Below are 57,671 nucleotides of genomic sequence, written 5' to 3'. Positions count from 1 at the left end.
TTCGTCCAATCACTTCCCACCGGGAGAGCCGTTCTGGATTCGGAGGTTCCGTTATCTTTGGCAAACAGATAAGCAGCTTTCTGTCCCCCGCTATTCTGTGTCCAGCCCGTGAGCGTATAATATCCTTCTTCCAAATCATTTATCGTTTGCCAGGTGGTAACACGGTACGGCAGACTTCCTGCATGATTCAGACTGTATCCGCTCTCAAAACCAGATTCGGCAATAAATGAGGCTTCCAGATCCCCATCTTCATTCCAGCCATCTGCCAAATCCACGGGGCCTTCCGTATCAAAGCCACGGTTCACAATGGCAACTCCTTCAGGATCTGGTACTGGTTGCTGCTTCGGTGTTAAGGAAACAAGATCAATACCGGCCCAGGAATTTGCGGAACCATCCCCATAAAAACCGATCGTTACCGGGCTAGCGGATACCGTCAACGGGAGTTCAATTTTTGTCCAGCCGGTTGAAGACACTGGAATATTTTTCCTCACTTCCGGCGAGCCTTCGACCTTGGCATACATGTAGATCTCATTGAATCCGCCGCCGCTGGTAATCCAAGCTGATAGGACATAGTTGCCGTAAGTAAGCCCCGTCACGGTCTGGTAAGTATTCGCCGTGAATGCCGTATCATCCCAATAGCTCAATCTCTTATCTCCACCTCCTTGAGGCGACCAGCCGGATTGGATAGAGATTGCACTGCTATTATTTGTGGTCCACGAATTGAGATCGCTTTCAAAACTTCCGTTCGTAACGGAAGCCGTTACTGGATCGGCACTGGCCCACCCTGCAGATGAGACCAGTCCGATTAAAATTACACAAACTAAAAAGAGATGAAATCCGGCCCGAAGGCCTCTCACGCTGCTTTCGTACATGCTCATTCCTCCTGATTCATAATTTGGGCTGAACCCTGCACTGCATCTTCCTGCAGCATATAACTATGAGCCTGTCGCCTGGCTTCGTTTATCACTTTTGGAAAACCCGCGTCAATTACAGCCTTCTGCATTTGGTTAAACGCCTGATTAACATCAGGAACCATCCCCCCCAGCAACGGGTTTAAATACTGGATTGCTGCCTGGTTGATTTGCTCCAATTCACCTTTTATCGGTTCAGCGTTGAAATTAAAAGACGAGTACCGGTATGGAACAAGCATGCTTCCAATTTGCTTCCGGTGTTCCCGGTAAACCTCACTCCATGCTGCAAACGGCGGATATTCACTTTTATTCGTAAACCAGAATCCGGCGGCATCCGGCGGGTAATCATTCTTATCAGCGGACGTCCCCGGCGGCATTGCAATTTCTCCACCTTGTAATACATAATTTTTGCCCTCGATGCCGAAATAAACGAGTCTGCTGTATACCGGATCCTCCATGATCAGATCCAGCATCCGCATCGTCAATTCCGCATGCTTGGAATCCGCAGGCAAGGCCACACCATTATTAACAAACGGATCGGCAATATAGGTGCCTTTTGATGAGAGTGTAGGGATAATTTCCACTTCCCAGCCTTTTTGTTCCGCATTAGCCAGCGTAGACTGGATATCGTTCGAATTGCCAAAAGCTACAGCGGACAAGCCTTGTTCAAAGGAATCCTTGCTTCTAACCTTGTTGGCGATGGCGTCATGATTAATGTAGCCTCTGTCATACCAATCTTTCACGATCTTCCCCGCCTGAAGGAAGCTTCTTTTCAGCGGCTCATCGAAAATAGACAACACGGCTCCGTCACTGCTGTCCCAGCTTGTGAATACTCCGGAAAATCCGTTGGTTGTCGTAATAAGATCAACTACCGCAGGACCTAGCTCCCATTGCAGATTGGAGTGCGTTTTGCTGAAATCGTATTGCTTGTCGACACGAATCGGTACCATATTAGGCTCATTTGTCTTGACAGCCTCCAGATACGGCGCTAAATCTGTGAATCGTTTAATTTCAGTAAGGCCGTATTTCTTCCTTAGGTCGCCTCGAATCAGCGTTACCGGCACTTTTAGATCAGGTGACGCTGATGGAATCATGTATATTTTTCCGCCAATTTCCGCCTGTTCCCATGCCTGTTGATCCGTCGCTTTATAGTGAAGCGGCATATAATTCTTCATCATCTCGGGAGTGATTTCCCGGAATCCGCCTTGGGCGGCAATCTGCGTGTAATACGTCCAGTTACTGGCAAATATAAAGTCTGCGGTGTCATCTGAAGTGAGTACGAGTGGATACCGGGCTGCAAGCTCTCCCCATCCGATATACCGCAAGTCGATGCGGACCTGCAAATCCTTTATAAGTTTGGCATTCAGTTCATTCAGCACATCTTTAAGACCAGCCGGCGGACTGCCGATGAGGTAACCAACCAGTGTTACAACCTGAACATCTTCCGTAGGCTCAGATGTTTCCGCTCCAGTACAGCCGGACGTAAACACTATCAATAAAGTCAACATGACGAGTGCAAGCACACGAACTTTTCTATATATCATTGCTGTTCTCTCCCCTTTTTTCGCATCTAAACGGGTTCGATAAGTAAAGGGAGAAAACCTCTTGTAAAAATTTAGATAAGGAGCCAGAGCAGAACCCCAGCTCCTTATCAGCTTCATTCCATTTACTTCTGTTTAGCGAGAAACTCCTGCGTTTGCTTTTCTGCCTCAGCAACAATCTTGTCGATGCCCGCATCCTTTGCTTTCTTCTCAAGCTCTGTGAATGCCTTATCAACATCCTTTACAATGCCTCCCTGAATCGGAAGCCCGTATTGCGTATATACCGTGCTCATGTTCGCCAGCTCTGTTTTTATATTCGCAGTATCCATAGCCAGGGAATTGTAGACGTACGGAACCAGAATGTCCTTTAATGATTCCTTATGCTGAATATACTGCTCTGTCCAGTTGGCCATCGGCGGGAATTGGCTCTTGTTCGTAAACCAGAATCCTGCCGCATCCGGTGCATAGGTGTTAGAATCAGCTGTTACACCTTCGGGTAAGTCAATTTTTCCGTCCTTTTCGACATAGTTAACGCCTTCAATGCCGAAGTATACAAGCTTGTTATAACTAGGCTCTTCCATAATCAGATCAAGTGCCATCATCGCACGTTCCGGATTTTTGGAGCCCGCTGCAATCGAAACCCCGTTGTTGATATAAGGGTCCATCGGATATGTGCCTTTGGCGGAAAGGTTCGGAATAATCTCCACTTCCCAGCCCTGCTGTGCCGCCTTGGCCAGCGTTGTTTGGATATCGTTGGTGTTGCCAAAGGCTACCGCCGATTTCCCTTGTTCGAAGGAGTCCTTGCTCCGTACTTTGTTGGAGATGGCATTTTTATTGATGTACCCTTTGTCATACCATGATTTGACGATACCGGCCGCTTTCTTTTGAGTGTCCATAATATATGGATCAAATTGTGAATAGACCTTTCCGTTCGGATCATCCCAATCGGTATGCGTACCGGACCAGCCGTTTGTAATCAGGACGGAGTCCACTGTTGCTGCCCCAAGCTCCCACTGGAGATTGAAAAAGCTTTTTCCGAAATCATACTGGCTGTCTGCATTAATTGGAATGATGGCTCTTTCATTGTTTTTGACCGCTTCGAGATAGGGCTCGATATCCTGGAACTTCTTAATTTCCGGAATGTTATATTTCTTCCGCAAATCACCCCGGATCAGGGTAACCGGCACTTTTTGGTCTGGAGAGGAGGTTGGAATCATAAATATTTTTCCATTCACTTGAGCCTCTTTCCAGGCAACCTCATTCGTTGCTGCAAAATGCTTCGGCATATATTGTTGTATCTCATCGATTGTAATCTCACGGAAAGCGCCCTTCGCGGCTTCCTGATTATAGTAAGCCCAGTTCGCCGAGAAAATAAAATCCACGTCCTCACCTGCGGCAAGCACCAGCGGATACTTAGAGGCGAGATCCCCCCAGCCGATATAACGGAAGTCGATTTCCGTATTGATATCCGCTTTTAATTTCTTATTCAGCTCTTTGACCACAGCATCCATACCAGCCGGAGCTGAACCAAGCAGATAACCGGTCAGTTTAACCGGCTTTGAAGTGTCGGCCGTTGCCTCTCCTCCTGCATTGGTATTCGCGGTCGCCTGTGCGTTATTGGTTTGATTGTCGCCGCTGCTGGCATTATTGTTGTTTCCCGAGCAGCCTGTCATGACCACCCCGGTCACTAGCAACGATGAAATCAGGGTGAACAACGGTTTCTTGAATTTCATGAAAATCCTCCTTTTTTGTTCTGCTATACCCCCGAGTAACACTGCCTTTTTAATTATGGTGCTTGACATCACCTCCTATAATGGCAGGGATGATCTATCCCTTAACGGCTCCCACCGTAATTCCCTGAACAAAATATTTTTGGACGAACGGATACAGCAGAACGATTGGGCCTGTCGCAACCATCGTTAAAGCAAGCTTCAATGACTCTTTTGGCATATCCAAACGCGGAATGCTGTTCACCATCTGGCTGGAGAAGTTTGCACTGGATAAGATTTGATACAGCGTATACTGCAGCGGATACAGACTCTCCTTTTCGATAAACATCATCGGAGTCCACCAGTCGTTCCAGTAGCCAAGAGCCGTGAACATGCCGATCGCGGCCATTGCAGGCTTGGAGAGAGGAATAACGATTTGCCAGAAGATACGGAAATCGCCGGCTCCATCGATTTTGGCGGATTCGACTAAAGCATCGGGGAGAGAACCGTTCAAAAAATTACGCAGAATCAGAATATTAAAAACGTTAAACATACCTGCCAGCAGCAGCACAAAAATTGTATTTTTAAGATGGAGATTTTGAACGATTAACAGGTAGTATGGAACAAGCCCTCCATTAAATAAGGTTGTGAAATAGAGGAAGAACGAAAGTGCATTGCGATAACGGACATCCTTGCGGTACATGACGTATGCCGCCATCATAGACAGAAACAACGAAACGGCTGTCCCGAAGCCGGTAACAAAGATCGTAACCCCATAAGCCCGGAACATTTTTTCCGGACTCTGGAATACCATGTGATAGGCGTCGAGCGAAAACTCTTTAGGCCAAAAGGAATAACCGTTATAAATGATGGAATGCTCTGAAGCAAAGGAATTAATTAACACGATAAAAAATGGAACAACAGCTATGAGCGCAAACAGGCCCACAATGATATAAGAGATCACGTTCATAACTTTCTCATCGGACGTACGAATAGTCATTTAGGTATACTCCTTCCTAGAACAGCGCCTGATCCCGGTCATAACGTTTCACCAGGCCATTGGCGATCATAATAATGACAAAGCACAGAACCGATTGATACAAACCACCGGCTGAAGCCATACCGAAGTCTTGGCTGACGATCAGGGAGCGGAACACCAATGTATCGATAATGTCGGTCGCATCCATCAATATGCCATTGTTTCCGATCAACTGATAAAACATATCGAATTCGCCGCGCATAATCCTGCCGATACCAAGCAGCAGCAAGACAATTGTTGTCGGTTTGAGTAATGGTATCGTGAGATAGCGGACGCGTTGGAATACATTAGCACCGTCAATCTTAGCCGCCTCATAAGCGGAAGTATCAAAGCCCATAATTGCCGACAGATAAAGTACGCTGCCAAACCCGACCCATTTCCACACATAGAAGAATGGAAGAATGAAATACCAATAGGAGGTTGAAGAGTAAATATCAATGGGGTCCATTCCGATTCCTGTCAAAATGCTGTTCAAAAGCCCATATTCATAATTGAACAGATTGTATACGATAGCAGCGACTGCTACCCAAGACAGAAAGTATGGTAGGAACAGCAGGGTTTGCGATGTTTTCTTGAAGATTTTTCCCGACATCTCCGCAATCAGCACGGCAATGATGATTGAAAAGAACAGGTAGGCTGCTAAAAACACGGAGTTATATAAAAAAGTGTTCTTTGTAACAAGCCACGCCTTACCTGAACTGAAGAAATATTCGAAATTATCGAGTCCAATCCATGGACTACCAAACATGCCCTGCTGGTAGTTAAAACTCTTGAATGCAACCACGATACCCGCCATAGGAATGTAGTTGAACACAATAAAATAGAGTGCAATCGGAACAAACATCAGATACAGTACCTTATTCCGCGCAAGCTCTTTAAGAAATCCGCTACCCTTTCGGTCCAGTTTCGGATTTCTCACTGACTTTGCAGCTGTATTGGCTTCTGTCGCCATACTCTCCCTCTTTTCCTGTTTTCTCTTTGAATGCGCTTACGGTTATCTCAACTCAAATTATAGAGGAGTGCTTACGGGACCAACATGACACAGAATTATGATTTTCTTGGGTGGATTATGGAGTCTTTCTTTTCCATCAGGTATCAGTTGCATAGAATCTGGTACCGCATTAATATGTACACATCAGGGAAAGAAGGAGGACGCATTCATGCGGGCTATGCTGGTCGATGACGAACCTCTCACGCTTGAGAGTCTGGAGAACTACATACAATGGAGAGAGCTTGGTATCGACGATTTGGAAACCGCTTCCAATGGACTTGAGGGCCTTGAGCTTGCACGCGTTTTCAAACCGCAAATTATTATCAGTGATGTCCGAATGCCTCGAATGAACGGTATTGAGCTTGCGACTAAGGTGCGGGAGTTTGATCCAGAGGTCAAAATCATCTTTTTAAGCGGATACTCCGATAAGGAATATTTAAAGTCAGCGATACATTTGAAAGCTGTTCGTTACGTTGAGAAGCCGGTTAAGCTGAACGAGTTAACCGATGCAATACAGGAGAGTATCTCTCAATACGTTTCAGAGCAGAGTGTGCGGAATCTGACGAGGTTTTATACCGAACAGAAATGGTTGACCCGTTTAATAAAAGAGGAGAAAACAGTTGACGAATTACAAGTAGAGGAAGGACCTCTCCCGCGCTTCCGCTTCCTGTCCGGTCCGGTTCTTCCACTTGCTATCCGCCTGACAGCTAAGCTGGACAGAGTCGAAACCCGGCAGGTAGAATCGACAAATCGCGTCATTCAGTGGCTATCCGATCGATATGGCGAACATTCGGTTACAGGTTACGGTGAGGCCTACACTCTCCTCCTCCTGATCGAACACACCGGATTGCAGGCTGATGTGCTGACTGAGCAGGCTGAGCACTTGTTGGAAGAGCTATATGAGACCTTTGGAACGGATTTCGAATTTACGATCGCCCTTGGTCCAGTTACCGATAAGGGAATTGAAATCGGTCTTTCCTGCCGGCAAGCAATCGAAATATCGAAGCAGCAATTTTATAAAGGATACGGTAAAGTACTGACCGGAACGAATGAAGGAGTCGCACTGGAACATTCACCCTTTCATGAGATTTCTATTGTCCGTGATTTTCGCACAGTTTTGCGTACAGAGCAGGAGAAGGAAGCACTCAATATTCTTAACGGGGCTACTATAGAGCTTCGCAGAGTTATGGATAATGACACGAAACGGGTTACCAACTTATACTTCCTTTTGCTGATTGCACTGCATGAGTTTGCAGTTGATAAAGGCCTATCCGCTACCGATACCAATCAGGAAGAGCGGTTCCTGTGGCAGGAGATCGGCACACTCTCCACACTGGATGCGCTGTACGAATATGTTGCAGGCAATGTAGAGGCCGTATTTTCCCAGCTCAAGGAAAAATCTGCTGTAGGTACCCGGGTATCAGCCATTATGGATTACATTCAAACCCATTACATGGATAAAAGTTTAACGACACAGCAGATCGCAGATAATACTTACCTAACCCAAACCTATTTATGCGCACTGTTCAAAAAAGAAACCGGCAAAACAGTCAACGAATACGTGACAGAGCTGCGGATCACTAAAGCAAAAGAGTTACTACAAAACCGGCGATTGAAATTGTACGAAGTTGCACTCGCGATAGGGATAACAGACTCCAATTATTTCTCATCATTATTCAAAAAATCGACAGGGCTAACCCCTTCCCAATACCGGGAGAGAATGTGAGATTATGCGGCGATTATTTCAAAAGTTCGCAAATTTGAGCATCCGAAAAAAACTGTTTATCTCTTATTTTCTTCTGCTGGTCTTCTCCTCCACCTTGTTCATCTCGGTAAACTCTTATATCACATCAAGAGATACGGAGAAGCAGGCACGCTATTCCCTGGAGGTTATGCTGCAGCAATCCAGCTCGTTTCTAAACTATAAAACAAGTTCGGTTCGCAAGGTCATTGACGTTATAGTGCTGCATGACACGATCCAAACCCTTGTGAATAAATCCGACACGGAGTATCGGGAGAACATCGGAAATTGGATGCTGGATGAATATTTTTTTAATCAGCTCATCTATAACGTTCAAACGAACCCGGATATTCAGAATATAGGACTATACATGCGCAGCGGGATGGCAGCTGTACAGTCAACCGATCAGTTTATGCTGCTCTCTTCTGTCCAAAATCGGTCCTGGATGAAACGCATTGAAAGGGGCGATTCTCTTTATCTTTGGCTGCCCCCCGATATGGCGGACGCTGGTAAGGAGAATACGGTCACCTTCATTCGCAAAATTATCAATCCACTGGAGAACAGCAATTTCTCCGGTCTGCTCCGTGCAGAGATGCCAAAATCGGTCCTGGAACAGATTCTCGATCAGTCTCTGTTTACCCCTTCCAGCTCGGCGCTGCTGATCAACAGCAACCAGGAGCTTATTGCCAGCTCCACTCTGAACCCCATCAATCCGGCAATGATCTTCCCTGCTTTGGAGACACAAAGAAACAAAGGCGGCCAGCAAGTGGATACGTTAATGCTGAAGGGAGAAAAAACGCTGCTCGCCTCCATTGCTGTCGACAATACAGATTGGCGGTTCGCTGTCGTTGTACCGCATAAAGATATCGTCGCTATTTCTAAAAAAGCGAGAAATCAACTGCTGCTGATTTTTCTCGCAGTTGCATTGCTCACTCTACCCATGGCCTATTATGTCTCCTCATCCGGAACGCTTCGTATCCGCAGGCTAAGCAAAACGATGCGCAAGGTCGGCGTTGATGATTTCAAAGCTGTTCTCGATCCCGGAAACAATGATGAAATTGGAGAACTGACACAGACCTTTAACCGAATGCTGTCTCGTATCGAGGATTTAGCCACAGATAAGTATCAGCTTGGATTGGATGTGAAAAATATGGAGCTGCGCGCGCTGCAGGCGCAAATCAATCCACACTTCCTGTACAACACGCTTGATATGGTCAACTGGTTGGCGATGAAGTATAATGCCGAAGACATACGGACATTAATCACATCGCTCTCAGACTTCTACAAGATCAGCCTCAGTAACGGGGAAGATATCATACCGATCCGTGCCGAGATTGAGCATATCCGGGCCTACGTGTTCATCCAGAATATGCGCTTCCGGAACCGGATTACGCTAGAAATCGATGTTCCCGAGGAAGTCTGCAATTCATCCACGCTCAAATTGATTTTACAGCCTTTAGTGGAGAATGCTATCTTGCATGGAATCATGGAGAAAGACAGTCAGCTTGGAACCATTAGAATCCGGGGATGTGTAGAAGGTAACGATATACGTATTGTTGTAGAGGATAATGGGGTAGGAATGGATGAGGAAACAATAAAAGAAATTAAGAGTGGCACCTTACAGCGTAATAGCGGTGGTTATGGCATGAGAAATATCCATCACCGTTTAGAGATCATGTTCGGGCTCCCTTACGGGTTAACGCTTGAGAGCAAAATTGGAAAAGGAACAAGGGTTACTCTCCGGCTGCCTCATCGTTCATAAAATTTGCAACGGCACATCCTCAAGATTAATTGTGTTGTAATGATAAGGCGTTTCTGTTGATACTAAACGCCTTATCATTATACTTTTATACGCCTATACTTCTCTCACTTATCCGATAGGTACTAACTAATTTTATATTAATAAGTGCTGGATATAGCGAGACTTGCAGCTTCAATTCGGGTCACTGCGAAGTCACATTATACGTTACAGTCTTTACCTTCCCGTCTGGCAGTGTAGCATAGGTGAATGTCATCACATTGCCCTCCCGCTTCTTCAGCACCAGCATTTTACTCAGAATAAAAGAATCCGCTCCATCCGCCTGATCCCATTCCTTGCGGTCCCCGCTGCTAATTAACTTCTCACTCAGATTCGTGCTTAGTCCGCTCGCCGTATGAATAGCATACAAGCGTGTGTTTGTCATTAAACGCACCAGAATTATGTCCTCCGCGGCGTACTCGACGGAGAAGTTCCCTTCCGTTCCCGTGATCGTCTCCAGGTCAAAGAGCTTACCCAGACTGCCGTCACTGTTAATGTACTGAATGTTCCCTCCATCGATCATGTAGAGCTGTGTAGTTTTTAACTGCGGGGCTCTGACATAGGAAGTACCGCTGTAGTGATAGTCCATTTGCTTCAAAATTCTGCCGCCTTGTATTAGAGCCTGGTATCCATTGCTAAAATCATTAAACATCGCATAGTGGTTATCCGTAAGCAGCAGCAGATCGCTGACCTTCCCGACATTCTTAATCTCCAGGGCGTGTGTGTACGGCAAATCAGCAAACGGAAGTTCACCGATCAGCACCGGCTTGCCGGCAACTGAGGCGCTGTAGAAGACATCACCATTTTTTTGCGAGACCCAGTAGAATCTGCCTTGGGCAGAAGCGACCGAATAACGGAGTTCATCCACAATATTCAGGCTGTCGCTGCTTTTGTCGTACACCGTTTTGCCGCCCAATGCACTGACCGCTGACACCAGCGGCACATAGATTTTGCCTTTCTGGATACGCGGTGCTTTGGTTAAGGCTGACGCTTTACCGTCTATTGTGGAAGTGATAACGCCGGCTGTTACTGTAACTTCACGGCCCGGACGAACGAGCTTCGCAGACTTTGTGCTCTGGTTCCAGCTAAGGGCATAGCCCATAGTCTGTGCCAGCTGCTGCAGCGGAACAAGCGTAGTTCCTCCCGTAACCACCTGGCTGCTCCCCAGTAAAGTCTCTTTGTAATTCAGCAGAATATGGCTACCCGCCGCCGCGGACACGGAGCCCGGGCTTAAAGCGATGGCTGCCGCTAGAATACCAATTGTAAGCTTCCATTTTCTCATTGTGCCAATCTCCCCTCATCATAGTTCTCTTTAATATTGGACGAAGCGGATTGGAAAAAGTTTCTATAAAGGAGCACTTCCCGCATTCGTATAAAAAAACACCCCATCTGCCTGCAGTAACAACTACTGCAGACGGACAGGGTGTCTTCAACATTTATTGATTAATCAGATAAGGGATCACCGGATAGGAGATCAGGTTGCGGTCTCTGTGTGCAGAAATGATTACGTCGCTGTGTGCGCTCAGAATTCCATTTTGCAGCAGGACCGGCCGGAAGCCCCGCTCACTTGCCCCATTATAGGTAAATTGCACGCAATGCTCAGCCGAGAAGCCGGAAATGATCAGCAGCTCCACACCATGATCCTTCAAAATCTGCTCCAGCTCCGTCTTCCAGAACGAATTTGAGTACTCTTTGGTTACCTTCAGATCACTATCCGACACTTGAACTTCCGGAACGATATTATAATGCTCCTTCGTTGCTTCCTCCATGCCTTCAATATCCTGAATGTGAATGACCAGCTGGTCCTTCGCCCGGAGTATATCTGAGACATAATTGATATATTCACAGGCCCGATCCAGTGTTTTCTTGTCCACATGATCCCGCACGTGGATTTCCTGCATATCGATAATCAAATAGCCCAGCTTCATTAAGAACCTCCTTGGTATGAAACGTTATGCCGATATCGTACAACATTGCAGACGTGAAGCCAACTGGCCCTGCCATCAAGCCGCTTTTACCCATCACTTTAGAACTAAAGGTGAAAGCCTGAAAATAACTGGTTTTTCAGCTAATGATTAAGAATATACCTTTAATCCCATATGCAAATTAACGAATCCTTTGTGTAAGCTTATTAACAGCATTTGCTTTTAATATTTTTCTACAAGGGGGACATCTTATCGTGGGCTCAACTACAACTTACGTAGAGGAAAATACTTCTACGCTCAACGTCTCAAACCGTCTTCCGTGGGTGGGGCTGCTTGCGCTGGCCATGGCGGGATTTGTCTGTATTTTGACAGAAAGTCTGCCTGCAGGGCTGCTACCACAAATTTCCCAAGACCTTCATGTCACGGAAGCACTTGCAGGACAACTGGTCACTTTGTATGCATTGGGTTCTCTGCTGGCTGCCATTCCGTTGACTGCCGCAACTCGGGGCTGGAGGCGAAAACCGCTTTTACTGCTGTGCATCACCGGCTTTCTTGTATTTAATACAGTAACCGCATGGTCTTCCATCTATGTACTTACACTGGCCGCCCGTTTCTTGGCAGGTGTATCTGCCGGGGTGTTGTGGGGAATGACTGCCGGTTATGCGCGCCGCATGGTTCCGGAGCCTTTAAAAGGAATGGCGATGGCTGTGGCGATGGTTGGCACCCCGCTCGCTTTGGCATTAGGTGTCCCCGCTGGAACTTTTTTGAGTAATTTCGTTGGCTGGCGGCTGATTTTTGGAATCGTATCGGTACTGGCAGCAATGCTGATAGTCTGGGTACTCTGGAAGATGCCGGATTTCGATGGTGAGCCTCGCGGTGAGAGGCTTCCCCTCCATAAGGTCTTGCTGTCCCCTGGGGTACGGCCTATTCTGGCAGTAGTTGTCGCTTGGGTGCTGGCTCATAATATTTTATATACTTATATTTCTCCTTATCTTGCGGTAACCGCTCTTGGCGACCGTGTTGACGTGGTCCTCCTTATGTTCGGCATCACCTCGGTTATCGGTATTTGGGTGGTAGGCATGCTGATTGACCGCCTTATGAGATGGCTGTTGATCGCAAGTATTACGGTCTTCATCCTGGCCTCCCTGGCAATGGCGCTGGCTATTCATCAACCTTTGATCGTCCTCACCGCTGTCTCCTTATGGGGACTTACCTTCGGCGGTGCTGCCACCCTGCTGCAGACAGCCATTGCTAAGGCCGCAGGCAAAAGCGCAGATATCGCTCAATCGATGCTGGTTACCGCCTGGAACTTAGCAATTGGAGGTGGAGGTATTGTTGGCGGGCTTCTGCTGGAGCTATTGGGCAGCGGCTTCCTGCCCGGCTCCTTGTTTGTACTGCTGCTGCCTGCCTTGCTGACAATCGTATTCGCCAGAAAGTCTTTTTCCTAAAATACAGCTTTTAACTGCCCATAACCAAACAGGAATCCGATCACCGGATTCCTGTTTTTCTTTTTATAATGAAGCTAATCCTTATGAACGGCCACTAGATTGGGTCCTTGAATGAGATTTTTATAAGGAATCGGAGACGATATCACAATTATAGTGGTGTAGGTTCCGTATGCATCGCATCTATCCCCAAACTCTTCGAGGTCTTGAGTGGATTCCGTCAATACTTTTAACAGGTAATTATGTTCTCCGCTGATTCGGTAACACTCGGCGACCTCCGGCGATGAACGGCAGAAATCAAGAAAAGCATGGCAGTCTCTTGTCCGGAAAAGCACATACGCAGCGCTCTGTTTATTTAATTTATGAGGGGCGAGTACGGTACGATATTCCGCGATAACCCCCTTTTCCTCCATCCGCTTGACCCGCTCCGTGACTGCTGGCTGAGATAATCCTACCAACTTGCCCAATTCGGTCATCGATAATCTCGCGTTATTCTCTAAATGGAACAGAATATTGTTATCGATTTCGTCCACTTTCATCTCCCCCTTAAATTTCAAAGATATTTCAGGAAAATACCTTTAAATCCATACCAGTTAAATTCATATTACCTTAAATGGCTTATGTAAAGAAGCTAAAAATATGAATATAATTAACCACACTTACTCTAAAGAATCAAGTAAGCACTACAAGGGAGGATTTGAAGACCATGAGTACCAGCGAGGTTAATTTTTCACATCATTATGTAGATCAAGTCATCGAACGGACAATTGCCGGGAAAAGAATTGTAGGCACTGTTGTTCTAATAGCTTTAAAAGGGCAGTTGGTGTACTGCCGTGCTGCCGGTTTAGCAGATCGGGAACAGAACCGTCCTATGCATGAAAATGCCCTGTTTCGCTATGCATCTGTAACCAAGCCGATTGTATCAACCGCTGCACTTAGCTTAGTGTCGCAAGGAATTCTGCTTCTGGAGGACCCTGTGGTGAAATGGCTGCCTGCCTTCAGCCCGAAGCTGCCGGATGGACGGGGAGCGGCTATGACGATTCAACACTTAATGACTCATACGGCTGGGTTAACTTACCGCTTCTTTCAGGAAGAACAAGGAACCTATGAGCTGGCCGGCGTGTCGGACGGTATGGACATTGCCGGAATCACCCTTGAAGAGAATCTCCGGCGGCTCGCATCGGTGCCGCTGTTGTATGAACCGGGAAGTTTGTGGAGGTATTCCATTGCAACGGATGTCCTTGGAGCCATTATCGAAAAGGCTGCGGGAATGCCGCTGAGTGAAGCCGTAGAGCTGCTTATCACTCAACCGCTTCATATGAGTGACACTAGTTTTGCAGCCGTAGACAACAACAGGTTAACCGCGGCATATGCGGATGGCCCAGACGAACCCCGCCGCCTGGCTGATAACTATGACACCGTGCCTTTTATTGAAGAGACAGCCGGTTTCCGCCTTGCACCGGACCGTGCTAAACATAATCTTGCTTATGCTTCAGGCGGAGCCGGGATGGTTGGAAGTGCCGGAGACTTCCTGAAATTGCTGGAAACGCTGCGGCTAGGAGGCGCCCCCATTCTGCCAAAGTCAATCGTCACAAAAATGACCACCAACCAAATTGGCGAGCTCGAAATGCCGTATTGGCCGGGAAGAGGCTTTGGCTTAGGCTTTACGGTGCTTAAAGACCCTGCAGCAGCCCATACTCCGGAATCCACGGGAACATGGCGAATGGGCGGGACCTACGGGCACTCCTGGTTTGTTGATCCCATCAAAGAACTTAGCGTTGTAGCCTTCACCAATACAGCACTTGAAGGAATGTCAGGCAAATTCACAACGGATCTGTGTGAAGCAGTCTATGCGGGTTTGCATGGGTAAATAAAAATAGAGGAATCTGCATATTAAGTAGGATTTAATATGCAGATTCCTCTATTTATTTGAATCCGTCAAGAAAACTGTATCGCTGCCCGGCTGTTATTCTTTAACGCCTCCGAGTGCTACACCCGCAATAATATACCGGGATAACAGGAAGTACACGATGAACAGCGGTAAAGACGTCAAAGCCAGACCCATATAGATCGATCCGAACTCTGTCTTGTAGATATCACCGCGAAGCAGGCTGACCATAATTGGCATTGTATATTTTTCCTTCTGAGTCAACAGGATCAGCGGCATGAACAGGTTGTTCCAGTTGGCCACAAAAGCAAAGATCGCTTGTGTCGCTACGGCCGGCATCATCAGCGGCAGGATAATCCGGTTGAAGGTCTTGAATTCACCCGAGCCGTCTACGCGCGATGCTTCTACAATCTCGAGCGACAGTGTTGCCAGCAGATATTGGCGCATAAAGAATACTACCGCGGGTGCTGCAATCGCGGGCAGAATCAGCGGAAGGAAGCTATTGGTCCAATGCAGTTTATACATGAACTGATAGAAGCCGATTGCGCTGGCCTGGGATGGAATCATCATGACGCAAATGATGAAAGTAAAGAATGGCTTGCGCAGCTTCCAGTTATAGGTCACCAGTCCATAGGCGGCCAAAGACGAGAAATAGACTGTGCAAAGCGTTGCAAAGGTGGAAATAATCAATGAATTTAGAAATCCTTGAAGCGGATCAAAGCTTTTGTCGAGCAGTACCTGCAGATTGCTCATCAAGTGGGACGAAGGAAGCAATGAAAGGCCGCTTTGGATTTCTGGTGTAGAGCGCGTGGCATTGACAAACATGATCCAGAATGGAAGTATGCTGAGCACTGCCAAAAAGATGCAGATGATATAAATGATCGTCTTGCTTATTTTTTGGTTAACGGAACTGCTCTTCTGAATTTTTCCCATGAACTACACCTCCCTTACGGCTGCTTTGGCAGCTTTTCTATAGCTTTTTTGCGCTTTTTTCAACTTAGCTTCATCACGGTCACGCATCAGGTAGAACAGGAATCCTGATAGAACCCCCGAGATTATGAACATGATCATGCTCGCTGCTGCAGCGCGGTTATACAGATAGCTGCCCTTGAACGCTTGCCCGTAGATAAACATAGAAGTGGTAAGGGTAGAGTCATCCGGTCCGCCTGCAAGGAACAGTTGCGGAATATCAAACATAGTCAAACCACCGACCATGGATGTAATCAATGTGAACAACAATATCGTCCGCAGGCTTGGCAGCGTGATGCGGAAGAAGGTCTGGAACCCGTTAGCGCCATCAATTGCCGCAGATTCGAAGAGCGCGGGATTGATACCCATTACGCCCGCAATAAGAATGATCATCGTGTTGCCGTACCACATCCAGAATTGAATGAATCCTACAATTCCCCTTGCCGTTGACTTATCCTGCAGAAAATTAATCGGAGCGTGGGACCATCCCATCATATCAAATAAACTGTTCACAGGGCCCATCGGATAGGCAAACAAAGTGCTGAACAGCACGGCGATTGTACTCGCAGTGATAATATTAGGCATATAGAGCAGAACCTTAAACAGGCCTTTTCCCTTGATGTTAAGACGCGCGTTCGTAAACCATGCAGTAAGCAGAAGCGCGAGGACAATCTGGGGAATAAAGTTAATAATCCACAGCAGTCCGGTGTTGATCAGAGACTTCCTGAACGAAGCGTTATCAAACAGGAGATCTTTGAAGTTCTGAAAAGGATTATCTAGAATATGGATTGGCTTCGGTATGAGTCCCTGCATATTGGTGAATCCGATAAATGCTGTATATAAAATGGGATACAACGAGAAAATCAGGAATGCCAGGACGAACGGAAAGGTAAAAATATAGCCAAATTTCGAATAGTTGACACCTTTGCGGCGCATGCTCTCACCTCATTAATGGATATTAAGGGGCGGGAAAACTCGCCCGCCCCTTCTGCTACCGCTTATTCGCTTTCAATGTTAAGCTGGTCTTTAACTTGCTGTTTGAAGGTTTCGATTGCTTTATCACGTGACTTTTTACCTGCTGTGTATTCACGTACTTGATCACGCCAGAGCTTATTGATTGTTTCGTCGTATTGGGTCAAGTTCTTACCTGAAGCGTTAGCATTAGCTGGTACGAAGACATCGAACATATTCTGTCCGCCGAGCAGTGGAACTTCACCATTGGATTTGCCCATGACTACGGAGGAAGCTACGCTATCCTTCGTGCCTTGCTCGCCTTCCTTCATAGTGCCGTTAGCCCAGTAATATTGGAGGCCTGTTTCGGAAGTATCGAGTGTAACCCATTTAATAAAGTCGGCAACCGCTTGTTTCTTGGCTTCATCCTTAGCAGCTTCTTGGCTGGCAAGCAACCAGGTGCCTCCCCAGAAGAAGCCTGTTGGCGGCTCAGTTACAGCCCAGTCACCATTGGTGTCTTTCACTTGACCGTTCATTACGTAGTTAATGAGCCAAGCCGGACCGAAGAAGCCAAAGATCGGCTGTGCGCCGGTACCGGACATATCCGCGTACCAGGCTTCTGTCCAGTCTGTCGTATCATTATGATAGCCATTGTCTTTCAGCTTTTTGGAGAGATCAAGGAACTCTTCGCGCTTAGGATCAATATGGAGCTTGCCGTCTACAAGCCAGCCCTTGTCGGAACTGTTTTCAATCGGGTGCCAGATGTCTCCGTCGCCGGAAACAATGCCGTATCCTTTAGCTTTCAGCTTAGCAGCTGCATCGAAGAATTTATCCCAGCCGGGTCCAACTTCAGTTTTGATTGTAGCCGGATCGTCTGTTCCGAATACTTCCTTGGCAATCGAACGGCGATAGATAAAGGCACCGCCAGTCGCCTGGTAGCCAAGCCCCTTCAGCTGTCCGTCTTTACTGCCGATATCTACGGAGTATTGGGCGATGCCCGCATCCTTAACCATCTGGTCATCAAGGCCCAGGTCAGCATAATTAGCGGCATAACTGGAAGCGTCGCCTTGTGTATACTTGAGCACGAATGCCGATTCAGCGGCATAAATATCTGGGGCATCTTTACCGCCAGCGGCCAGGGCCTGGTCAAGAGCCGGCTGATAGGCGCCATCGGTGGTAGCGATCACTGTAGTTTTGAACTCCACATTCGCATCAGGATGGACTTCCAAATACTTCTTGGTCATGTTCGGAATCTCATCCGTGAAACTCCAGAGATTGATGGTGACTTTCTCACCATTGCTCTTTGCCGGAGCTTCGGTAGCGCTTGCAGCTGGGGCTGTAGTTGGGCTTGATGCGTTTGAGTTCGAGTTTGAATTTGAGTTACCGCCGCACGCTGCGAGAGCAGATGACATCACGAGCAATGTGGAGATTCCTACTAAAACACGTTTCATACTTTTCATACTTTGCCTCCCCTTTTTTTCTTAATCACTCGGTTTTATGTAACCGCATTCATATTATAGAACCTAGGGATCCCGGACATAAGTCACCTACCATTGGGAGAAATTCCACTATTTTTGGATTTCACTCCCTATTAGACAAAAAAAGACACCCGGGCTATGCCCGGGTGTCTCATGCTCTCAAATGTCTATTATTCTAGTTCAGCAGGTTTTGTAATCGGTGTAACCTTGTTGTTCTTAGAATATTTAGCTTCAATTTTTGTGGTATATGTATCCTTTGTTCCGTCCGCAGCCAGCGCATAACTTAGATCAACGGTCAGCTTTTCTGTCTGCCAGGTCTTGGTGTTGAGGAATAATTTCCAGGTCGCGCTTTTCGGCAACAGCGTTTCACCGTCCCAGAGATTTTCCTGATCATAGAGTGCAATGATTGCCTTAGCCGCTGCGGGATCGGTTACCGTAAACTGCAGAACGGTCTGGGTGCCGACAGTCGTGACTTTCATCGACTTTTTAACATTTTTGACCGAATTCAGCATTGATGCAGGATCATATTGGGCTTTGGAATAAAAAGCTTCCCATTCCTGCTTCTCCAGTCCAAGCCAATACTGTGCCTCAGGATCAATCGGCTCTCCGTCGCCGTCCGTTACTGCATCAGAGCTGCTAACCGCTTCGTCTTCTCCGGTATCTGCGGCTGTATCCTCAGAATCAGCAAGAAGCTCACTGCCGTCTACAAGATAATAGAATTCCTTGTCATTAGCATATAAATCGTAGGATGTTTCCAGTAAACTGATATCCACGCTGCCTGCTGCGGCAAAATTCGGCAGACGGCTGATATCCAGCTTCAGAGTGTTGGTGTTGCTGACCTTCACTCCGCCTGTCTGAATATCCTGTTTCTTGATGACATCCAGGTGGAAATTCTTCAGCGTTTTGGCGGTTGCCGTTACTTTGCTGATGACTTGATCCACGGTAGGCGGTTTGGCAGCTGTTGTTGCTGCTGAGGCTACTTCAGGACCAGGCATCCAGCCCGCCGTTCCGGACAGCAATAATGCTCCCGCAGCCATAATTGTACCTACTGTTTTTGAAACCTTCTTCATGTAGTTCCCCTTTCGGGTCCTTGCGTTAATCATAGATATCCCTATGCAGCCTGGCGATCATGGCTCTCTATCCAGGAGCTTTAGACCCATGGCTTTGTGTCATCCTCTTTCGGGGATTTTACCTTTAACGCGGACATTTCGATTATTGGATTTAACTTGCGGGACTTGTCCCTTTAATAATTTAACATGGTTATAATTACCTGTAAAACAAAACCGGTCTTAGTCCCCTGCAATTCAGGACCAAGACCGGTTTGTGGTTCTTAAAATACGCTTAATACGCTATTTCTCTCCCGTTCCCACACTGGAAAGGAAGAACTCATATTCAAGGGTTTGCTCTGCCGGAATCGTATATTCCTTATGCACCGGTGCGCCCCAGCTATCATCTCCGCCTACACCCATTTGTCTTCCGGCTACCGTCACTACAGTGTAGTGAACCGGCGGGAGCTCAAAGGGATGTGCGGCATGCTCAAGCTCAAACGCGGTATACGGAGACAGGTTACATTCCACCGGTGCAGCTGCCGGAGCCGAGATCTGCAGGCCGATCCCCGCTTCATCGGTAATCTTCACCCGGCGTACCCCGGTACGGTTACCCGATTCCTGCGGAACGAGATACCTGGACGGCAGCTCCTGCACCTTCCGGCTGAACACGCCAAGTCTGGCTCCGAACGCACGGTCGATATAGTTTTCTTCCGGCCCCATTGCATACCATTCACTCTGGCTGTAGTCAGCTGACATTTTGAAGGATAAAGCCACGATGGGCAGATCTGGAAGTCCTGCAGCACCGGTATAACGGGTTCTTACCCGGACCGTTCCATCACCGTAGACGGTGTAAGCAGTCTTGAACGCCAGTTCTTCATGAATGCTGAACCGGTAGTCAAAGGTTACTGTAACATTCCCCTCTTCCTGCGTCAGACTCACCTCTACACATTTACGCGCCAGGCTGGCTGCATACCAGCCTCCGGCATGGTACCCAAGCTGGGTTCCCTTGTCATTGTCAGTTGTGGCCCGCCAGAACAGCGGAGCCGGAGGAGCCTCAATCATCTCACGGCCATAGTAGTTCAGCGATACCAGTGAACCCACCTGCTTGGAGAACAGTACGGTGAAGCCTTCGCCGAGGACGCCGATCTGCACATCCCCTTCCACAACCTTAAGTTCACCGGCTGGTTGCTCTGTTACTGTCTCCTCAACTACAAAGACAGATTCGCCAAAGGCAATTTCATATCCCGCTTCGGCCCAAAGCTCTTCTTCCTTCAGTACCAGAGAAGCCTGGATACTGTATTCGCCCGGAGTTCCTTCCGTATGTGGCAGCTCAATCGGTACCAGCACTTCACTCTGTGGTGCTGCATTAACTTCCGCAGTCCACTTGCCAAGCAGTTCGCCGTCACAGTACAGGCTGTATTCCAGTGCCAGATGATCCGTTCCTGCGAACAAACTTTCATTAATTACCCGGATGCCTGTCCGGCCCGGCTCCAGCTTGTAGTTCTGATACAGGAATTTGACCTCCTGCATCTTCGGTGTCCACTCCCGGTCTGCATAAACAATGCCGTTGCCGCAGAAGCTGTAATCCGTCGGACGGTCGCCAAAGTCGCCGCCGTATGCGAAAAACTCGTTTCCATAGCGGTCCTTCTTCAGAATCGACTGGTCGATATAATCCCAGATAAAGCCGCCCTGGTACATCGGGTACTTGTTTTCAAGCTCGGTGTACTTATGCATGCCGCCAACCGAATTGCCCATCGCATGCATGTATTCGCAGCTGAGATACGGCTTTTCCGGATTAGCATTCAGATATTCCTCAATGTCAGCCGGCTTGGCATACATCCGGCTCTCCATATCGCTTGTCGCATTGTAATTGCGGTCATAGAACACGCCTTCATAGTGAACGAGACGGCTGTTGTCCCGGCTGCGGAACCAGTTCGCCACATCCAGAATGACTTGGCCTGCATAGGATTCGTTACCGCATGACCAGATCAGGATAGACGGATGATTCTTGTCCCGTTCTACCATATTAATCGCACGGTCCAGCACGATGTCATGCCATTTCGGGTCATTGTGCGGGATATTCCAGGACGGCTCAACTGCGCCCATCTTCTGCCAGGAGCCGTGCGTTTCCAGGTTCATTTCGTCGATGACATAAACCCCGTATTCATCGCACAGCTCATACCATAATGTCTGGTTCGGATAATGCGAGGTACGTACAGCGTTAATGTTGCTTCTCTTCAGCGTTTGAATATCCCACAGCATATCCTCGCGGGTAATGTTGCGGCCTGTGCGGCAGTTGAATTCATGGCGGTTGACGCCTTTGAATACAATCCGCTTGCCGTTGATGCACATCAGCTTGTTTTTCATCTCGAACCGGCGGAAGCCGGCCTTCTGCACAACGGCTTCCACTACCGCTCCGTCTGCACCGGTTAGCGAGATACAAACCGTATAGAGATAAGGATTCTCTGCACTCCAGGTCAGCACATCTGCCACTTCTCCGGAAAGCGTAAGCTCCTGTCCGTTAAAGGCTCCTTCAGTGCTCAGACGGACTTCACCGTCCCGGTCCTTCAGCTCAAGCTTAGCGCTGACTGCTTCCTGCGGCGTATCCAGCAGCCGCATGGTTACGTTCAGGCTGCCTTTTGTATAAGTATCATCCAGCTCCGCCCGCACCTCAAGATCACGGATATGAAGCTTCGGAACAGTGTACAAATAGACCTCACGGAAAATCCCGGAGAACCGCCAGAAATCCTGATCCTCCAGCCAGCCCCCGGTACTCCGCTGATACACTTCAACGGCCAGTTTGTTTTTGCCTGCCCGCATAAACGGGGTCAGGTCAAATTCCGATGGAGTGAAGCTGTCCTCGGCATAGCCGACGAATTCGCCGTTCAGCCAGACATAGAAGGCCGACTCCACACCCTGGAAGGAGATGAAGAGCGGTCCATTCTCCATATTCTCCGGCAGACGGAATTCCTTTACATAGCTGCCGACCGGATTATGCTCTGGAGAGATGTGCGGCGGGCGGAGATCAATCAGTCCATCCCAGGGATACATTGTATTGACATATTGCGGCCGGCCGTAGCCCTGCAGCTGAATATGTCCGGGAACCTGAATATTGTCCCAGCCGGTGCAATTATAGTCTTCCTTATAAAACGCTTCTACACGGCTCGCCGGATTCGGCGCATAGCTGAATTTCCAGCTCCCGTTCAGGCTGTAGCGCATATCCATCGGCGCACCGGCCTCTGCCTCAGCCATATTATTATAATAACGGTGGTCCGAATGAGCCTCCACCCGGTTCACCTTGAAGGTACCCGGATCTTCCAGCCAGCTCAAGCTTGGAGTAACTGCCAATTTCATTTCCTCCTTCAGAACATATAATTATTTCACTGATCCCACCATACCGGCAACGAACTGCTTCTGCATCAGGAAGAAGACAATTGCTGTCGGAAGTGTAGAGATGACAACTGCAGCCATAATCACGCCGAAATCCGGGGAGTAGCTGGAGCCCAGGTTCGAGATCAGCAGCGGAATGGTCCGTTTTTCCGGGGTCTGCAGCACGATCAGCGGCCAGAGGTAGTTATTCCAGCTGGACATGAACGTGATGATTGCGGCAGCAGAGTAGGTAGTCTTCATCGTCGGAATATAAATTTTGAAGAACAGGCCCAGCTCCGATAATCCGTCGATCCGTCCAGCCTCCAGCAGCTCCCGCGGGAACATCTTCGAGCTCTGCCGGAAGAAGAAGATCAGGAACGCCGTAGTGAACGTCGGCAGGACAACTGCAGCGACTGTGTTAACCCCGATAAGCGGAGCAGCAGCCGACAGTTTGGAGAACATTTGATACAGCGGAACCATCAGCGCGGCGAAAGGGATCATCATGGATAACAATAACAGATTGAAGACCATATCTTTCGCTTTGCTGCGGTAAATTTCAAATCCGTATCCGGCCAGGGAGGCAACCAGCAGGGCCAGAACTGTTGTTGTCAGGGCAATTTTGAGTGTATTCCACAGGGCAGGTACAAGGTTGATGGACTCTGTCAGCTTCCGGATATTATCAAACAGATGCGTACCGGGTAACATTCTTCCCTGGGTTACGTCTACGGAAAGATTGGTGGCGCTGATAATCATCCATAGAAACGGAAAAATCGAAACAAACGCTACAATGGACAGAAAAACATAAATTGGGGCACGGCGTAAAGTTCTCATTATTTATCATCACCTGCCAGTTTGATTTGAAGGAAGGCCAATACAATGATCATGATTACGATGGAATACGATACCGTAGCAGCATATCCGAAGTCAGGTGTGTACTTGAACGAAAGGTTGTAAATATATTGGGAAATGGAGAGCGTCGCGTTGCCGGGACCTCCCTTGGTTATATTCATAATTTCATCGAACAGCTGCAGGGTACCAATTGTCGAGGTAATCGACGTAAAGAGAATGATCGGTTTGAGCAGCGGTACGGTAATCGAGAAAAATTGTCTCGGGCCCGAAGCACCGTCAATCCGTGCAGCTTCATAAATGGAACTGTCGATGTTTTGCAGCGAGGAGAGGAAGAAGATCATATTGTATCCCGTCCAGCGCCAGGTAATGGCGATAATAATGGTAACTTTCGCCCAGAAGGGATCGGAGATCCACTGGATCGGTTCAGACAGGATGTGCATGTTCAATAAAGCCAGGTTGATCAGACCGTCATTTCCAAACAGATATTTGAATACAACGGAGTAGGCTACAAGTGAAGTTACGCAAGGTAAGAATATCGCAGTACGGAAAAAGCCTTTGAAGCGCAGCTTGCTGTCATTCAGCAGTACCGAAATCATCATCGCAAACACGATCATAACCGGCACCTGCACAATCAGGAATAAGAAGGTATTCTTGACGGCGGTAAAAAAGGTTTTATCACTCAGCAGGCGCTTGTAATTCGCTAACCCGTCGAAGTGAAGATTAGCCCCTGCGCCCGTTTTGAACGAGAGCAGCAGTGCCTGAATCATCGGATAGAAATAAAACAGACAGATCATGAGGACGGCCCCGGCAATAAATAACCAGCCGGTAAGCTTAGCGCGGTTGCGTATGGTATGGTTCACAGCTCTCATTCCTTTCTCTATGCAGGCGTAAATCTTGTTAAAAGGAGAATCCGCCGTCCTCCGTCCTGGCACTAGACGGCAGGTTGGGAGGACAGCGGATCAATCAAGTGCTACAGTTTTTACTGGATTTGGGACTCAGCCTGGGACTGTGCATCGCTAAGCGCTTTGTCCAGCTCCGTGCCGTTCAGGAAGTTCTGCATTTCAACCTTGAGGATATCCTCAATGGCATAAGTGTGCAGGCCGTAGTTTACGTTCGGGATTTCAGCTGTCCATTTGGCGAAGTCAGCGATAACCTTTTGTCCGCCGAAGAATTCATCAGCAGCACCGTAAGCTTCGCCTTCAGCAGCAGGTTTGTATGTTCCTACAACGCCTACATCAGTTACAAGCTTCTGGTACAGAGCAACGTCGGAGCCGAGTGTTGCACCCAGGAATTTGACAGCTGCTTCTTTGCCGTCATTGTTAAGCACATACCAGGAGCTGCCGCCGAGGTTCGATGCATGTACAGAGTTTGCTGCATTTTTGAGTTTAGGGAAAGGTACTACCGCCCATTTGCCGGACTGGTCAGCAGAAGCTTTCACCGAAGGTGTAATCCAGTTACCGGTAGGAACGGAGGCAACGTCACCGCTGTTGAAGCCGGCAAGGAACGAGCTCCAGTCGGAGTTGACTTTAACGATATCGGCATTCATCAGCTCTTTGTAGCTTTCGAATGCTTCTTTCAGAACCGCGTTGTCTTTCAGGTCAGGTGTTGTACCGTCTTCTTTCAGATACCAGGAGCCTGCGGACTGGATCATCATGCGGATCAGCCCCAGATCGTTAGGGTCCTGGGTCAGCATGTCTTTGCCTGTTTTGGCTTTAACAGCTTTACCGATTTCAATGTACTGCTGCCAGTCGATATCCTGAAGATCGTCAACCGTATAGCCTGCCTCCTGCAGATAATCTGTGCGGACATAGAGGCCTACAACGCCGGAGTCAAACGGTACGCCGTATTGCTTGCCATTGAAGCTGGTTGGTCCGAGCTTGTATTCGGCGAAGTCAGAAGTTTTAATGGCATCTCCCAGTTCCTGAAAAGCGTCTGGATACGTTTGCAAGAAGCTCTGTGCACGGTAATCTTCAATCAGAACGATGTTAGGCAGACCGGAAGCGGACCCGGAGTTAAGTCCTGTGTTCAGCTTCTGGATAATATCATCCTGCGCATATTCAACAACTTCGATTTGCGCATCCGGATTTTTTGCCACATAGGCATCCTTAGCCAGATTCATTGCAGCGATGTTGAAGTTTTTGTCCCATGCCCACACTGTGATTTTCTGGGAGCCTGCTGCATTCCCTTCCGTTCCGGTATTGGCCTCGTTTTTGGTATTGGAGTTGCTGGAGCATGCTGTCAGCAGCATAAATCCGGCGAGCAGAAGCGCGGTAGCTTTTTTCTTCATGATGTATATCCCCCTAACATGTATTTGAAAGTGCTTTCTTTTAAAGAATATCATCCCGGATGCTCATTTCGTTAGAAATGATTTTAGTTAAAATAGTGATAATATTGTCTACTGTATCCGCTTCCACGGCCCACAGATTAGCATTATTTTTCCCCTTTCGCACTTTTTTTAGGTGAAACAGGCTCCGCAGATGCAAGAAGCCGGCGCCGGCTTGCGGCGTAGCTGTTATATTATGCTGCAAAATCAAATTTTCAATGCGCTGCTTAGCACGGTATTCTGATAGAGACCTTTGTCCCTTGCCCCGGGGTGCTTGTGATGGATACGCCATACGGTTCCCCGTACAGCAGCAGCAGGCGGTCATGGACATTGCGGATGCCGATGCCGCTGAACAGCTGGCGGCTGCTTGTGGAGGCCGGGATGGTCTCTTTGTTGTCCAGATCCATACCATCACCCGTATCCACCACCTCGCAGTGCAGTATATCCCTGTCCTTCATGATGGTGACATAGATATAGCCCGAGCTTTTGATATTGAAGGCGTGAAAGAAGGCATTTTCAATAAAAGGCTGCAGAATCAGCTTGGGTACCTTGGCGCTCATGCAGTCCGGCGAGACAAAAGTCTCCACCTTGATCCGGTTGCCGTTACGCACCTGGGTGATAAATACATAATGCTTCAGGTTGATCAGCTCGTCCTCTACTGTAATCGTTTCTTTAACATTGCTGATCGTATTCTGCAGCAGCGAAATCAGGGCATGAATCGTCTCTGTCGCCTGCTCCTTGCTGCCCCGCTGCACCAGGATATTGACCGATGCCAGTGTATTGTACAGAAAATGGGGATTGATCTGCTGCTGCAGAGCGGCCAGTTCCGCATTGCGCTGCTCCTTCTGCGTCTCTACCAGCTGGGCAACATAATCATTCAGCTCCCTGAGCATGTAGTTGAACGCTGTACTCAGCTGTCTTGTTTCATAGCTGCCGGTGACAGCCATATAGTTATGGAAATTCTTTTTGGTCACATTGGACATTTTTTTGACCAGCGTACGCAGGGACTTCGTCAGCCGTTTGGTCAGAAAATAGATCAGGAGCAGCGCAACCGCTGCAATTGCCCCGCCGATCAGAAATAGCATCTTTTTATCAAACAGCGTACCGATTGTCTCATTTTTATCAATCAGATTCACAATATAAAAGTTATAGGACGGCAGATAATCAGCCAGCACAATGACTTCCCGCCCGCCGAGTGTCAGCTCCTGGCTGGCAAGCCCCGATTCGGCAATCTGCTTCGCGCTGTTCAGGAGCTCGGGAGACAGGCTGCCGACCTGCTCCGTCCGGTTGCTCGACACAATCCGTCCCGCTGTATCCAGAAACATGACATCATTACCCTTACTCGTAAAGCTGGCGTAGCTCTTGCGGAAATCACTCTCACGCGTGAACATGTACAGCGTACCATACGGCTTGGTAAGTCCCGGTGCAGTCAGCGCCTTGGCGGCAACAAGATAACGGCTCTCTGAATTCAGCGGGCTTGCGTCCATAAAGCTGTAAAATAGCTTTCCGCCCTGCTCCTGTGCAGCCGCTGTAATCGGATTATTCCTTAGCTGCTCGGAAGAGCCGGACCAGTAGGTCACATCGCTGGTATAGCTTCTGCCGTTCCCCCCAAGTATGGATAGGCCGATATTAGCGGCCCCGATACCGGACTGAATACGGTCCATCTGGTCGCGCATGCTGTAGTACCGCCGGAAGTTAGCCAGCGAGCTGCCGTCCTTCTCGGTCATGAAGCTGCGGATGACGCCGCTCTGCCCGACATTTATCGCTGTATTCACGGTAGTATAATGTGAGTTATCCAGTGCACTTTTAATCTGGTCGATGATTTTTGAATTGGTAATACTGAACGTCTGTACAAACAGCCTTTGCGACATTTGCGCCGTTACCGTGGTAATCAGCACTGTAACGAGCACGATGCTGATGACCATGACGACGAAAATTTTGCTGAACAGACTCTGGTCCCTAAGCTTTCTGAGCCAATTTTCCATTAATCCCATTTCGGGCTCCTTCCAACTCCTGCATTATCCCTTCCGGTATTGGCTGGGCGAAATCCCCATCAGCTTGCGGAATACTCTGGTGAAATAGCTGTGGTCTGAATATCCTACAAGACTGCTGATCTCGGCAATCGACAGGCTCGGGCTCTCTTTCAGCAGCAGGCAGGCTTTTCCGATCCGCACCCGGTTTAAATATTCGTTGAAGCCTTCCTTATTGTGCAGGGTAAAATAATTCGACAAATAAGACGGGTTAAAATGAAATTCCCGGGCGACTTCCGTCAGCGTAAGCTGGCGTGAATAATGCTCATCGATATACAGGAGAATCTTTTGCATCGCCGGTGTACCGCCACGGTTCTTCGTAACACATTCGGTCGCATCCTGCAGAAACTGCAGCAACCGCTCTTCCGTCTCCCGGATATGCCGGGCTTCATGGATAGAGCGGAAGTACTCATATTTACTGTCATCCAGGGCACGGGCCTCATAATGGAATTGCAGCAGCATGCCGATGATCTGGAAAATGCTGTGGCACAGGAGGGACTTAAATTCGGATACTCCCATATCGCGGCGGCCGGACATCGAGGATACATAGGCACTGAGCCGGGTAAAAGCCTGATCGAACTCCTGCCGGTTCAGCTCTGCAGCGAAGACCTCCTGGTCAAAGACCGGTCCCGGCTGAACCTCTCCGCCATGATCCACCAGCAGACAGCGTTCCGGCAGGAAAAACCTGCGGTCCAGCAGCTGCAGCAGCTCATCCGCATAGATGGTATGCAGCGCCTCCAGCTCCGTAAAGGTCCGGCTGACCGCCAGATTCAGGAACATCCCCGTCCGGATGCCGGCTGCAAATATCTGCTCTGCCAGCTGCATCAGTGCCTCCCGCTCCTCCACGGCCAGGTTAAACAGGAAACGGACATGCCCCTCCAGCGGAGACAGTCGACGGAAGGCCACCCGGCTGCCGCCGCTCTGCAGCAGGGAACGGATGCTGCTCTCCAGCCACTCTTCCTTGCGGCTAATGGCGGCGTGATCGTCCCCTGTATCCGCAAGCAGCAGCACAAACTCCGGAAAAGGAAACATCGCCTGCAGCGCTTCTGCCTCATACTCGACCGGATAGCCGCTAACCAGCTTGTCCAGTATATAGTCCGCAGACTGCCGCTTGTTGCTTCTCCAGTCAACGTGCTGAAGCTGCGGAATCCGCTGCGCGGTTTTTTTCAGAACGGCCAGCAGGGAAGCCGCCTCCAGCTTAGGCTTCAGAATATAATCGGCGACTCCGCTCTGGAAGGTCGAACGCACATATTCGAACTCACTGAAGCTGCTGAGCACGATCACTTCAATTTCCGGATACATCCCCTTGACGATCCGGATCAGCTCCTCCCCGTCCATGACGGGCATAACGATATCTGTCAGGATGATATGCGGCCGCTGTATTTCAATTAGTTCCAGAGCTTCTCTTCCGTTGGAGGCTTCACCCGCAATCTGAAACCCTTCCCCTTCCCAGTCCAGCAGATGGATAATCCCCTGCCGCACCAGCATCTCATCGTCTACCACTAATATTTTACAGAACGTTGTGTCCATGACTTCTCCTTTTTGGGAACGAAAATACGCTAAAAAAACAAAATGAAACCCGCTTGTTCAAGTGGGTTTCAGCTCACAGAGACATAACTTCCAGCCAGAAATGAAATAGCTTTCATAATCTGATTTACATTATAGGTATAGGCCGGAGGACTGTCAATTGCGGGTGGCTGACCGGACCCTGTCCCAAAAATAAAGCCATTGCACGCATCCTCTGTATATGCTGGTTCTTGACAAGCGTATGTTATATTAACATTAACGGCAATAAAAAATTTGCATATCAACAGGAGCGAATATGGAACGTAATAAAGTAACACCAGACAACATTACAGAAGAGGACCACCGGCTTTTCGCTTTATTAAGCCTTTATCTAAACCATACATCGGATTTCATCAGCAAAGAGGACATTGAGGAGATTGTTAACTATGGGGTCTCTGCGGAGTATGCTTTTAGCGTTGTATTCGCAGCCGCTTTAGGGTTGGATATTGTTGATAAGCCTGAGGATAAGGATCTGTTCAACAACTATTTTACCAAAATGATCCATCAACTCGATCCCAACGAATATTATAACAATCCCTATTTTAAGAATATCAGAATACCTGCAATCCGGATCGGCAATAGTGAACTCAAATATGAACAATACAAGCCCTACGAGGGCTTTGTCTGCAATGACATCATCACCACCCAGGAAGGCAGACAGATCCCGCAGATTGGTTTCTTTGAAGCGGATTTTATGTTTCCGGCCGTTTTAGAGAACAATAGAATATGGATGACCATCACACCGAATGAAATTGAAACCATGAAAGACCCTGTCGCTAAAGCATTTGGGAATGTACTGACGTTTGGACTGGGACTTGGCTATTATGCCTATATGATCTCCGAAAAAAATCAGGTTGAACGTGTTACGGTTGTTGAAAATAATGAAAATGTTATTCAATTATTTAAGCAATATATTTTGCCTCAATTTAAAAACAGTAAAAAAATAACAATAATCCAGTCAGATGCGTTCGAATACGCACAAGAACATATGGCCAAGGAGAAATATGATTTTGTGTTTACCGATTTATGGCATGATGTCTCGGATGGAATGGACCTATATTTAAGAATGAAAGGCTTTGAACAAGACCACCCGGGCACTGAATTTATGTATTGGATTGAAAAATCGATTTTGTGCTATCTATAACTTGCGGCTGCCCCCGAATACCCAGTGAATCCCCCCTGACACCTGCGCGAAAAAAGTCCCGGTGATCAAAAGCATCCCCGGGACCTCCATTATGCTTATCCTGTAACGTTATTTCTGACTGGCAAGAAATTCGTCAAGCTGCTTTTGCTTCTCGGCAATGACTTTGTCGAGGCCAGCCGATTTTTGGGCGGCGATAAATTTGGGCAGCATTTCGTCCAGATCAACCGAGCCGGTCTCAAGCGCCTTCTGGTATTCTCTTAATACGTTGGCGAGCGCTCCGACCTCCGATTTGACCGGCTCGCTGTCAAAGGTAAAACCGAGTGCCGGCGATGATTTGGCGCCTTCGTTGAACTTCTTGAACTGCTCCCATTTGTCCGGCGCTTCCGAGCTCCACACATAGTTCAGGAATTGGTTCCCCAGCTCCCAAGCGACGCCCGGCGCGTACTGTCCGGATTTCTCCGTCTGGGTCATGACATTGCCGCTGCGCGTATAGTGTGTACCTTCAATGCCGAAGTTCAGCAGGTTAATAATTTCTTGATCCGTGTGCAGCAGATTAATCAGCATCATGGCGCGTTCCGGGTCTTTGGACGTCGTAGAGATGGCCAGCATGGCGCCGGTAGTCTCCGATGTGGCGACCGTTTTGCCTGTCAGCGTAATTTGGGCAAGCTTGCCGTCAAGCGCTGTCGCGGATGCAATTTCCTCTGCCTTGCCCGGCTTGAGCGGTTCTACGGTAGAGAACACGTTACCGGTCTTGTAAGCATCAAGGGATGAGGTTTGGGAGGTGGCTGCATCTTTGTTAATATAGCCCTTCAGGAAATAATCCCGGGTTACTTTCAACGCGTTTAAGTACTGCGGAAACTCTTCGGCCGGTTTGACTTTGGCATCCGTACCATTTTTATCAATAGCGCCAGGTATCGTCGTATCCCCCAGATAATCCAGCTCCACAAAGGAGTGTGAGGAGAATGTTCCGCCTGTTGTGTACAGCGGGTACATATTTGGCTTCTTCTCTTTGACGATCTTATAGACGGCATCGAGATCTTCGATCTTCTGGACCTTGCTCATATCGATCCCAAGCTCATCGGCAATGTCCTTCCGGTACACGATACCCCCTGACGATGCCAGCTCTTTATTCGTTGGGACTGCGTAGTTTTTACCCCCGATTTTGGAGCCGCTTAAGAAGGCAGGATCCAGGCTGTCCTTGATTCCCTGGCCATATTGATCAAGCAGAGGGCCGAGGTCCATGTAAACGCCCTTGGCCACATTCTTCGCATAACCATTCCATGAGGCTGTAAACAGAATGTCTACGGGTTCTCGTGAAGCGATCATGAGGTTAATCTTATCGTCCCATGCCCCCCAGTCGATCGGTGCAATATCGATCGTCGCATTGATTTTCTCGGTTAAGATCTTGTTCAGCGCTTCCTCGACAAGAGCTTCGTCCGCCTGCGGTGCGCCTTCGTAAACCAACTTTAGCTTATAAGGCTTCAACTTTGACACATCTGTGGACGCGTTACCGGTGCCTGAGTCCGCTGAAGCGTCCGGTGCGGCGCTTGCTGTTCCGGAGGCGTCCGGAGCGGCCTTGTTGGAGCTGTTTGCCTCATTTGAATTGCCGCAGGCCGTCGCCGCTAACGACGAAACAATCAGCATTGTTAGAAGCAGTGCAGTCTTACTTTTGGTATGCTTCATCTTCAATTAATCCCCCCAAATGATAGATGATGCCGGCCCCCTCAGCCTTTGACGGAGCCGACCGTAAGTCCCTTGATAAAGTACTTCTGGAAGAACGGATAGGCAAAAACGATTGGCCCTACCCCCACGACGACCATCGCCATCCGCACGGTCTCACTCGGGAAGTTGACCATTCCGCCAGCCCGGGTGATCTCGGCCATTGCGTTCGGGTTGCTGGAGAGGTACTGAATATTGACCATCATCTTATAGAGAAAGTACTGAACCGAGATGTTGTGATTGTCGGAAATAAACACCAGGCTCAGGAACCAGTCGTTCCAGTACGTCAGCGTCTGGAACAATGCGACTGTTGCCAGCACCGGCAGCGACAGCGGCAGCACAATCCGGATAAATATCCGCAGTTCCCCTGCGCCATCAATTTTGGCCGACTCCAGAACCGCCTCAGGTACAGTCTCCTTAAAGAAAGTTCGCATGATCAGCACCCAGAAGGCCGACATGATGAGTGGCATGATCAGTGACCACAGCGTATTTCTGAGGTCCAGCATCTGCACGTATACCAAATACCAAGGGACCAGACCGCCGGAAATAAGCATCGTAAGAAAGACAAAGAATGTAAAAAACTTGGCTTGTGGGAAGTGACTCCGCGAAATCGGATACGCATACATCGCGATCACGATAACGCTTAGTATTGTACCGATCACCGTGACGGTTATCGAGATCCCGTAGGAATGAACGATCTGATCGATATCTTTAATCAGAAACCGGTAAGCCGCCAGATTGAAGTTCTCCGGCAGGAACCGGTATCCGTGTGTCATGACGGACTGCTCATCGGAGAACGAGACCGATACAATCAGCAGTAACGGCAGGATACAGAGCGCCGAATAGATCACGAAGAAGATGTTGATGAGGGCCGATGCCCTTCCCGACAGCTGATTCTTTGATTGGGAACCGGATACAGATTTGCTCATTATATTTGCCATAGGCGATCCTCTCTTAGAACAGCGCGTTCTCGCGATTAAAGCGGCGAACGACCCAATTGGATATAAACACCAGCACAAAACCGACTACCGATTGGAACAATCCTGCCGCTGAAGAAAGACCGATATCCCCAACCGTCAGGAACGTACGGTAAACGTAGGTATCGATAACATTCGTGACGGGGAACAACGCCCCTGATTCACGCGGCACCTGGAAGAAGAGACCAAAGTCGGCATTGAAAATCCGGCCAATCTGCAGCAATGTCATTATGGTGATGACCGGCATGATCAAGGGAATCGTGATTTTCTTCATCTGCTGCCACTTGTTCGCCCCGTCAATCGTCGCTGCTTCATAGAACTCTTCATCGATACCGATGATTGCTGCCATATACACGACTGTATAGTAGCCCATGTTCTTCCACGTGTTGATGATCGGCAGGATGATCGGCCACACTTCCTTCGTGAAGTACCAGCGCACAGGCTCGAGCCCAAGCGCCGGCAGCAGCGTACCGTTGAAGTATCCCCGTTCGTCGCTCATGAACCCGTACACCAGGTACGAGATGACGATCATCGACAGGAAGTACGGCAGGAACATGATCGTCTGGTGCAGCTTCGAGAGGAAGCGGTTCTTCATCTCGTTAAGCATCAGGGCGAAAGCCAGCGGAAACACGATGTTGAGTACAATAAATAGCGAGTTATACAGCAGCGTGTTGCGGATGATAATGTACGAATCCTTCGAAGCAAACAGATATTCGAAATTCTTCAATCCTGTCCAAGGGCTTCCCAGGATTCCTTCCTGGTAGTTGATTGTCTTAAAGGCAATAATGATCCCGGACATAGGGATGTAGTTATTGATCAGGAGCAGAACAATTCCCGGCAGCATCATCACATAAAACATCCAAAAAGTACGAAGATTTCTCACAATGGAATAGGTAAATACCGCCTTTTGTTTCGGTGGAACCAGCATCACTTTCAAGAGAGTTGTTTCACTCCTTTCACTCCGTATTCACCCTTCTTTAGGGCTCGATTCCCCATTGGAGGGCTCCTGCGACATAGCCGGTCGTTTTGCTCCAATCGGCATAAGCCGTAGCGGACTGATTGAAGGAATAATCGCCTGTCTGCGTGTAATTCGTCCAATCGGTCTTGGACACACGGATCTGAATCTCAATGCTGGCACCTGCCGCCAGGCTTCCGGCTCCGGCCGTAAAACCCAGCTCCAGATAAGTGTCGGCCCCGGTCCGGGGAGTAGCCAGCTTAGCGAAGGTTCCCGTCACGTTGCTGCTGCCGGCGCTCGACCAGTCGCACCAGAAGCTCTGGTCCTTTTCCCCATCAATCGTGTAATAATAACGCAGCTTCACATCGGACAGATTGATGGCGGAGGTGCCGGTGTTAGTCAGTTTGATCTTCGGATTCAGTGTATTGACCGTTGCCGCGACGCTGGAGTTGTACTGCTGCACCTTGATTGACCCGCTTCCGCCGGTTGCGGTATTGATTACTGAGATCGTAAGGGACGCACTAGCTCCAGCGCTGAAATTGAATGTCAGGGTAGTTGTACCGACTGGCTGGGCGCTCAAGTATGTTTTTTGAATAGTTACCGTTGAGCCCGAAACCGTGTAGTCCGTACCGGCAACCAGGGATGCCGTACCGTTCTTAATACTAGTGAGCGTGTTGCCGTTTAGCGTAAGCGTCACCGGAATACCGGCCGGATTCACGGCATTCTTGTCATAGACAGCGACCGTCGGAGTGATCACCGCGTTGGTGACTGACGAATCCTTCACGGTGATGGATAGCGTGGCAGAGGAACCGGCGCTAAACAGGAACGTGAGGTTCGTTGTTCCGGTTGGCTGCTGCGCGAGATAGCTTTTGAGCAACGTAACTGTGTTGCCCGAGACGGTGTAATCGGTGCCTGCAGTCAGAGATGCCGTACCATTCTTAATACCGGTGAACGTGTTGCCGTTCAGGGTCAGAGTCACCGGAATGTTGGCCTGATTCGCAGTTTTCTTGTCAAAGGCAGCAGTCACCGGGGTGATAGTCGAGTTGACGCTGTTCCCGGTTGCGAATGCAGCCACGAATACCAGCCCCGAATTCCAATAGACGGTATGCTCGTTTGTCGTCCATTCCTGGAAGTTATCGTTATAGTTTTTGCCTGCGAATCTCGATATCTGGTTTCCTACCGTCACATCATTGGAGAATTTGTTCGGTCCTCCCACCAGGTATCCCTTAGGCACCCCAGTTAAGCCATCCGTTCTGTACATAATGCTGAATGGATATTTCACACTGTTATCCCCATAGCCCGATACGAAAGATACGCCGACCGGGTTCTGGCCGAGAATCCAGTCTAACTGGCTATAGGTAATCTGATTAATGACAGCACGGTTGCTCTCAAAGGTTCCCAGCAGTTTCGTACCAATAATCATTTCCATTGGTGTATCCGCAACCTGCATGGTGATTCCCCAATAGTAGTTGCCGTCTTTGATGATACTTTTCCAGGCGCTTTCGTTAGTTCTGCTCACTTTATCATTGAACCATTGCTGGAATTTGGCCGTATACCAGCTGACGACTCCGGCATCCGGATTAGCGGCTTTCAGATAGCTGAAGAAGCCTGTATTCCAGGTGTTTGCCCAGCCGCTGGCAAAATCAAGGGGATCCGTGAAATATATTTCCATAGCCTTGTAATTGGCAAGGAAATAACTGTTGTATTTGGCATCACCGGTCGACCGGTACAGGGAGCCTGCAGCCCACAGACGATTCGAAGCGTCATCCGTTACATCGTAGGGCCATCTTCCTGTGTTAGGTGTCCGGATATTCTCCGGATGAGCCTCCAGATACCCCCACGCCGCTATTGCCGCATTCAGACAGCTCTGGGCAAAGGCCGGATCAATCGTTCTATACATCAGGTAGGCATGTGCTAACGTGCCCGCTGCGGTTGCTGTATCGGCAGTTGTTTTAATACCGGTCCGTGAGCTAACCGTATCCTTATCAATGATTTGTCTGTCCACCATATTGTCGTCGTCCTGGAAAGTTACACGCGCATAGAAACCGCCGGATGCCGCATCCTGCATTTTGAGCATCCATTCCAGCTCCCACCGTGCTTCATCCAGGATATCGGGAATGCCGTTTCCGCTCTCAGGAATATTAAATTGACTGTCCGTAAATTTCTCCGGCATGATTTCATAAGCCCAGAAGAGATCCGACAGGGCTTTGGCGCCGGCGTTTACGTACTTGCCTTTATCACCCGCATCATACCATCCCTTGGAAACATCTTTTTTGACAGAAGGATTGGACATGAAAGGCACTGCTGTATCAGGAGTGAAATCACTTCTCTGATAATTCTGGGTGTACGGGCTGGTAATATTCATTCCGGTTCTCTGGTAATAGAAGTATCTTGATACGTCCTTTAAAAAAGGTGCATAGATATCACTCGCATCGCCGATAGAGAATTTAGGTGAATTCGGAAGCCCCTGCACGGCAACATAATATTTTCCCGGAGCCGTTAAATTGGTGAAATCCGCGGTAAAAATCCGTTCCCCGCTGTCGATGGCATCATAATTTTTGGTGAGCACCAGCGTTCCGGAGAATGCCGTGGAATTAGTGGCCGTGTTAATCACGCTAAACGGAGTCCCTGCATCCACCGTGAGAACATCCTCAAACCCGGTCACAAGCGCCTGCTTTACACCATTTACGGGATAGCCCACTTGATTGACCTTGATGGGTGCATACTCCTTCTCCTTGCCGGAAGATGTAACCCGAATATCATTGAGCCAGACCTTTAAAGGCTGAAAACCATTATTCTTGATGGATAATGCATCGATGGATGTAATATCTATTCCCTGCGGGACCTGCATGACATCCTTCAGCGGGATCTTCACATGAGTCCAGTTTTTTGTAATGGTTGTATAGCTGTTAATGTTTACCGTAGTGGTAATTTCGCCACCGGCAGCCCGTTCAAACACTCTGTCCTTAAAGCCAAGCAGAAAGGTCTCTCCGCCCGCATTGCCCTTGATGTTAAACTCAAGGAATCCATTAGGATAATAGGAGGTGAAGTCATATGCCTTCCAGCCGGCAACCGTGATCAAGGCGTTGTACCAAGACGGGCTGGATGGTGACTTCGTGTTTATCAATAATGAAGGCAAGCCGTTATACATAGCGGTCGAATCGATGGGCAGCTTACTGTTCTCTGTCTCGAGTCCGAACCCGCTGTCTCCTGCCCAGCCGTCCGAAATCGTACTGAATATGCGGTAATCGAGCAAGTTTCTCCATCCTGCAGGTGCTTCGGCGGTCGTTGCATCCGTCTTAACCGGATACGAAAAAAGAATAGCCGCAAACATAGTTAATGCCAGGAATAAACTTACCTTTTTCCTCATTGCCTCTCCTCCTGAAACGAATTTAGTGAAAACGTTTACCACTACAATCATTTTAATTCACCCGGCCAACGCTCATATATAGAAGAAATAAGTGAACATAGAAGAAAACAAGCCACAATATCATGGCTTGTTTTCCTTGTACCAGTCATTCACTTCTTTAGTGATTACATCACCGCCATTCTTGTAGAATAGGGCTACAAATTCATCAAAGTAGGAGAGCGGCTTCTCGCCATAGATGATGCTTAAGAAGCTCTCCGTTGCGAGTTTTTGCAGGAACACTCCATGCTTCTCCATTCCGTCCGTTAGCGGGCCGTGATACCGGTTAGGGATTTCAAGCACCTGTTCGGCAATCGCAACCCCGGCTGCCGCCAGTTGAGCCGAATTCAGCCCCTTGATGCCCTGTTCGATCGGCGTCCTCATTTCGGCATCCGAATTTTCAGACAACTTTTTGATCGCTTCCGCATTCATATAAGGCAGTACCGGCGCACCGCCGGTCAGCGGATACAGCATCCAGCGCATATCCATGGATGATCCGTCCGCAAGCGGCCACTTCTCATTCGGTACTCCTTCGGTTGCAAAGTTGACCGTGATGACCTTGCCGTCCTTGATCACATAATCGTAGCCTTCATGATATCCTTTGGCGAAACGGGGATCAAAATAGGGATCGTCCGGGCCGAAATTTTGAGCGAGCAGCTTGTTATAATAGGCAAACCAGGCCTCTATGTGCTGAAAGTCTTTACTAAACACCGTATAGATGCCGTAAATCGGCTTCTGCGCCTTGCCCTTTAAACCCTCCGGTCCTGCTGGAAGGGGATAGGCCTGCCAGTCTGCCTCCCGATCGGCCTTCACCGTATCGCCGAGCGGCCAGGCCCCCATCCAGAACGGGCCGAACATCACCCCTGCCAGTCCTTTAACCGCCAGCTCGGACGCTTGGCTTGAGTCCTGTATGCCAGCATTCCTATCTATGTAGCCTTTGGCCATCCAGGATGCCATCGTTTCGAGGTACCTCTTGGCATCCGGATGAACGGCTCCATACACCAGACCGCCATGCCCGTCTTCATTCCAGAACAGCTTAATGTCAGACGTGCTGAGCATCTGTGTGGAGAGGGCGCCGGCTATGACATCCGTCTGCCCCATCCAGCTCCATGGGCCTTCCTTCAGCGGAACCGCCAGACCGACTTCGTCATCTTGACCATTCCGGTTAGGATCCTGCTCAGAGAATGCCTTCAGCACATGCTCGAGCTCGCTGATCGTCGCCGGGGGGTTAAGTGACAGCTTCTCAAGCCAGTCCTTACGAATCCACATTACCGTCCCCTCATTTCCTTCACTGAAGCGGGGAAGACCGTAGATCTTACCGTCCTTGGTCACTTCCGTCATGGTATAAGCATATTTCTTCAGTGCCTCCTTCAGCTTCGGATGCGCAAATTTCTCAATGGCATCATCCAGCGGAAGCAGCCTGTCCGCTTGGAGCAGATTCTTCAGGATGTCACCTTCTGCGTTGAAGGTGTCCGGCAGCTTGCCGTTCACGGCCAGCGCCAGCCGGATTTTGGTATCCGCATCCTCGAACTTGCTGACAATCCAGTCAAACTTCGTGACAATCCCCAGATTCTCTTCCATCCAGCGGGTGTGAACATTATCTGTAAGACTTTCTCCCGGCTTGAAAGCATTCGGCCGGTTCTCGTCCACGATTGCTGTCGTAATCGTAATCGGCGGATCATATTTAAAGTCCCATATTGGCTTCGCTTCCCCGCTCTCCGGCCTGTTTCCTGTTGTCTTGCCGCCGCTGTTAAAACAACCGGCTAGTGCCAGAGTTCCTGTCAGAACCAACAGCAGGATGATTCTTTTTCTTTGTTTTTTCACCGGCCCAATCACTCCATTCCCAATCGGTATCTGTCCCTGAACTCCTGCGGCGTCATCTGATAATAGTCACGGAATTTCCGGATAAACCAGTTGGTATTGGGATAGCCGATGCTTTCTCCGATATGATAGATTTTATGCTCCGTATGCTTCAACAAATCGCAGGCCTTGAGCATGCGCTGCTCGTAGATATATTGGGATACGGTACTGTCCGTACATTGCTTAAAGAGCTTCGAGAGATGGTTAGGATGTACGAAGACCCGTTTAGCCAGCAAGGTAAGCGACAAGTCCTTGTCCAGCTCCTTCCGGATGTAAGCTTGCGTCTTGCGGACGATCACCTGGCTGTGGTCCTCCGTCTCCTCTCCCAGCCTCTCATGAAGCGTACGCAGTGCGTTCAGTGCCCAGTTCTCCAGCTGTGACGCATGGAGCATGGCTCTCCCCTTAACAAAGGCGGATTGCTCCGGAGTGAGCATCTGGGCCAGCGTCCTGCCGCTGCGGTTCGCAATATACTGGAAGCTATTCGACAGAAAGAAAAAAACGTCGCGCATCAGATCGGGCGAACCTGTGTGCAGCAAGGGAGAGACGAACGCACGGATCTTGGCTTCCGCCTCTTCCCATTGCTCCGTTTCCAAAAGATTCGTCAGAAGCGGTGCTTCGTAGAGCTTGCGCATAAGACGCAATTCCTCCTCGTTCCTTCCAGGTACCTGTACGGACGACCGTCCGCTATTAGCCAGGTGCGATTTGGCTATCATATAACTGGCTTGCATCCCTTCCGGGAAGAGACAGCCGGATTCTCCTACAGATATCTCGCCTTTCAGCAAGTTTCGTACTTCTTGCCTTAATTGGTCTAGCCGCTCATGTACCCATTCCGCATCCAGTGGAGCGCCCGACAGGTCGTATACCAGAACGAGCAGGTTTCCTTCATCATCTGCAGCCGGCCAGCAGTCATACCGGTCCATCAGCAGCTCTTCGAGCATGTTCGTCACCGCGAACCGGATCAGGGACTGCGAATACAGATCCTGACTGTCGAAGGGAGGGCCAAGGCGGACGAGGCACAGCAAGACAGAGCCTGGTATCGGAATCGGAAGGTCGAACAGCTTCAGCTTCTCCGCAAGCACCTTGACGTTCAGAGTGCCGCTTAACACCTTGAGCAAAAGCCCTGCCTTCAGCTCTGTGCAATTATCCCGGTAGATACGGAAGCCCTGTTCGATCGATCGCTCCTGCTCAAGCTGCTTAACGATCCGGCCCATTGCCGCTAGTAATTGTTCGTCCTTGACCGGCTTCATCAGGTAATCGAGCGCCTGCAGCTCAATGGCTTTGCGGGCATAATCGAAGTCCGCATAACCTGTGAGCAGCAGGCATTTCAGCCCCGGAATACGCTGCCTGGCCTGCTCGATCAGCTCAAGGCCGTTCATACGCGGCATACGGATATCTGTCATGAGGATATCTAACGGTAATGATTCCATGAGGTCCAGCGCCTCGCTCGCGCTGTAGGCCTTCAGCACCCGGGAGATCCCGAGTGTAGTCCATGGAATCGTATCCGCCAGACTGTCCGCATAATGCTTCTCGTCATCAACTACAAGCAGGCTTTTCATACCGCTTCCTCCTTCCTTTCATCTTGCGTCCCCAGCCTCCAGTGGAGTTTCACGCATAAGCCGCCTAGCCTGGATTGGCTAAGCACAATTTCGGCATCCGGGCCGAAATTGCCTTGCAATCGCTGGTACACATTCCATAGGCCGCAGCCGGTATATTCGCCCGCCGGTATCTCCAGCTCACTGTACAGCCGGTCGTTCTGCTCCTTGTTCAGCCCTGTGCCGTTATCCTCCACTTCCAGGCTTAACCAGCCATCCTTGACGCAGACGCTAACTTCTACCCGGCCCGGGTAATCGACATTCTCAAGCCCATGCACGACCGCATTCTCCACAAGCGGCTGAACCAGCAGCCGGGGAATTCTCAGCTCAGCCAGTTCCTCCGGCAGTCCGATGCTGTAGGTCAGCGTCTCATTGCGAAGCCGGATAATCTCAAGGTGGATGCGGACGAAGGCCAGTTCTTCACCTAGGCTGACTCCCTGATTGTCCATTCGTGTCGTATACCGGTAATAGTCGGCCAGATGATAGGCCATATCCATGACCGCCCGATCCTTACCCATTTTGGTCATATTAATGATGAATCCGAGGCAATTGTATAGAAAATGAGGATGGATCTGCGCCTGCAGCTGCTTCAGCGTGGCATCGCGCGCCAGAATACGCGATCGCAGATCATTCTCGATGAGATCCTGGATCTGCGTTGCCATCTCGTTGAAGTTCTGCATTAGGAAGGTGAATTCATTGTTCGATTTCGTAGGGAGACGGTAGGCGTAATCGCCTCCCTTGATCCGCTGAACAGCGCGTACAAGATGGAAGATAGGCCGGTGAACGTTCCAGTACAGGGCAGACGCGGCGGTGATACCGGTTAGGAGGAGAATGATCGAAGACGCTCCAAACAATATCCTCTGCTGTCTGATAGGTCCGATGATCTGGTCAAGCGGAACGGAATCGATCAGATGCCATTCTAGGAGATTAGAATAATAATAGGTAATCAGATAAGGCCTGCCGCCATACGAATGGATCAGGTAGCCTGAATCCCGGCTCTGCACCCTGTCGCCCAAATCTGTGGCGATCTGCTCCATTTCAGGGCCTTTCGCGGACCGGCTGGCGATGATCGCGTGCCCGGCCTTGTAAAAAAACGGATTGTCGGAGTGGTCAGACTTGTAAGTGTCGAGCAGATTCTCAAAGCTCCACTTGTAGAGGTTGATGCGGACGGCAACATCCAGATCGTCTGGACGGGCCGGTTTGTATCCCGTGGTGACATAGGTCCGGGTAAAGCCGGAGCCAATCTCCAGATCTTCGCTGTAGCTCCACCCCAGTGAGAACCGGCTGTCGAACTCTTCAAGATCGTACTCATAGGAGGGGGAAGAAGAAATGCTGTCGCCCCGTTGCGGGAAATAGACAGTCACATCATTACGCCAGTTGCCCGAAGCGCTGGCCAGCGACAGCTTTTCCTGAATCAGCAGCCTTGTTTTCATTAGGGAATAATCGCTCATCTCGTGGTTGTACAGATATTCCAGCACATTTGTGTCTACGAGCATAGGAGCAGAGGCCAAATCGAACTTCTCGATACTGGCATCCATTTGCGCCACGAATAGCTCCATCCGGTTGAGGCTTGCTTTAATGAGCTCCTCCTGTATGACGTTGATGCTCTTGGACGTAGAATAATAATACAGCGCCACGACCGGTGTCAGCAGAATTAGCAGTAAGATCAGCATTTTCTGAAATATGTTGAATTTGATTCGCACCGGATTCCCATCCTTGCTTCATAATCTCAACTCAACCTGTATTTTACATTATGTTGTAAGCGTTTTCCATATTCTTTGATGCATTGATCTTCGTCTCTCCCTTTGGAAGCTAAAAAAGCCGCCCAATGAAATGAGCAGCTTACTTCGCTTTCTTACCACCTTGTAATCATTACAACCCGAGGATTAGGATTTAGAGCCGCTTAATCAGCTCTTCCAGCTCTTCAACCAATACTTTTGCCAGTTCAAAATCAGTATTTTTTAAAGCCACTTCTATTTTTGTTTCGACTGATTTTTTCTGTTGTTCCGTTTCTAAGTAGTCTTTATCAAAATGGCTGGCATAAATCATCTTTCTGAATTTTCGCATACTCATTTTTCTAATCGTCTTATCGTCAATGATAAGAACATAATCCATACCATTCACCACAGAATAGAAATCATGAGAAATCATGAGAATCGCACCCTGATAGTCCTCAATGGCTTTCTCCAGTGCTATTTGTGTATAGGTGTCTAAGTGGCTTGTCGGTTCATCAAGAAGCAATACGTTTGCTTTACTCGCAGCAACTTTAGCCAATTGAAGCATGTTTTTTTCTCCGCCGGACATAGATTCTATCTTTTGATTAACAATTTCTCCTTCAAAGCCATAGTTTGAAAGATACGATCTAATCTCATCATAAGTGGTAAACCCGGCCTCAATGAATTCCTCAAGAATAGTATTGGAATCCTTTAGCATTTCGCCTTGAAGCTGAGATAAATAAGCCACTTTAACATCAGCATTAATCTCAATGGAATCATGATTATTTTTATAGATCTCCCGGAGTAAAGTCGTTTTCCCGGTGCCGTTTGGACCGATTAGGGCTACTTTATCCGTAGATTTTATCTCAAAGTTAACATTTTCTAAAAGCAGCTCATCAAAGGCGATACTATAATCATTAACACTTATAACAACGGTATCTTCAATTTCATGATCCACACCGAAACGGATAACCGGTTGCTTAATATCTACGAAGGGTGCTTTAATTCTGCGCGCTTCCAATCTTTCCTGAAATTTAACCCTGGCTTTTAAGGCTTTCCCTCTGGATGCTTCGGAATTATAAGTTGCGATAGCTCTAAGATTATCGATGATATTGTCATTTCTCTTAATTTCTTCCTCTTCAGCTACTGCGAGTTCTTGCAGCTCAATTTTAGTTTGAAGTAAGGAGAAGTTATATTCAATATATCGCCCGTCAAACTCTTGAATTTCCATGTTTTCAAGGTGAATGATTTTATTGAAACAATGATTCAATAAATATCGGTTGTGCGTAACAACCAGCAGAATGCCTTTGTGAGAATTAATTAGATGTTTAAGCGCATTAAGGTTTTCAAAATCCAAAAATACATCAGGCTCGTCCATAATCATTAAGTCCGGACTATTAAGCATTTCCTTCATCACTTGAATAAGTTTGAATTCCCCGCCACTCAGGTCAGAAACCCTAACCTCTTTTAGCTTCATGAGGTCTGCCAGGTTTAGTTTCTTATTAATGTTGCTTTCGTAATCATCCCCGCCCATTGAATCAAATGCATCTAAAGCTAATTGATACTTTTCAAGCAACGGATCAATATCTGTGGCTGTCTCCATTTCAGTGAGAATAGAGTTTATTTCATTTTGAATCTTAATAAACTTTTCGCCGATGTATTCAAAAACTGTTGTTTCTTGAGATTTGTCTGGTTGTGAGAACTGACTTACATACCCAATTGTGCAAGTTGGGGCTATCTCTAACATGCCATCATACAAATATCTTTCTGGATCCATTAGTATATCGATCAGGGTACTTTTCCCGCTGCCACTCGTTCCAATAAAAGCGCAGTGTTGTGCCTCTTCAAGCGTAAATGAAATGTTTTTATATAGTTCTTTTTGCGGAAATGCGAAGGATAAGTTTTCAACTTTTATCATAGGATTACCTTTCTTTATAACTAAATTTGTGACTAATATTAGATGTATTTGAAGAGCTAGAATAACACTGTTTACAGCCAACTTCAATCACCATTTCATTAGGCGAGCTATCGCCCTCATTATCATTCCCCTTTCACATAAAAATGGACCGTCCTAACTGTAGGACGGCCCATGATATTTGTAGAACAACAACAAAACTCTATTATAATTTCAGTTCTTCCCTCTAACCCTTATTCCACCGTTACACTCTTCGCAAGGTTACGTGGTTTATCTACATCGTGGCCCAGGGCCAGCGAAGCGTAGTAAGCCAGCAATTGGGTAACGACTACCGACAACGCGGAAGTCAGCAAAGGCAGTGTCTTAGGAATAACGAAGGCCTGATCGACGGATCTCAGCAGGTCGGTTACATGCTCTTCGTGAGTGATCGCCAGTACGTCTGCGCCGCGGGCTTTCACTTCTTTGATGTTGCTGACAGTTTTCTCCAGAACGGATTCCTGGGTTGCCAGGGCAATAACCGGTACGCCTTCTTCGATCAGCGCCAGTGTTCCGTGCTTCAGTTCACCTGCAGCATAGGCCTCAGAGTGAATGTAGGAGATTTCTTTCAGCTTCAGCGAGCCTTCTTGAGCTACTGCGTAGTCTACGCCGCGGCCGATGAAGAACAGGTGCTTGTGCCCGGAGATTTGCTCCGCATAAGTCTTGATAGCATCTTTCTGTGCAAGAACTTCTTCAACCTGCTCAGGCAGTTTGTTCATGGCTGCAAGAATCTCAGCGACCTGCTCTTCGGTTTGCGTACCACGAACTTCAGCCAAGTATAGACCAAGCAGTGTGAACGCGATAATCTGCGAAGTATATGCTTTGGTGGAAGCTACAGCGATTTCCGGTCCAGCCAGGGTAACCAGCACATCATTAGCTTCCCGTGCGATAGAGCTGCCCACCACGTTGGTGATTGCCAGTACATGCGCACCATTTGCTTGACCTTCACGAAGTGCAGCCAGTGTATCTGCAGTTTCACCGGATTGGCTGACTACGATAACCAGTGTTTCAGGTGTTACGATCGGAGCACGGTAACGGTATTCCGAAGCGATATCGTTCTCTACCGGAATACGAACCAGGGACTCGATCAGGTTGCGTCCTACAAGACCAGCGTTGTATGCAGTACCGCAGGCAACGATCTGGATGTTGCGGATATTCTTGATTTGTTCTTCAGTCAGATTGAGTTCTGGCAGAATCACTTTAGTGCCTTCAGCATTGATGCGTCCGCGCATAGTATCGCGGTAAGCCTTAGGCTGCTCGTGGATTTCTTTCAGCATGAAATGCTCGTAGCCGCCTTTTTCTGCGGTAACAGCATCCCAATCGACAGTAATCATTTCCCGAGAAATAAAGTTGCCTTCAATCGTCATCAGTTCGACAGCATCCCGTGTCAATACAGCCATTTCGCCGTCGTTCAAAATATATACGTTGCGGGTGTATTCCAGCAGAGCAGGAATATCCGACCCGATAAAGTTTTCGCCTTCACCAAGACCGATAATCAGCGGGCTGGCTTGACGCACAGCTACCAGTTTATCCGGCTCATATTCAGTCAGAACACCAAGTGCGAACGCACCGCGCATGAAAGTAATCGCTTTTTGCACAGCTTTAACGATATCTCCTTCATATTCACGGGCGATCAGATGGGAAATAACCTCTGTATCCGTTTCGGAAGAGAAATGGCATCCGCCGGCAATCAGCTCTTCTTTGAGGTCCAGGTAGTTTTCGACAATCCCGTTGTGCACGACCGAGAACTTTTGGCTTTCATCCGTGTGCGGGTGGGAGTTCTCGTCGGAAGGTTTACCGTGAGTCGCCCAACGGGTGTGTCCGATTCCGGCACTTCCTGTCAGCGGAGTAGCTTCAAGTCTTGACTCCAGGTTAGCCATACGGCCCTGTGCCTTAACAACCTGCAGGCCATCCTTCGTGAATACGGCAATACCTGCCGAATCATACCCGCGGTACTCCAGCTTCTTCAAACCCTCTACCAAGATTCCCTGCGAATTCTGATTACCAATATATCCTACAATACCACACATTATATTTTCCTCCGTCCAATTTATCGTAATGTGGGCGGCATAAGGAAAGAAACGTGCCGTGCGGCATGTTTAGAGAATAAGCAAATATTCTGTTGTCTTGAGACACTCAACAAAATAAACCTGTCACCTGCATAGGTGGTTCATGACATGCACAGTCTTCTCCTCTGCCGCAGCAGAAACATCTGTTTCTTCCGTTTAGCGCATACCCATGAGTTAATTCAATTCTTCCTGCACCCACAAAAGCGTTGTGTGAAAGGTCGCCCTCTCATTTTCCGCTTCCATTTACGGCTCTGGTGCATCACCGGGAGGTCCCCGCCGAACATTTCGAACACCTCCACCTCGTCAGCTTACATCTGCCGTGATCCGTTCAAGCCTTGCCCCTAAAGCTGGCAGCTCCGGCTGTCCCTTCTCCCCCGCGCAAGATCAAGCTCTGGCGCTTGCTATTGCTGTAACCTTACTATCCCCGCTTTCCTTCTGGAATGACACCTAATCATTATATGCACCTTACATCACTTTTGGCAATGCAATAATGCTTGAAACCTTTGGAATTTGCAGAAAAAAACTCACATAATAGCCATACAGCCGGCAGTTGAAGAGCTTATCTCCGTCCACCGGCTCTGCTGGCCCATCATATTATACGTATATTAAACCAATTCACGCTGAACAACATCAACAATTCGTCCGACATACAGATCCAGCTCAGACTTATCCGGGCCTTCTGCCATGACACGAATCAGCGGCTCTGTTCCCGAAGGACGTACCAGCACGCGGCCATTGTCACCCAGTTTACCTTCTACCTCTTGAATCGCCGCCTCAATGGCCGGATTGTTCGGGTAGTTGGTTTTATCCTGTACCCGCACATTCACGAGCACCTGCGGATATTTAGTCATCATTGACTTCAGCACGCTCAGCTTCTTCCCTGAAGCCTTCATCGTATCAACCAGCTGGATCGCAGTCAGAATACCATCACCGGTTGTATTGTAATCAAGGAAAATAACATGACCGGATTGCTCTCCACCCAGGTTATAGCCGCCACGGCGCATTTCTTCCATCACATAGCGGTCACCGACAGCTGTTTTGGCTGTATTAAGTGACAGCTTCTCTGTTGCTTTATAGAAGCCGATGTTGCTCATGACCGTAGAGACTATCGTTGCATCTTTGAGCTTGCCAGCACGGTTCATAGCATCTCCGCAGATGCAGAGGATAAAGTCACCGTCGACCTCTTCGCCCGTTTCATCAATAGCGATCAGACGGTCAGCATCGCCGTCAAAGGCAAGTCCCAAGTCCGCGCCATGACGCAGCACTTCTTCACGAAGCTTCTCCGGATGGGTAGAACCGTAGCCGTCATTAATGTTGAGGCCGTCCGGCTCTGCTCCAATAGAGATGACCTCAGCACCAAGCTCCTTGAACAACCGCGGGGCCAGCTCATAAGCCGCTCCGTGCGCGCAGTCCAATACAACCTTAATGCCTTCAAAACGATTGGAAATCGTTGTCTTAAGGTATTCCAGATACAGGTACTTAGCGTCGTTGTCCACAGTAAGCATACCGAGACCCGCGCCTACTGGACGGGGGAGTTCATCCTTCTCTGCGTCCATCAGTTCTTCAATCCGCAGCTCCGTTTCATCCGTCAGCTTAAATCCGTCTCCGCCGAAGAACTTGATACCGTTGTCCTCCACCGGATTGTGTGAAGCCGAAATCATTACACCCGCATCAGCTTTCAGCAATCTGGTAATATATGCTACAGCAGGTGTACTTACAACACCTATACGGATAACATGGGCACCAATAGACAATAATCCGGCTACAAGTGCTGATTCCAGCAGCGGACCGGAAATACGTGTATCCATACCGATAACCACTTTTGGCTTCTCTACATTCCCTGCCAGTACATAACCACCGCAGCGGCCAATACTATAAGCCATTTCTGCTGTCAATTCCTGGTTTGCGACTCCGCGCACACCGTCAGTTCCAAAATACTTACCCATCTTTTTTCTCCTTTAAATACGCTACATTAGCTTAATGAATTATTGTATGAAAGAATCCTGATTCTGTGTAACCATACTACTGTAAGATAGACGTGTTCTCCTATAAAAAGTTACGTTCCGCCGGTACTCGCTGCATTATTGGCATTCCCGGTGCCGGCAGGAGTACTGCTGTTCTCCGAAGTGCTAGCTGTAGGGGCTGGGGTCGCAGTGGCTGCACCTCCGCTATTGGAAGGTTCAGTATTTGCCTCTTCCCCGGAGACAGGCTCAGAGCTCGGCTCCGGGGTGGGGGCACTCCCTGTATTGGGTTTATCTGTAGTCCCCGGCGTGGCTGGCGCTTGCAGATCTATAGTAACTATATGCGGCTGTGAAGAATTGACCAGTGATATGAACCGCGGCACCGAGATTTGCAGAGATACCTGATGAACACCAGCGGACAGACCTCCAACATCCGCAACAACGCTAATATTGTCCTGATCGAGCTGATCCAGCAGTGTTGGGGCCCCGGATAAAGTCAGCGTAACCGCTTTGGCAGCGGGATCCGTTACGACCGCTGTGAGGCCGCTGCCCACACCCTCCAGCTTAATCGGAATATTCTCCATTGTCCGCTCGGCAATTTGGGCAACAGAGACAGTGACACTTACCGCCGCGGGTTCGATTTTTGCGGTTCCCTCCGGCGGTTTAAGGTCCAGCTTTACCTGCTCTGTACCAGCCGATTTAATGGAGCTCAAATCCAGCGATGCCTCATAAGAGGATAATCCGGCGAGTGCTTCCTCACTCCCGTATGCCATAATCGTATCCACCTCAGGAGTGACCCGCGACAGTACGAGTGAACCTGGCAGCTGGCCGGTAAAGCTCACATCAAGAGGCAAGCTTTTAAACGGAAGTGTAATCGGCAGCTCTACAGACACGATAGAAGGCTCAATAACGGCGTTCTTTATTTCATTACCGCTGCTATCGTAAGCCGCCAGCCTCACTTTTTTCTCTGAAATGTTTGCACTATCCCCATCGAGTTCAAGGGTACCCTGAACCTTTGACACATTACCCAGTTCACTGGCCGGAAGCGTTACTTCTACCTCGGCAGGATCAATAACCGCTGTACCTAGCTGGTAGCCTTCTGCAGGCTTACCATTAGTGACCAGAGTAACCGGAAAAGACTTGGTATTCCGCAGCTCCACATGCACATTTACCTCATGCGGTATCATTTCGACCAGGGATACTCCGCTGGGAAGGTCGTAATTCAGCGGAAGCGTAGTATCCCCGGGTCCGACATCACTTAAATCGACCATAACGTTGTAGGCATCCGATAGTTTGAAATTAAGATCAGAGTTTTTCCCCCTGACCTCCATCCTTACACTATCCGCATCAAAGGTGTATACATACTTATCGTTATCAATGCCAACCTGTTCTATTTTGACATTCTCAATGATTTTGGACTGCGTGCTGACTGTGGTCTGATTCGTTGGCGCAGTATCCACATGCACAATTGTCCATAAAATAACGCCGAAGACAAGAGCAAGAATTTTGTTGAAGTTATTATTCTTCATCCACTTATCCATTGTTTTTGCCCCCTCTCCGTTTCCAGAAAGCAGAGCTCTTCTCCTTCAGCGGGGAAGATGCGCTCAGTTCCTGATGAAGCTTGGAGATGAGCGATTCTTCCTTAATATCCCGAACAATTTGTCCATTAATCGCCAGAGAAATCTGTCCGGTCTCTTCTGATACCACAACAGATACAGAGTCCGCCACTTCACTGATCCCGATGGCCGCGCGGTGGCGTGTCCCCAGCTCTTTGCTGATGAATGGATTCTCCGATAAGGGGAGATAACAGGCAGCGGCAGCAATTTGCCCCTCCTGCATAATCAGAGCACCATCATGCAGCGGCGTATTGGGAATAAAGATGTTGATCAGCAGCTCCGAACTGACGACAGAACGCATAGGAATGCCTGATTCGGTATATTCATTAAGACCCGTGTCTCTTTCAAAAACAATTAATGCCCCAATCTTTCTCTGTGCTAAATAATTCACGGCCTTAATGACTTCACCGATTAATCTGCTGATCTCCTCATCATTCTCTGAAGCCCGCCCAAAAAACTTACCCCGCCCAAGCTGCTCCAGCCCCCTGCGCAGTTCCGGCTGAAAGATGATAAAGATTGCAAATATCCCGAAGGTGAAAATCTGGTTCATAAGCCATTTCAGGGTATACAAATCCAGGAGGGTGCTCAGCGCCCAAATGATGACCAGCACCAGTATCCCCTTAAGCAGCTGAACTGCCCGCGTACCGCGGACCATGTTCAGGACTTTGTAGATAATATAGCTGACGATTAGAATATCAATTATATCTTTAATGGATTCTTTCCATGTTAGGTCGGTAAAATAACTCATTGCCTAAAACCCCCGTCATTTCATATTAGCTGGGTTTATGTAAATTGTCTGTAAGATCTGTATCATATCTAGGTTATAACGTTCACGCTCAGGTTGCAAGTTTAGCTGCCTGGAGATTTCTGATAATGGAATTTTCAGGCAACAAAAAAGCGCCATCTTTCCGGAAAAAGAGGCGCAAATAATATTTCTGCATAAAGGGCCATGGTATTAACGGTAGGCAACTTCAGAGAACATGTTCGTCACTTTATACCAGAGCCAACTTACCGCTTGGTCTATGCTTTTGACTTGCCCGGAAATATGAGCTGTTGATGCCTTATAGAGAGACCCGTCAATTACCGTTACATTACCGTCAACTTCACCGTATACCTGGGTTTGGCCATTCTCCACTGTGAGATCGCCTGATATTGTTTTGCCGGAGGGTACGATCACTGTATCCCCTTTAATTACAACCTGGTCGAGGTCAGCGCCTCTGACGACAAGCTGCCCATCCTGATTCCAAAAAGTAACGGAGCTCATCAGCATCACAAGAATAAATAAGGACGCCGCCGTAAGGGCAGGATGTCTTTTGATCCAGGTGATAAAGGCTTTCTCCTTCTTGGGTTTCGGTAATGAGTTCATAATCCGGCCTACAAGATCCTCTGAAGCCACAGGGTTCTGGTGCATCAGGGAGAACATCAGCATATCGGTTTGTTCCAGTTCTTTGAACTTTGCACGGCAATCCGGACAGGATAGAAGATGCTCCTTCAATTCCCTCTGCTGCAGTTCGGGCAAGTCGTCATCCAAGTAATCATGCATCATAGAGACGGCCAGTTTGCATTCCATAGGAGCCAATCCTTTCATGAGTGCTATTTAATTATTTCAAGGCAAAGGGGCAGGGCGCATAAGACTTGCTTAACTTACATACGGTGCTCCCGGAAAGACGTTTCAAAAAAAACATCAATTTTTACAATTTAGGGCCTAATTTTTTACGTAAAAATTCACGTCCGCGATGTACACGGGTCTTAATTGTCGTTACCGGCATATCCAGCACATCGCTGATCTCCTGTAGCGACAAATCCTGCAAATAGCGCAAAATCATTACAGACCTGTATTTCACGGGCAAACTGTCAATAGCCTCATAGATCAGCCCCTGCGTCTCTGAGAGCAGCAGTTCGGTCTCAGGGGTCACATTGTCACTAGGAATCATCGAATAGCCGTCAATGCCTTCCTGATCGTTCATTTCAGCATCGAGCGAATACGTCGGTTTCCGTTTACGCAGCCTGTCTATACAGAGATTCGTTCCAATCCTATAAATCCATGTTGAAAACTTCTGTTTATCATCATAACGGTCTAAATTTCGGTATACACGCAAAAAAGTTTCCTGAACAATATCCTCCGCTTCGTGACGGTTGTTCAGCATCCGGTAAGCCAGATGATATATCTTGTCTTTATATAGTTCCACAAGCTCGGCAAATGCCCTTTGGTCGCCTTTCAAGGCGAGCTTTGTCAATCTGCCTTCCAAATTCTCCACCTGTTAACTCCCCCAGACCTGCCGCCCTTGGTATTCCATCTCTTGAATGTCCACGGTACAAGCATTTAAATCGTAATTCAAGTTTCAGTAAAAATCAAGGATAGTATTGTTACCTTGTGCAGAATCTGTGCAGAAACATTCATACCTAAAGTACGCTGCTTAGCTTGCTTCGAGAAAGCTTTGGACTTCCGGTCGCTGTTATTTTCAGATTTCCTGATTATAACCGTTGTGCACGGTAGAGGTCAGACAATAAAGGCGAACGCTGCCGCTCCTCCAGTTCCAAACTATCTCTCCGCCACTTCATCAGCGTTACGCTCCAATGCATTGTTGCTTGCCCACATTCCCTTCTGGCACCAAAACAATACAAAACCCCCGTCCGCCTCATTGAGAGAGGCGGACGGGGGTTAGTATGAAGCGGCGGGGCCGGCTTCGAAAGAATCAGGTCTGGACAATTCAGGTATCAGCCCGTATTCCGGAGACCGGCGGCAATGCCGTTGATCGTAAGCAGTACCTCACGCAGCAGTTCAGCGTCGTCACCCTCAACTTCACGCAGGGCTCTGAGCTCTGATAACAGCTGCACCTGAAGGTAGCTGAGCGGGTCAACGTAAGGGTTGCGCAGACGGATGGATTCCTGGATAACCGGAACGTTATCCAGAATATCCTGCTGGCCGGTGATCTTAAGAATCAGTTCTGAAGTCAGTTTGAACTCTGCTTCAATCTGACCGAAGATCCGCTGGCGGGATTCGTCATTTTTGCCCATGGTGGCGTATTCCTTGGCAATAACCAGATCGGCCTTAGCAATCGCCATTTGCAGCGTATCAATCAGCGTGGTAAAGAAGGAGAAGTTCTCATACATAGTCTGCATGATCTTCAGGTTCTCTTCTTTCCCCTCGTAGAAGCTCTGCAGTCCGGTTCCGGCAGCATACCAGGCAGGAAGCAGGTAACGGCTCTGCGTCCATGCAAACACCCATGGAATTGCACGCAGGTCCTCGAAGCGGTCACTGTTCTTCCGTTTGGAAGGGCGTGAACCAATATTAAGTTCTCCAACCTCAGGCAGAGGTGTCGACTCCTTGAAGAAAGTCAGGAAATCCGGATCACGGAAGATCAGATCCTGGTATTTGTTTAATGAAACCTCGGAGATGCGGGCCACAATTTCATCCCATTTGGCTTCATACAGATCAGCTTGAGGCATTCTAGCATGAATAGCTGCAGTCACCAGTGCTGAGGTAGCTTGCTCTAGACTCCGGTAAGCAATACCCTTCATCGAATACCGGGAAGAAATCACTTCACCCTGCTCGGTAATCTTAATCCCCCCGCCAATGGTTGAAGCAGGCTGGGCAAGAATACTGCGGTTCAGCGGCATGCCGCCGCGTCCGAGTGCACCGCCGCGTCCATGGAAGAACTTCAGCTTGATGCCGAATTCATCTGCCGTAGCGGTAATTTGCTTGAGGGCTACACGCAGTTCCCAGTTCGCAGTCACCACACCGCCGTCTTTATTGCTATCGGAATAACCGAGCATAATTTCCTGGAGATCGTTCATCGCTCTAACCGCTTCACGATAAATCGGCATGTTGAGCAGTGTCTTCATAATCTCAGGTGCATCATGCAGGTCATCAATCGTCTCAAAGAGCGGCACTGCCTGCAAAGTGCAGACGACCGTTCCATCATTGTCTTTGCGGAACAAGCCAACCTCTTTGGAGAATACCATAACCTCCAGAATGTCGCTGGCCGCTTCTGCCATACTAATCAGGTAACTGGTAATGCACTGTTTGCCGTATTCCTCCTGTGCCATAAAAATCGTACGGTACACCGCGAGGCATTCCTCTGTACTCTCACTATATGACTGGTACGGAGAAGTCAGCGGACGCGGATCATTGAGCAGCGATTCCAGCAGCTTTACCTTTTCCGTTTCCGGCATGTTGGCATAATCCTGCGTGATGTTCATTTTAGCCAGAATTTCTGCCATTGCATTTTCATGTTCCTGACTATGCTGGCGGACATCCAGAGCCGCAGTGTGGAAGCCGAACAGCTCCACCTGACGGATTAGCTTCTTAATATAAGTGTCCGCAACATAATCAGCATAGTGGTGACGCAGGCTGCGGTCAATCACGTTCAAATCATCTATGAATTGCTGCGGTGATGAGTAGCGCTCTGGAGTGCCTTTTTTCTCATCATCAAGCACATTTTGTGTCTTTGAGATCATATAGCTTAGCTTGATCCGGTAAGGCTCATTATCATTACGCCAGGCATCGACCCGGTTGAGGTTAATGATGTTCCGGTCTTTTTCGATGGAATCCACCAGTTCGTTAGTGACACTGACGATGCTTGTACTAAAGCTCAGATACTGCATTAGTTCACGCATAATACGCTGATATTCCCGGATCGCAAGTTTACGCTGCAAACGCAGTGTCTGAAGAGTAACAGCGGCTGTTACCGAAGGATTACCGTCGCGGTCCCCGCCGATCCATGATCCAAAACGCAGATAAGTCGGCACGTGCCAGTTCTGACCCGGATAATATTTACTCAAACATCGTTCAAGCTCTTGATACACATCCGGCAGCACTTGGAAGATCGTCTCATGGAAATAGTACATCCCATTGCGTACTTCATCGAGCACAGTAGGTTTACGGTCGCGCAGTTCATCCGTCTGCCACAGGGTAATGACTTCATTCAGCAGCTTCTCGCGGAGCTGTTCCCGTTCACGGAACGTTAACGTTGGATTGTCTAAGCCCATCACATCGTCAGATATCCGTTTATGAATATCGAGAATTGCCCGCCGCATTGCTTCCGTAGGGTGAGCCGTCATGACCAGCTCCAAAGAAAGACCGTTCATAATCTCATGAACATCCTCTTGGGAGAAATCCCGTTCGCGTAGCTCTTGAATCGCACTTTCGATAGAACCCGGCTGTACCGTGTCCCCTGCTGAGCGTTCATAGTCACGCTTACGGCGAATCCGGTGATTCTGCTCGGCGATATTCACCAGTTGAAAATAAATGGCGAACGCCCGTATCACTTGGTGACGATTTTCAGGATCCAGTGAATTAATCAGCTCTTTAAATTCATTGTGCAGTTCAGGCAAAAACAATGAGCGCAGTGATTTACTGGTTTCGCGGATCTTCTCTACGATCTCCAGCAATTCGTTGCCGCCTTGATGTACCAAGACTTCGCCCAAGATATTCCCCAGGAACCGTACGTCACGCCGCAGCAGATTGTTGGAATTGCTTTTGCTGACAGCTGTCGTAAGTTCGGTCATGCTGCTCCCCCCATCCTCTTCCGGATCAATGTCCTTAACATTGTCTATTTGAAGCTTTCCTCATATCATACAGTAAAACCACTAGGAAATCTCCAACTTATTACGCTGTAAAGCGTTGCAGTAATTCCGATTATACACCAAATTCATTCATTATACAGTCATAAAATATTTATGTACCTATACAAAATTAGAATGGCTGAGTTAATCCGTATTTATGTGCAAGGTTTACACAGCGTGTAGGTATTGATTGCATTATACACGGATTGAAGAAGAATAGAAATCGGGGTTTATGATATCCTATGAGAGGCAAGCGAAGTTTAATATTTATAACAAAAAACTCCTACCGGAGTAAGAGTTTTGTCAGCCTAGGCTGAAGTATCGGGATGACACGATTTGAACATGCGACCCCCTGGTCCCAAACCAGGTGCTCTACCAAGCTGAGCTACATCCCGAAAAAGATATAAAATTATGGAGCGGGTGATGGGAATCGAACCCACGCTATCAGCTTGGAAGGCTGAAGTTCTACCATTGAACTACACCCGCAAAGGTGAAAATCGGGATGACACGATTTGAACATGCGACCCCCTGGTCCCAAACCAGGTGCTCTACCAAGCTGAGCTACATCCCGTTAATATATTGATGATTCATAGAAAAAATATAGAATGGCGCGCCCTGAGAGATTCGAACTCCCGACCTTTTGATTCGTAGTCAAACGCTCTATCCAGCTGAGCTAAGGGCGCAAAAATTATGGAGCGGACGACGGGAATCGAACCCGCGACCCTCGCCTTGGCAAGGCGATGCTCTACCGCTGAGCCACGTCCGCAAATAAGTGGTGCGCGTGAAGGGACTTGAACCCCCACGTCTTACGACGCCAGATCCTAAGTCTGGTGCGTCTGCCATTCCGCCACACGCGCATAGTACAAGTTTTTAATCAAAGTGAGCCATGAAGGACTCGAACCTTCGACACCCTGATTAAAAGTCAGGTGCTCTACCAACTGAGCTAATGGCTCGCATTTGGCAGGGGATATAGGATTCGAACCTATGATGACGGAGTCAGAGTCCGTTGCCTTACCACTTGGCGAATCCCCTATGATGGATACTTATAGATTGCCCATAATCTCTTCAAATATGAGGACGATTATGGTGGAGGCTGAGGGGTTCGAACCCCCGACCCTCTGCTTGTAAGGCAGATGCTCTCCCAGCTGAGCTAAGCCTCCATATGTATGCCCTCAAAGGGTGAAGATAAATAATAATTGGTGACCCGTATGGGATTCGAACCCATGTTACCTCCGTGAAAGGGAGGTGTCTTAACCCCTTGACCAACGGGCCTTGTAAATCTGTGGAGCTCTCAACCGGATTCGAACCGGTGACCTCTTCCTTACCATGGAAGCACTCTACCTGCTGAGCTATGAGAGCATGGCTCCCCGAACAGGACTCGAACCTGTGACAACTCGATTAACAGTCGAGTGCTCTACCAACTGAGCTATCAGGGAATATTGTCCGCTTGGCGGCGTCCTACTCTCCCAGGACCCTTCGGTCCAAGTACCATCGGCGCTGGAAGGCTTAACGGTCGTGTTCGGGATGGGTACGCGTGGAACCCTTCCGCTATCGCCACCAAACGGG

General features: G+C 48.5%; 38 protein-coding genes, 12 tRNA genes, 1 rRNA gene and 1 riboswitch (1 of these 52 running past the window's edge). Of the genes, 5 read left to right on the top strand and 46 right to left on the bottom strand.

All coding sequences use genetic code 11. The features are described from left to right. From L6H70_RS25020 to L6H70_RS25000, 5 genes are all read right to left on the bottom strand, one after another. Window positions 1-872: the 5' end (the start) of a glycosyl hydrolase 53 family protein gene (locus tag L6H70_RS25020; protein WP_236336898.1), read on the bottom strand. It extends 4,006 nt beyond the left edge of the window; the window shows 872 of its 4,878 coding nt (coding positions 1-872); its start codon is at window positions 870-872; the stop codon falls past the left edge of the window. A 2-nt stretch (window positions 873-874) separates the two neighbouring features. Continuing rightward, complete coding sequence (locus tag L6H70_RS25015) at window positions 875-2,455, bottom strand: extracellular solute-binding protein (RefSeq protein ID WP_236336897.1); 1,581 nt, start codon at window positions 2,453-2,455, stop codon at window positions 875-877. A gap of 122 nt (window positions 2,456-2,577) precedes the next feature. Next, window positions 2,578-4,185, bottom strand: coding sequence for a DUF3502 domain-containing protein (locus L6H70_RS25010; RefSeq protein ID WP_236336896.1), 1,608 nt, complete (start codon window positions 4,183-4,185; stop codon window positions 2,578-2,580). A gap of 94 nt (window positions 4,186-4,279) precedes the next feature. Beyond that, window positions 4,280-5,161 carry a carbohydrate ABC transporter permease gene (locus tag L6H70_RS25005; protein ID WP_236336895.1) on the bottom strand — a complete coding sequence of 294 codons (882 nt, stop codon included), beginning with the start codon at window positions 5,159-5,161 and terminating at the stop codon, window positions 4,280-4,282. Between the two features lie 16 nt (window positions 5,162-5,177). After that, complete coding sequence (locus tag L6H70_RS25000; RefSeq protein WP_236337026.1) at window positions 5,178-6,044, bottom strand: ABC transporter permease; 867 nt, start codon at window positions 6,042-6,044, stop codon at window positions 5,178-5,180. Window positions 6,045-6,360: 316 nt separating this feature from the next. Between L6H70_RS25000 and L6H70_RS24995 the strand changes: the two genes are divergently transcribed. Both L6H70_RS24995 and L6H70_RS24990 read left to right on the top strand, forming a co-directional pair. Then, the gene (locus L6H70_RS24995; protein WP_236336894.1) at window positions 6,361-7,917 is read left to right on the top strand and encodes a response regulator transcription factor; all 1,557 of its coding nucleotides are present in this window, start codon (window positions 6,361-6,363) and stop codon (window positions 7,915-7,917) included. Window positions 7,918-7,921: 4 nt separating this feature from the next. After that, entirely contained in the window at window positions 7,922-9,694 is a 1,773-nt protein-coding gene (locus tag L6H70_RS24990) for a cache domain-containing sensor histidine kinase (protein ID WP_236336893.1), read from the top strand. A gap of 181 nt (window positions 9,695-9,875) precedes the next feature. On the opposite strand, the gene L6H70_RS24985 is transcribed toward L6H70_RS24990, so the two are convergent. Then, a complete protein-coding gene (locus L6H70_RS24985) occupies window positions 9,876-11,012 on the bottom strand; it encodes a copper amine oxidase N-terminal domain-containing protein (RefSeq protein ID WP_236336892.1) in 1,137 nt (378 codons plus the stop codon). A 154-nt stretch (window positions 11,013-11,166) separates the two neighbouring features. Beyond that, complete coding sequence (locus tag L6H70_RS24980; protein ID WP_236336891.1) at window positions 11,167-11,658, bottom strand: cysteine hydrolase family protein; 492 nt, start codon at window positions 11,656-11,658, stop codon at window positions 11,167-11,169. A gap of 251 nt (window positions 11,659-11,909) precedes the next feature. Between L6H70_RS24980 and L6H70_RS24975 the strand changes: the two genes are divergently transcribed. Next, entirely contained in the window at window positions 11,910-13,103 is a 1,194-nt protein-coding gene (locus L6H70_RS24975) for an MFS transporter (RefSeq protein ID WP_423802881.1), read from the top strand. Window positions 13,104-13,177: 74 nt separating this feature from the next. On the opposite strand, the gene L6H70_RS24970 is transcribed toward L6H70_RS24975, so the two are convergent. Beyond that, on the bottom strand, window positions 13,178-13,633 hold the full coding sequence (locus tag L6H70_RS24970) for an Lrp/AsnC family transcriptional regulator (protein ID WP_236336890.1): 456 nt from the start codon (window positions 13,631-13,633) through the stop codon (window positions 13,178-13,180). 173 nt (window positions 13,634-13,806) lie between these two features. Between L6H70_RS24970 and L6H70_RS24965 the strand changes: the two genes are divergently transcribed. Beyond that, window positions 13,807-14,970, top strand: a complete 1,164-nt coding sequence (locus tag L6H70_RS24965; RefSeq protein ID WP_236336889.1) for a serine hydrolase domain-containing protein — start codon at window positions 13,807-13,809, stop codon at window positions 14,968-14,970. A 96-nt stretch (window positions 14,971-15,066) separates the two neighbouring features. Here L6H70_RS24965 and L6H70_RS24960 read toward each other — a convergent pair whose 3' ends face one another. The 10 genes from L6H70_RS24960 to L6H70_RS24915 all read right to left on the bottom strand — a co-directional run bounded on the left by L6H70_RS24960 (window position 15,067) and on the right by L6H70_RS24915 (window position 29,536). Beyond that, window positions 15,067-15,921 (bottom strand): carbohydrate ABC transporter permease, encoded by an 855-nt coding sequence (locus tag L6H70_RS24960; RefSeq protein ID WP_236336888.1) that lies wholly within the window; start codon window positions 15,919-15,921, stop codon window positions 15,067-15,069. Window positions 15,922-15,924: 3 nt separating this feature from the next. Continuing rightward, window positions 15,925-16,893, bottom strand: a complete 969-nt coding sequence (locus L6H70_RS24955) for a carbohydrate ABC transporter permease (protein WP_236336887.1) — start codon at window positions 16,891-16,893, stop codon at window positions 15,925-15,927. Window positions 16,894-16,955: 62 nt separating this feature from the next. Continuing rightward, window positions 16,956-18,368 (bottom strand): ABC transporter substrate-binding protein, encoded by a 1,413-nt coding sequence (locus tag L6H70_RS24950; RefSeq protein ID WP_236336886.1) that lies wholly within the window; start codon window positions 18,366-18,368, stop codon window positions 16,956-16,958. Between the two features lie 188 nt (window positions 18,369-18,556). Then, window positions 18,557-19,456 carry a DUF6612 family protein gene (locus L6H70_RS24945; RefSeq protein ID WP_236336885.1) on the bottom strand — a complete coding sequence of 300 codons (900 nt, stop codon included), beginning with the start codon at window positions 19,454-19,456 and terminating at the stop codon, window positions 18,557-18,559. A 41-nt stretch (window positions 19,457-19,497) separates the two neighbouring features. Beyond that, window positions 19,498-19,589: riboswitch (cyclic di-GMP riboswitch) on the bottom strand. Window positions 19,590-19,735: 146 nt separating this feature from the next. Then, window positions 19,736-22,789 carry a beta-galactosidase, LacZ type gene (lacZ, locus tag L6H70_RS24940; RefSeq protein ID WP_236336883.1) on the bottom strand — a complete coding sequence of 1,018 codons (3,054 nt, stop codon included), beginning with the start codon at window positions 22,787-22,789 and terminating at the stop codon, window positions 19,736-19,738. A gap of 21 nt (window positions 22,790-22,810) precedes the next feature. Continuing rightward, the gene (locus tag L6H70_RS24935; RefSeq protein ID WP_236336882.1) at window positions 22,811-23,635 is read right to left on the bottom strand and encodes a carbohydrate ABC transporter permease; all 825 of its coding nucleotides are present in this window, start codon (window positions 23,633-23,635) and stop codon (window positions 22,811-22,813) included. Beyond that, the gene (locus L6H70_RS24930; RefSeq protein ID WP_236336881.1) at window positions 23,635-24,522 is read right to left on the bottom strand and encodes a carbohydrate ABC transporter permease; all 888 of its coding nucleotides are present in this window, start codon (window positions 24,520-24,522) and stop codon (window positions 23,635-23,637) included. The genes L6H70_RS24935 and L6H70_RS24930 overlap by 1 nt, the downstream gene beginning before the upstream one ends. 110 nt (window positions 24,523-24,632) lie before the next feature. Continuing rightward, entirely contained in the window at window positions 24,633-25,940 is a 1,308-nt protein-coding gene (locus L6H70_RS24925; RefSeq protein WP_236336880.1) for an ABC transporter substrate-binding protein, read from the bottom strand. Between the two features lie 263 nt (window positions 25,941-26,203). Next, window positions 26,204-27,961 (bottom strand): sensor histidine kinase, encoded by a 1,758-nt coding sequence (locus L6H70_RS24920; RefSeq protein ID WP_236336879.1) that lies wholly within the window; start codon window positions 27,959-27,961, stop codon window positions 26,204-26,206. A gap of 33 nt (window positions 27,962-27,994) precedes the next feature. After that, window positions 27,995-29,536 carry a response regulator transcription factor gene (locus L6H70_RS24915; protein ID WP_236336878.1) on the bottom strand — a complete coding sequence of 514 codons (1,542 nt, stop codon included), beginning with the start codon at window positions 29,534-29,536 and terminating at the stop codon, window positions 27,995-27,997. A 292-nt stretch (window positions 29,537-29,828) separates the two neighbouring features. Here L6H70_RS24915 and L6H70_RS24910 point away from each other — a divergent pair, with 292 nt between their 5' ends. Beyond that, on the top strand, window positions 29,829-30,716 hold the full coding sequence (locus L6H70_RS24910) for a spermine/spermidine synthase domain-containing protein (protein ID WP_236336877.1): 888 nt from the start codon (window positions 29,829-29,831) through the stop codon (window positions 30,714-30,716). Between the two features lie 108 nt (window positions 30,717-30,824). Here the strand turns inward: L6H70_RS24910 and L6H70_RS24905 are convergent, their stop codons facing one another. From L6H70_RS24905 to rrf, 28 genes are all read right to left on the bottom strand, one after another. Then, window positions 30,825-32,399: an ABC transporter substrate-binding protein gene (locus L6H70_RS24905; RefSeq protein ID WP_236336876.1), complete on the bottom strand. Its 1,575-nt coding sequence runs from the start codon at window positions 32,397-32,399 to the stop codon at window positions 30,825-30,827. A gap of 41 nt (window positions 32,400-32,440) precedes the next feature. Beyond that, entirely contained in the window at window positions 32,441-33,364 is a 924-nt protein-coding gene (locus L6H70_RS24900) for a carbohydrate ABC transporter permease (RefSeq protein WP_236336875.1), read from the bottom strand. A gap of 25 nt (window positions 33,365-33,389) precedes the next feature. Further along, window positions 33,390-34,295, bottom strand: a complete 906-nt coding sequence (locus L6H70_RS24895; protein ID WP_423802880.1) for an ABC transporter permease — start codon at window positions 34,293-34,295, stop codon at window positions 33,390-33,392. 94 nt (window positions 34,296-34,389) lie between these two features. Beyond that, complete coding sequence (locus tag L6H70_RS24890) at window positions 34,390-37,737, bottom strand: glycoside hydrolase family 9 protein (protein ID WP_236336873.1); 3,348 nt, start codon at window positions 37,735-37,737, stop codon at window positions 34,390-34,392. A 120-nt stretch (window positions 37,738-37,857) separates the two neighbouring features. Then, window positions 37,858-39,597, bottom strand: coding sequence for a type 2 periplasmic-binding domain-containing protein (locus L6H70_RS24885; protein ID WP_236336871.1), 1,740 nt, complete (start codon window positions 39,595-39,597; stop codon window positions 37,858-37,860). 8 nt (window positions 39,598-39,605) lie between these two features. Then, entirely contained in the window at window positions 39,606-41,189 is a 1,584-nt protein-coding gene (locus L6H70_RS24880) for a response regulator (RefSeq protein ID WP_236336869.1), read from the bottom strand. Beyond that, complete coding sequence (locus tag L6H70_RS24875) at window positions 41,186-42,898, bottom strand: sensor histidine kinase (protein WP_236336867.1); 1,713 nt, start codon at window positions 42,896-42,898, stop codon at window positions 41,186-41,188. Before L6H70_RS24875 ends, L6H70_RS24880 begins: the two co-directional genes overlap by 4 nt. Window positions 42,899-43,118: 220 nt before the next feature. Next, window positions 43,119-44,858, bottom strand: coding sequence for an ABC-F family ATP-binding cassette domain-containing protein (locus L6H70_RS24870; protein WP_236337023.1), 1,740 nt, complete (start codon window positions 44,856-44,858; stop codon window positions 43,119-43,121). Between the two features lie 230 nt (window positions 44,859-45,088). Then, the gene (gene glmS / locus L6H70_RS24865; RefSeq protein WP_236336865.1) at window positions 45,089-46,921 is read right to left on the bottom strand and encodes a glutamine--fructose-6-phosphate transaminase (isomerizing); all 1,833 of its coding nucleotides are present in this window, start codon (window positions 46,919-46,921) and stop codon (window positions 45,089-45,091) included. A gap of 644 nt (window positions 46,922-47,565) precedes the next feature. Then, a complete protein-coding gene (gene glmM / locus L6H70_RS24860) occupies window positions 47,566-48,906 on the bottom strand; it encodes a phosphoglucosamine mutase (protein WP_206102140.1) in 1,341 nt (446 codons plus the stop codon). Window positions 48,907-49,016: 110 nt separating this feature from the next. Further along, the gene (locus tag L6H70_RS24855; protein ID WP_236336864.1) at window positions 49,017-50,462 is read right to left on the bottom strand and encodes a CdaR family protein; all 1,446 of its coding nucleotides are present in this window, start codon (window positions 50,460-50,462) and stop codon (window positions 49,017-49,019) included. Next, complete coding sequence (gene cdaA, locus L6H70_RS24850; protein WP_236336863.1) at window positions 50,455-51,285, bottom strand: diadenylate cyclase CdaA; 831 nt, start codon at window positions 51,283-51,285, stop codon at window positions 50,455-50,457. The genes L6H70_RS24855 and cdaA overlap by 8 nt, the downstream gene beginning before the upstream one ends. Before the next feature lie 207 nt (window positions 51,286-51,492). After that, window positions 51,493-52,107, bottom strand: coding sequence for a zf-HC2 domain-containing protein (locus L6H70_RS24845; RefSeq protein ID WP_236336862.1), 615 nt, complete (start codon window positions 52,105-52,107; stop codon window positions 51,493-51,495). 121 nt (window positions 52,108-52,228) lie between these two features. After that, a complete protein-coding gene (gene sigW, locus L6H70_RS24840) occupies window positions 52,229-52,795 on the bottom strand; it encodes an RNA polymerase sigma factor SigW (RefSeq protein WP_054943560.1) in 567 nt (188 codons plus the stop codon). 460 nt (window positions 52,796-53,255) lie between these two features. Beyond that, a complete protein-coding gene (gene ppc, locus L6H70_RS24835) occupies window positions 53,256-56,048 on the bottom strand; it encodes a phosphoenolpyruvate carboxylase (RefSeq protein ID WP_236336861.1) in 2,793 nt (930 codons plus the stop codon). A 378-nt stretch (window positions 56,049-56,426) separates the two neighbouring features. Beyond that, window positions 56,427-56,500: transfer RNA gene (locus L6H70_RS24830), tRNA-Pro, on the bottom strand. A gap of 17 nt (window positions 56,501-56,517) precedes the next feature. Then, a tRNA-Gly gene (locus L6H70_RS24825) sits at window positions 56,518-56,591 on the bottom strand. 11 nt (window positions 56,592-56,602) lie between these two features. After that, window positions 56,603-56,676: transfer RNA gene (locus tag L6H70_RS24820), tRNA-Pro, on the bottom strand. Between the two features lie 35 nt (window positions 56,677-56,711). Further along, window positions 56,712-56,788, bottom strand: a tRNA-Arg gene (locus tag L6H70_RS24815). A gap of 8 nt (window positions 56,789-56,796) precedes the next feature. Beyond that, window positions 56,797-56,871, bottom strand: a tRNA-Gly gene (locus L6H70_RS24810). A gap of 7 nt (window positions 56,872-56,878) precedes the next feature. Continuing rightward, window positions 56,879-56,962: transfer RNA gene (locus L6H70_RS24805), tRNA-Leu, on the bottom strand. 23 nt (window positions 56,963-56,985) lie between these two features. Next, window positions 56,986-57,058, bottom strand: a tRNA-Lys gene (locus tag L6H70_RS24800). Window positions 57,059-57,063: 5 nt separating this feature from the next. Then, window positions 57,064-57,137 (bottom strand) — tRNA-Gln (locus tag L6H70_RS24795). A gap of 52 nt (window positions 57,138-57,189) precedes the next feature. Next, window positions 57,190-57,265: transfer RNA gene (locus L6H70_RS24790), tRNA-Val, on the bottom strand. A 37-nt stretch (window positions 57,266-57,302) separates the two neighbouring features. Continuing rightward, window positions 57,303-57,377: transfer RNA gene (locus tag L6H70_RS24785), tRNA-Glu, on the bottom strand. A gap of 11 nt (window positions 57,378-57,388) precedes the next feature. Further along, window positions 57,389-57,464 (bottom strand) — tRNA-Thr (locus L6H70_RS24780). Between the two features lies 1 nt (window position 57,465). Then, window positions 57,466-57,541 (bottom strand) — tRNA-Asn (locus tag L6H70_RS24775). A gap of 9 nt (window positions 57,542-57,550) precedes the next feature. Beyond that, window positions 57,551-57,667, bottom strand: a 5S ribosomal RNA gene (gene rrf / locus L6H70_RS24770). Between the last annotated feature and the right edge of the window lie 4 nt (window positions 57,668-57,671).

Source organism: Paenibacillus auburnensis, from assembly GCF_927798115.1.
In the GTDB taxonomy this organism is placed as follows: Bacteria; Bacillota; Bacilli; order Paenibacillales; family Paenibacillaceae; genus Paenibacillus_AQ; species Paenibacillus_AQ auburnensis.
Note: the sequence above shows the minus strand (reverse complement) of the source record. Positions and strands in the feature narration are given on the sequence as shown.

What these genes read in the sequence shown, in the direction of transcription:
- L6H70_RS25015 (WP_236336897.1), bottom strand. Translation starts at nt 2,455, where the DNA reads ATGATATATAGAAAAGTTCGTGTGCTTGCACTCGTCATGTTGACTTTA.
- L6H70_RS25010 (WP_236336896.1), bottom strand. Translation starts at nt 4,185, where the DNA reads ATGAAATTCAAGAAACCGTTGTTCACCCTGATTTCATCGTTGCTAGTG.
- L6H70_RS25005 (WP_236336895.1), bottom strand. Translation starts at nt 5,161, where the DNA reads ATGACTATTCGTACGTCCGATGAGAAAGTTATGAACGTGATCTCTTAT.
- L6H70_RS25000 (WP_236337026.1), bottom strand. Translation starts at nt 6,044, where the DNA reads ATGTTTGTTCCGATTGCACTCTATTTTATTGTGTTCAACTACATTCCT.
- L6H70_RS24995 (WP_236336894.1), top strand. Translation starts at nt 6,361, where the DNA reads ATGCGGGCTATGCTGGTCGATGACGAACCTCTCACGCTTGAGAGTCTG.
- L6H70_RS24990 (WP_236336893.1), top strand. Translation starts at nt 7,922, where the DNA reads ATGCGGCGATTATTTCAAAAGTTCGCAAATTTGAGCATCCGAAAAAAA.
- L6H70_RS24985 (WP_236336892.1), bottom strand. Translation starts at nt 11,012, where the DNA reads ATGAGAAAATGGAAGCTTACAATTGGTATTCTAGCGGCAGCCATCGCT.
- L6H70_RS24980 (WP_236336891.1), bottom strand. Translation starts at nt 11,658, where the DNA reads ATGAAGCTGGGCTATTTGATTATCGATATGCAGGAAATCCACGTGCGG.
- L6H70_RS24965 (WP_236336889.1), top strand. Translation starts at nt 13,807, where the DNA reads ATGAGTACCAGCGAGGTTAATTTTTCACATCATTATGTAGATCAAGTC.
- L6H70_RS24960 (WP_236336888.1), bottom strand. Translation starts at nt 15,921, where the DNA reads ATGGGAAAAATTCAGAAGAGCAGTTCCGTTAACCAAAAAATAAGCAAG.
- L6H70_RS24955 (WP_236336887.1), bottom strand. Translation starts at nt 16,893, where the DNA reads ATGCGCCGCAAAGGTGTCAACTATTCGAAATTTGGCTATATTTTTACC.
- L6H70_RS24950 (WP_236336886.1), bottom strand. Translation starts at nt 18,368, where the DNA reads ATGAAAAGTATGAAACGTGTTTTAGTAGGAATCTCCACATTGCTCGTG.
- L6H70_RS24945 (WP_236336885.1), bottom strand. Translation starts at nt 19,456, where the DNA reads ATGAAGAAGGTTTCAAAAACAGTAGGTACAATTATGGCTGCGGGAGCA.
- lacZ (WP_236336883.1), bottom strand. Translation starts at nt 22,789, where the DNA reads ATGAAATTGGCAGTTACTCCAAGCTTGAGCTGGCTGGAAGATCCGGGT.
- L6H70_RS24935 (WP_236336882.1), bottom strand. Translation starts at nt 23,635, where the DNA reads ATGAGAACTTTACGCCGTGCCCCAATTTATGTTTTTCTGTCCATTGTA.
- L6H70_RS24930 (WP_236336881.1), bottom strand. Translation starts at nt 24,522, where the DNA reads ATGAGAGCTGTGAACCATACCATACGCAACCGCGCTAAGCTTACCGGC.
- L6H70_RS24925 (WP_236336880.1), bottom strand. Translation starts at nt 25,940, where the DNA reads ATGAAGAAAAAAGCTACCGCGCTTCTGCTCGCCGGATTTATGCTGCTG.
- L6H70_RS24920 (WP_236336879.1), bottom strand. Translation starts at nt 27,961, where the DNA reads ATGGAAAATTGGCTCAGAAAGCTTAGGGACCAGAGTCTGTTCAGCAAA.
- L6H70_RS24915 (WP_236336878.1), bottom strand. Translation starts at nt 29,536, where the DNA reads ATGGACACAACGTTCTGTAAAATATTAGTGGTAGACGATGAGATGCTG.
- L6H70_RS24910 (WP_236336877.1), top strand. Translation starts at nt 29,829, where the DNA reads ATGGAACGTAATAAAGTAACACCAGACAACATTACAGAAGAGGACCAC.
- L6H70_RS24905 (WP_236336876.1), bottom strand. Translation starts at nt 32,399, where the DNA reads ATGAAGCATACCAAAAGTAAGACTGCACTGCTTCTAACAATGCTGATT.
- L6H70_RS24900 (WP_236336875.1), bottom strand. Translation starts at nt 33,364, where the DNA reads ATGAGCAAATCTGTATCCGGTTCCCAATCAAAGAATCAGCTGTCGGGA.
- L6H70_RS24890 (WP_236336873.1), bottom strand. Translation starts at nt 37,737, where the DNA reads ATGAGGAAAAAGGTAAGTTTATTCCTGGCATTAACTATGTTTGCGGCT.
- L6H70_RS24880 (WP_236336869.1), bottom strand. Translation starts at nt 41,189, where the DNA reads ATGAAAAGCCTGCTTGTAGTTGATGACGAGAAGCATTATGCGGACAGT.
- L6H70_RS24875 (WP_236336867.1), bottom strand. Translation starts at nt 42,898, where the DNA reads ATGCTGATCTTACTGCTAATTCTGCTGACACCGGTCGTGGCGCTGTAT.
- L6H70_RS24870 (WP_236337023.1), bottom strand. Translation starts at nt 44,858, where the DNA reads ATGATAAAAGTTGAAAACTTATCCTTCGCATTTCCGCAAAAAGAACTA.
- glmS (WP_236336865.1), bottom strand. Translation starts at nt 46,921, where the DNA reads ATGTGTGGTATTGTAGGATATATTGGTAATCAGAATTCGCAGGGAATC.
- glmM (WP_206102140.1), bottom strand. Translation starts at nt 48,906, where the DNA reads ATGGGTAAGTATTTTGGAACTGACGGTGTGCGCGGAGTCGCAAACCAG.
- L6H70_RS24855 (WP_236336864.1), bottom strand. Translation starts at nt 50,462, where the DNA reads ATGGATAAGTGGATGAAGAATAATAACTTCAACAAAATTCTTGCTCTT.
- cdaA (WP_236336863.1), bottom strand. Translation starts at nt 51,285, where the DNA reads ATGAGTTATTTTACCGACCTAACATGGAAAGAATCCATTAAAGATATA.
- L6H70_RS24845 (WP_236336862.1), bottom strand. Translation starts at nt 52,107, where the DNA reads ATGGAATGCAAACTGGCCGTCTCTATGATGCATGATTACTTGGATGAC.
- ppc (WP_236336861.1), bottom strand. Translation starts at nt 56,048, where the DNA reads ATGACCGAACTTACGACAGCTGTCAGCAAAAGCAATTCCAACAATCTG.